The 57,671-nt window shown below is 44.1% G+C and carries 42 protein-coding genes, 3 tRNA genes and 3 rRNA genes (2 of these 48 only partly in view); 21 read left to right on the forward strand and 27 right to left on the reverse strand.

Features of this window, described 5'->3' with window-relative positions:
* Together L6421_RS10175 and L6421_RS10180 are read right to left on the reverse strand one after the other, a co-directional pair.
* Positions 1-687 carry the 5' portion of a M16 family metallopeptidase gene (locus L6421_RS10175; protein ID WP_237261687.1) on the reverse strand. It extends 633 nt beyond the left edge of the window, so only the first 687 of its 1,320 coding nucleotides appear in the window; the start codon lies at positions 685-687; its stop codon lies off the left edge, out of view.
* The gene (locus tag L6421_RS10180; RefSeq protein WP_237261688.1) at positions 687-2,075 is read right to left on the reverse strand and encodes a M16 family metallopeptidase; all 1,389 of its coding nucleotides are present in this window, start codon (positions 2,073-2,075) and stop codon (positions 687-689) included. Before L6421_RS10180 ends, L6421_RS10175 begins: the two co-directional genes overlap by 1 nt.
* A 198-nt stretch (positions 2,076-2,273) precedes the next feature.
* Between L6421_RS10180 and ftsY the strand changes: the two genes are divergently transcribed.
* From ftsY to L6421_RS10195, 3 genes are read left to right on the forward strand one after another with little or no spacing between them, the layout of a single operon-like run.
* Entirely contained in the window at positions 2,274-3,569 is a 1,296-nt protein-coding gene (gene ftsY / locus L6421_RS10185; RefSeq protein WP_237261689.1) for a signal recognition particle-docking protein FtsY, read from the forward strand.
* A 16-nt stretch (positions 3,570-3,585) separates the two neighbouring features.
* Complete coding sequence (locus tag L6421_RS10190; protein ID WP_237261690.1) at positions 3,586-4,422, forward strand: DUF2914 domain-containing protein; 837 nt, start codon at positions 3,586-3,588, stop codon at positions 4,420-4,422.
* Entirely contained in the window at positions 4,419-5,009 is a 591-nt protein-coding gene (locus L6421_RS10195; RefSeq protein ID WP_237261691.1) for a transglycosylase SLT domain-containing protein, read from the forward strand. The genes L6421_RS10190 and L6421_RS10195 overlap by 4 nt, the downstream gene beginning before the upstream one ends.
* A 198-nt stretch (positions 5,010-5,207) precedes the next feature.
* Here L6421_RS10195 and fabB read toward each other — a convergent pair whose 3' ends face one another.
* The 11 genes from fabB to L6421_RS10250 form a co-directional block, all read right to left on the reverse strand.
* Entirely contained in the window at positions 5,208-6,428 is a 1,221-nt protein-coding gene (fabB, locus tag L6421_RS10200; protein WP_237261692.1) for a beta-ketoacyl-ACP synthase I, read from the reverse strand.
* A gap of 2 nt (positions 6,429-6,430) precedes the next feature.
* A complete protein-coding gene (gene fabA, locus L6421_RS10205; protein WP_237261693.1) occupies positions 6,431-6,946 on the reverse strand; it encodes a 3-hydroxyacyl-[acyl-carrier-protein] dehydratase FabA in 516 nt (171 codons plus the stop codon).
* Between the two features lie 122 nt (positions 6,947-7,068).
* Positions 7,069-7,144 (reverse strand) — tRNA-Thr (locus L6421_RS10210).
* Positions 7,145-7,211: 67 nt separating this feature from the next.
* Positions 7,212-7,988 carry a type III pantothenate kinase gene (locus L6421_RS10215; RefSeq protein ID WP_237261694.1) on the reverse strand — a complete coding sequence of 259 codons (777 nt, stop codon included), beginning with the start codon at positions 7,986-7,988 and terminating at the stop codon, positions 7,212-7,214.
* 249 nt (positions 7,989-8,237) lie between these two features.
* Positions 8,238-8,352, reverse strand: a 5S ribosomal RNA gene (gene rrf, locus L6421_RS10220).
* Positions 8,353-8,508: 156 nt separating this feature from the next.
* Positions 8,509-11,376, reverse strand: a 23S ribosomal RNA gene (locus L6421_RS10225).
* Positions 11,377-11,874: 498 nt separating this feature from the next.
* Positions 11,875-11,950 (reverse strand) — tRNA-Ala (locus L6421_RS10230).
* 89 nt (positions 11,951-12,039) lie between these two features.
* Positions 12,040-12,116, reverse strand: a tRNA-Ile gene (locus L6421_RS10235).
* Positions 12,117-12,195: 79 nt separating this feature from the next.
* Positions 12,196-13,741 (reverse strand): 16S ribosomal RNA (locus L6421_RS10240).
* Together the 16S, 23S and 5S rRNA genes with 2 tRNA genes alongside form the textbook arrangement of a ribosomal RNA operon.
* A gap of 759 nt (positions 13,742-14,500) precedes the next feature.
* Positions 14,501-15,691 carry a tyrosine--tRNA ligase gene (tyrS, locus tag L6421_RS10245; RefSeq protein WP_237261695.1) on the reverse strand — a complete coding sequence of 397 codons (1,191 nt, stop codon included), beginning with the start codon at positions 15,689-15,691 and terminating at the stop codon, positions 14,501-14,503.
* A gap of 55 nt (positions 15,692-15,746) precedes the next feature.
* Positions 15,747-16,700 (reverse strand): dihydroorotate dehydrogenase, encoded by a 954-nt coding sequence (locus L6421_RS10250; protein WP_311195280.1) that lies wholly within the window; start codon positions 16,698-16,700, stop codon positions 15,747-15,749.
* A 14-nt stretch (positions 16,701-16,714) separates the two neighbouring features.
* Here L6421_RS10250 and L6421_RS10255 point away from each other — a divergent pair, with 14 nt between their 5' ends.
* Positions 16,715-17,179 (forward strand): tRNA (cytidine(34)-2'-O)-methyltransferase, encoded by a 465-nt coding sequence (locus L6421_RS10255; RefSeq protein ID WP_237261697.1) that lies wholly within the window; start codon positions 16,715-16,717, stop codon positions 17,177-17,179.
* Positions 17,180-17,247: 68 nt separating this feature from the next.
* Here L6421_RS10255 and L6421_RS10260 read toward each other — a convergent pair whose 3' ends face one another.
* The 4 genes from L6421_RS10260 to L6421_RS10275 are packed head-to-tail and all read right to left on the reverse strand — an operon-like array spanning position 17,248 to position 19,510.
* A complete protein-coding gene (locus L6421_RS10260) occupies positions 17,248-18,255 on the reverse strand; it encodes an NAD(P)H-dependent glycerol-3-phosphate dehydrogenase (RefSeq protein WP_237261698.1) in 1,008 nt (335 codons plus the stop codon).
* Between the two features lie 13 nt (positions 18,256-18,268).
* The gene (gene secB / locus L6421_RS10265) at positions 18,269-18,721 is read right to left on the reverse strand and encodes a protein-export chaperone SecB (protein WP_237261699.1); all 453 of its coding nucleotides are present in this window, start codon (positions 18,719-18,721) and stop codon (positions 18,269-18,271) included.
* Between the two features lie 37 nt (positions 18,722-18,758).
* Complete coding sequence (grxC, locus tag L6421_RS10270; RefSeq protein ID WP_237261700.1) at positions 18,759-19,013, reverse strand: glutaredoxin 3; 255 nt, start codon at positions 19,011-19,013, stop codon at positions 18,759-18,761.
* A 56-nt stretch (positions 19,014-19,069) separates the two neighbouring features.
* Entirely contained in the window at positions 19,070-19,510 is a 441-nt protein-coding gene (locus L6421_RS10275) for a rhodanese-like domain-containing protein (RefSeq protein ID WP_237261701.1), read from the reverse strand.
* A gap of 104 nt (positions 19,511-19,614) precedes the next feature.
* Between L6421_RS10275 and gpmI the strand changes: the two genes are divergently transcribed.
* From gpmI to L6421_RS10315, 8 genes are all read left to right on the forward strand, one after another.
* Positions 19,615-21,195 (forward strand): 2,3-bisphosphoglycerate-independent phosphoglycerate mutase, encoded by a 1,581-nt coding sequence (gpmI, locus tag L6421_RS10280; protein WP_311195281.1) that lies wholly within the window; start codon positions 19,615-19,617, stop codon positions 21,193-21,195.
* 201 nt (positions 21,196-21,396) lie between these two features.
* Positions 21,397-22,803, forward strand: coding sequence for a cardiolipin synthase (cls, locus tag L6421_RS10285; RefSeq protein WP_237261702.1), 1,407 nt, complete (start codon positions 21,397-21,399; stop codon positions 22,801-22,803).
* A gap of 17 nt (positions 22,804-22,820) precedes the next feature.
* Positions 22,821-23,564 carry an endonuclease/exonuclease/phosphatase family protein gene (locus L6421_RS10290; protein WP_237261703.1) on the forward strand — a complete coding sequence of 248 codons (744 nt, stop codon included), beginning with the start codon at positions 22,821-22,823 and terminating at the stop codon, positions 23,562-23,564.
* A 183-nt stretch (positions 23,565-23,747) separates the two neighbouring features.
* Positions 23,748-28,238, forward strand: a complete 4,491-nt coding sequence (gltB, locus tag L6421_RS10295) for a glutamate synthase large subunit (protein ID WP_237261704.1) — start codon at positions 23,748-23,750, stop codon at positions 28,236-28,238.
* Positions 28,239-28,261: 23 nt separating this feature from the next.
* Positions 28,262-29,671, forward strand: coding sequence for a glutamate synthase small subunit GltD family protein (locus tag L6421_RS10300; RefSeq protein WP_237261705.1), 1,410 nt, complete (start codon positions 28,262-28,264; stop codon positions 29,669-29,671).
* Between the two features lie 228 nt (positions 29,672-29,899).
* On the forward strand, positions 29,900-30,625 hold the full coding sequence (locus L6421_RS10305) for an NYN domain-containing protein (RefSeq protein WP_237261706.1): 726 nt from the start codon (positions 29,900-29,902) through the stop codon (positions 30,623-30,625).
* A gap of 1,125 nt (positions 30,626-31,750) precedes the next feature.
* Positions 31,751-32,701 carry an AEC family transporter gene (locus L6421_RS10310; RefSeq protein WP_237261707.1) on the forward strand — a complete coding sequence of 317 codons (951 nt, stop codon included), beginning with the start codon at positions 31,751-31,753 and terminating at the stop codon, positions 32,699-32,701.
* Positions 32,702-32,882: 181 nt separating this feature from the next.
* On the forward strand, positions 32,883-34,955 hold the full coding sequence (locus L6421_RS10315; RefSeq protein WP_237261708.1) for a [FeFe] hydrogenase, group A: 2,073 nt from the start codon (positions 32,883-32,885) through the stop codon (positions 34,953-34,955).
* A 78-nt stretch (positions 34,956-35,033) separates the two neighbouring features.
* On the opposite strand, the gene soxZ is transcribed toward L6421_RS10315, so the two are convergent.
* Both soxZ and soxY read right to left on the reverse strand, forming a co-directional pair.
* Positions 35,034-35,345: a thiosulfate oxidation carrier complex protein SoxZ gene (soxZ, locus tag L6421_RS10320; RefSeq protein ID WP_237261709.1), complete on the reverse strand. Its 312-nt coding sequence runs from the start codon at positions 35,343-35,345 to the stop codon at positions 35,034-35,036.
* Between the two features lie 65 nt (positions 35,346-35,410).
* Positions 35,411-35,878, reverse strand: a complete 468-nt coding sequence (gene soxY, locus L6421_RS10325) for a thiosulfate oxidation carrier protein SoxY (RefSeq protein WP_237261710.1) — start codon at positions 35,876-35,878, stop codon at positions 35,411-35,413.
* Positions 35,879-36,524: 646 nt separating this feature from the next.
* On the opposite strand from soxY, the gene L6421_RS10330 reads away from it, so the two are divergent.
* Together L6421_RS10330 and L6421_RS10335 are read left to right on the forward strand one after the other, a co-directional pair.
* Positions 36,525-36,923 (forward strand): 3D domain-containing protein, encoded by a 399-nt coding sequence (locus L6421_RS10330; protein ID WP_237261711.1) that lies wholly within the window; start codon positions 36,525-36,527, stop codon positions 36,921-36,923.
* A gap of 67 nt (positions 36,924-36,990) precedes the next feature.
* The gene (locus L6421_RS10335) at positions 36,991-37,701 is read left to right on the forward strand and encodes an SDR family oxidoreductase (protein ID WP_237261712.1); all 711 of its coding nucleotides are present in this window, start codon (positions 36,991-36,993) and stop codon (positions 37,699-37,701) included.
* 31 nt (positions 37,702-37,732) lie between these two features.
* Here the strand turns inward: L6421_RS10335 and L6421_RS10340 are convergent, their stop codons facing one another.
* Both L6421_RS10340 and L6421_RS10345 read right to left on the reverse strand, forming a co-directional pair.
* Positions 37,733-38,290 (reverse strand): mechanosensitive ion channel family protein, encoded by a 558-nt coding sequence (locus L6421_RS10340; RefSeq protein ID WP_237261713.1) that lies wholly within the window; start codon positions 38,288-38,290, stop codon positions 37,733-37,735.
* A 168-nt stretch (positions 38,291-38,458) separates the two neighbouring features.
* Positions 38,459-39,673 carry an EAL and HDOD domain-containing protein gene (locus L6421_RS10345; protein ID WP_237261714.1) on the reverse strand — a complete coding sequence of 405 codons (1,215 nt, stop codon included), beginning with the start codon at positions 39,671-39,673 and terminating at the stop codon, positions 38,459-38,461.
* Positions 39,674-39,958: 285 nt separating this feature from the next.
* On the opposite strand from L6421_RS10345, the gene L6421_RS10350 reads away from it, so the two are divergent.
* Complete coding sequence (locus L6421_RS10350; RefSeq protein ID WP_237261715.1) at positions 39,959-41,188, forward strand: malic enzyme-like NAD(P)-binding protein; 1,230 nt, start codon at positions 39,959-39,961, stop codon at positions 41,186-41,188.
* Between the two features lie 52 nt (positions 41,189-41,240).
* On the forward strand, positions 41,241-42,302 hold the full coding sequence (locus tag L6421_RS10355) for a ChaN family lipoprotein (protein ID WP_237261716.1): 1,062 nt from the start codon (positions 41,241-41,243) through the stop codon (positions 42,300-42,302).
* Between the two features lie 62 nt (positions 42,303-42,364).
* Here the strand turns inward: L6421_RS10355 and sppA are convergent, their stop codons facing one another.
* The 4 genes from sppA to L6421_RS10375 all read right to left on the reverse strand — a co-directional run bounded on the left by sppA (position 42,365) and on the right by L6421_RS10375 (position 46,814).
* Positions 42,365-43,372 carry a signal peptide peptidase SppA gene (gene sppA / locus L6421_RS10360; RefSeq protein WP_237261717.1) on the reverse strand — a complete coding sequence of 336 codons (1,008 nt, stop codon included), beginning with the start codon at positions 43,370-43,372 and terminating at the stop codon, positions 42,365-42,367.
* A complete protein-coding gene (locus L6421_RS10365; RefSeq protein ID WP_237261718.1) occupies positions 43,365-44,369 on the reverse strand; it encodes a 2-hydroxyacid dehydrogenase in 1,005 nt (334 codons plus the stop codon). The genes sppA and L6421_RS10365 overlap by 8 nt, the downstream gene beginning before the upstream one ends.
* Entirely contained in the window at positions 44,366-45,529 is a 1,164-nt protein-coding gene (locus L6421_RS10370; protein ID WP_237261719.1) for a GGDEF domain-containing protein, read from the reverse strand. The genes L6421_RS10365 and L6421_RS10370 overlap by 4 nt, the downstream gene beginning before the upstream one ends.
* A gap of 184 nt (positions 45,530-45,713) precedes the next feature.
* Positions 45,714-46,814, reverse strand: coding sequence for a TRAP transporter substrate-binding protein (locus L6421_RS10375; protein WP_237261720.1), 1,101 nt, complete (start codon positions 46,812-46,814; stop codon positions 45,714-45,716).
* A 420-nt stretch (positions 46,815-47,234) separates the two neighbouring features.
* Here L6421_RS10375 and L6421_RS10380 point away from each other — a divergent pair, with 420 nt between their 5' ends.
* The 5 genes from L6421_RS10380 to L6421_RS10400 all read left to right on the forward strand — a co-directional run bounded on the left by L6421_RS10380 (position 47,235) and on the right by L6421_RS10400 (position 54,849).
* Positions 47,235-49,415 (forward strand): methyl-accepting chemotaxis protein, encoded by a 2,181-nt coding sequence (locus tag L6421_RS10380; RefSeq protein WP_237261721.1) that lies wholly within the window; start codon positions 47,235-47,237, stop codon positions 49,413-49,415.
* A gap of 145 nt (positions 49,416-49,560) precedes the next feature.
* Positions 49,561-49,926, forward strand: a complete 366-nt coding sequence (locus tag L6421_RS10385) for a response regulator (RefSeq protein ID WP_237261722.1) — start codon at positions 49,561-49,563, stop codon at positions 49,924-49,926.
* A gap of 264 nt (positions 49,927-50,190) precedes the next feature.
* Positions 50,191-52,845, forward strand: a complete 2,655-nt coding sequence (locus L6421_RS10390) for a methyl-accepting chemotaxis protein (protein ID WP_237261723.1) — start codon at positions 50,191-50,193, stop codon at positions 52,843-52,845.
* Positions 52,846-52,964: 119 nt separating this feature from the next.
* Complete coding sequence (locus L6421_RS10395) at positions 52,965-53,507, forward strand: heme NO-binding domain-containing protein (RefSeq protein ID WP_237261724.1); 543 nt, start codon at positions 52,965-52,967, stop codon at positions 53,505-53,507.
* Positions 53,508-53,526: 19 nt separating this feature from the next.
* Positions 53,527-54,849 (forward strand): response regulator, encoded by a 1,323-nt coding sequence (locus tag L6421_RS10400; RefSeq protein ID WP_237261725.1) that lies wholly within the window; start codon positions 53,527-53,529, stop codon positions 54,847-54,849.
* A gap of 54 nt (positions 54,850-54,903) precedes the next feature.
* On the opposite strand, the gene L6421_RS10405 is transcribed toward L6421_RS10400, so the two are convergent.
* Positions 54,904-55,800 (reverse strand): DnaJ C-terminal domain-containing protein, encoded by an 897-nt coding sequence (locus L6421_RS10405; RefSeq protein WP_311195282.1) that lies wholly within the window; start codon positions 55,798-55,800, stop codon positions 54,904-54,906.
* Between the two features lie 240 nt (positions 55,801-56,040).
* A protein-coding gene (locus L6421_RS10410) for a TonB-dependent receptor (protein WP_237261726.1) crosses the window boundary here: on the reverse strand, positions 56,041-57,671 show its 3' portion. 556 nt of this gene lie beyond the right edge of the window; only the last 1,631 of its 2,187 coding nucleotides appear in the window; its start codon lies off the right edge, out of view — the gene reads right to left on this strand; its stop codon occupies positions 56,041-56,043.

A 57,671-nucleotide genomic window follows, 5' to 3' on the forward strand; every position in this document is an offset into this window, starting at 1 on the left:
TTTTTCAGCTTGGGTTTTATCGACATTTCCCACAATGGCAATCACCGCATTACTGGCAACATAATGCGTTTTATAAAAGGCTTTGATGTTATCCAGATTAATCTTATCAACCGACTCCAAGGTCCCCGATGTCGGATGCGCATACGGATGGTTTCCGTACAGCGTTTTCCATAAAAAATCGCTGGCAATCGCTTGTGGATTGACGGTTTTTTGCTTAAGAGCAATCTTTAAACGCTGCATTTCACGTTCAAAAATCGCTTGTGAAAACTGAGAATCACTCACCAAAGTCTCAAAGGTGTTCAAGGCCTTTTGCATGATGTTAGGACGGGTAAGTGTTCTTAGAGAGATGGAAGCATTATCACGCGAAACACTTGAACCGATTTGCGCACCGATATTGTTAAAGGTCTCAGATACCTGCTCTTCATTCAACTTAGACGTTTCAGTACCCAGCAAACCGGAAGTCATGGCAGCAAGCCCCCAAACATCACCATCACGTGCCGAACCGGCATCAAAGGTCATTTCAATATCCAACATCGGTAGCTGTGTGGTTTGCACATACATCACCTTGGCACCGTTTTGGGTTTGCCAACTCTCCACCTGCACACTCGCCATTGCGCTATGACTCAATAATAGCGTAACCATAAATAACCAGGTCGGGTAAAAAGTGTTTTTAAATGACTGTTTCATCAATGCATCCCTCCATGCATAAGCGGTGCAGCCGATTTCTTGGCCTGCTTGCCGTTAGGCAGCAAAGTGGCGATCGTCACTTTATCCTTATCTAAATATTTTTTGGCGACCGCTTGAACCTGTTCCGGCGTGACTTTACGCAGCTGCTCCACCCAGTTATCGATGGTATCTGCCGGCAAGCCAACACTCACCAAAGAACCCAATACGGTTGCTTGCGATTGGATTGAGTCTTGATGATAAACATACTGCGCCTCCGATTGCGCCAAGACCCTCTCCAACTCATCCTGGGTAACCAAATCCGTTTTTAACTTATCAATCTCTTGCCAAATCGCCGCTTCGGCCTTTTGAGGAGAGACCCCTTCAGAAGGCGTAGCCTGGAAGATAAACAGGGTCGTTAAACGGTCTGTTCCGTCATAACCTGCCCCGATACTGGCGACCACCTGCTCTTTACGAAGAAGGTTTTTGGTGAGACGAGCCGAATCGTCTCCATCTAGAATCGAGCTTAAAACCTCCAACGCATAAACCTCTTTTTTCTGTTCATCGGTTTTTGCCGTCACCAAAGTCGGTGCATGAAAGCCCATCAAAATACTGGGCATTTTGGTTGCGCCTTTAAGTGTTAGCTGACGCGGGCCTTCTTGCTCCAATTCCTTCTGCGGCTTAGGCGGCTCAATCTTTTCCGGTTTATTTTTACCATAATATTTCTTAGCGAGCTGATACACCTCTTGCGGATTGACATCCCCTACCACAACCAAAGTGGCATTATTCGGTGCATACCAACGTTGATACCAATTACGGGCATCATCCGCGGTCCAACTACGAATATCCGGCATCCAACCAATTATGGGATGATGCTCTGGGCTATTCATAAAAGCTGTCGCTTTAAACTGTTCATATAGCTTGCCTTCCGGCTTGTCTTCAGTTCGCCAACGACGCTCTTCGGTCACGACATCACGCTCTTTAATGAACTCTTCGTCCGTCAACACCACATTACGCATACGATCCGCTTCCAAACGCATCAAATCTTCTAAATGCTGCTTACCTACTACTTGGTAATAGGCGGTGTAATCGGTTGAAGTAAAGGCATTCTCTTCACCGCCCATACGCGAAACTATTTTCGAAAACTCTCCCGGTGCTAAGGTTTTCGTTCCTTTAAACATCATGTGTTCCAACATGTGTGAAATACCGGTTTTACCACTATGTTCATAATTCGACCCCACACGATACCAGACTTGATGAACTACAACAGGCGCACGATGATCCTCTTTCACTAAGATTTTCATTTGATTATCTAAGGTAAATTCAGTCACATTGGCAAAACCCAAGCTACTTGTCAAAAAGAGCGCTAGCCCGGTTACCAAATAGGTCGCTTGCTTTTTAAAAGACCGCATAATGATTCCTTTGGTAAATTAAAAGAGATCTAAAATTAAAAATGAGGTGAAAACCAGATTGCCGAGTGTCTTCACCATCTTTTAAATGAATTCCTTTATAATAGCGATAGTTGAATATTCAAGTATGAATAAAACTTGAATCTAACCCCAATTTTTCACATTAATCGAGACGATTGATTCTAGTTTCAGGACAAGCGAATGTTTAGTTTTTTGCGCCGCAAGAAAAATCAAGAAGAGACTTCACAACAGGCTATTGAAGAGAGCTTGGTAGAGACAAATCTAGAGCCACAACCAGAAAAAAACGAGATTGCACAAATCCGTGACGATTCGACTGAACAGCCAGGCAAGGGAACCCAAGAAGCTGACGCTCTTGAAACCACTGGACCTAGCAACGGGCAAACGCCTGTCGAGCAAGGCAACGTTCAGCAAGAACCAGCAGAACAACCAGAACCATCGGTACAATTTGAAGAAACACAATCCAATTCTGAAACGGAACAACCGGTTGAGCCAGCACGCCAAGAACCAATCACGGAAGAGCCTTCAGCTGAAAAACAGAGTTTTTTCACGCGCCTAAAAAAAGGACTAAGCAAAACCCGTCATAGCTTTACCGAAAGCATTGCCAGCCTGGTATTGGGGCGCAAAGAGATTGATGACGACTTGCTTGATGAGTTGGAAATGATTCTTCTGACCGCCGACGTGGGAATCGATGCCACCGACCGCATCATCCAAAATCTAACCGAGCAGGTTTCACGTAAAGAACTTAAAGACCCTGAAGCATTGATCACCTCGTTAAAGTCGCAACTACAACAAATTTTAGCGCCGATGACCGCCCCACTTGATATTGATGCCCATTTGGCTAAAAACCAAGGGCCTTTTGTGATTTTAATGGTAGGCATTAACGGTGTTGGTAAGACCACGACCATCGGTAAGCTGGCAAAAAAATATCAACTCGAAGGTAAGTCTGTCATGCTGGCCGCCGGCGACACTTTCCGCGCCGCTGCGGTAGAACAATTACAAACTTGGGGGGAACGTAATAATGTTCCGGTTATGGCACAAAAAACGGGAGCGGATTCCGCTGCGGTGATTTTTGATGCAATCCAATCAGCTAAAGCGAAAAAGATTGATGTTCTGATTGCCGATACCGCTGGTCGTTTGCATACTCAGTCCAATTTAATGGAAGAACTTAAAAAGGTAAAACGTGTCATCGCTAAAGTGGACGCAACGGCACCACATGAAGTCATGCTGGTGATTGATGCCGGAACCGGGCAAAATGCCTTGAACCAAGCTCAGCAATTCCAAGAAGCGGTAGATGTCTCCGGCATTACATTAACCAAGCTAGATGGAACCGCTAAAGGTGGAATTGTGTTTGCCTTGGCCGAACAGCGTCAGATTCCTATTCGTTTTATTGGTGTTGGAGAATCGATTGACGATTTACGCGCTTTTGACAGCAAGAGCTTTACCGAAGCACTGTTTGATCAATCCACAACGGGTTAACCCATTGAAATAAGCCATGCAACTTCCTGATACCGACAATATTGACTATCAATACGCCTTCAAACAGGGTTACCGGATGGCAATTGATGGTAAACGTGTCACCAGTATGCCCAGCAGTGTCCGACGCGATATGGTGATGCGTGACTATTTTCAACAAGGCTGGGAGCAAGCTGTTGAAGATATGACCCATAACAGCGAAATTCTCAACAAACCCGATTGGCGTAGCCGTTTTGCTTGGTTTGTGTTTATGGTTTTAGGAGGTCTCGCGACGGCAAGCTTGATGATTAAAAACATCGAGTCCGAAAAAGCCAAACAGCAAGCCGCCATAGAGGGACAAACTGCGCAAACGCCAAGCACCCAAACTTCAACGCTAAACACCCCTAACTCAGCGACCACGGTTAACGAACAACACGACCTTGCTAACCTCTCCTTACTTTCAAATGAACAACGTAAAGATCTAGCGCTGAATCAGCGACAGATTGCCACAGCGCAAGAGCTTGATCTTCAAGCTGTAATCGACAGCCCGATCAAAGTCACTTTTGCGACCTTGAGTGAAGATATCCAAGATAGAACCCCCATCCATCCGTTAACAGATACAGTGCCAAAATATATACGTAAACTGACTTTTTTTACGGAAATCAAACATGCCAACAAGCAAACCATTTATCATCGTTGGCGCACAGATAAACAAATTTTAGCAACCGTAGAGCTGTCTATTGGTAGCGATAACTATAAAACCTGGTCAAATAAAAAACTCAGCAGTGCGTGGTTAGGCCAATGGTATGTTGAAGTTCTAGATCAAAATAAGAATGTCATTTTCCGCAAAGCATTTAACTATGGAGGCCAACCTTGAATCTTTTAAAACGCCTATTAATACTCTCTCTTTCAGCGCTTATGTTAATTATGGCTGGATGTAGTAGCACACCACCTCCAAAACAAACGTATGACAACCTTTGCTCGATTTACGGCCATGATAGTGATTGGCAAGAGGCGGCTCACAAAGCCTATAAAAAATGGGGAACGCCGCCCTATGTCGCCATGGCCTTGATTCATCAAGAATCACGTTTTAAACCAGATGCGCAACCTGCCCGTGAATACGCTTTAGGCATGATACCTCTACCAAGAAGCTCTTCCGCCTATGGTTACTCTCAAGCGAAAGATGGTACTTGGCATGACTACATGAAGGCTACGGGAAATTGGGGGGCTTCTCGCTCAGATATAGAGGACTCTTTGGACTTTATCGGCTGGTATAACTATCAATCATATAAACGTTTGAAGATTTCCCGCAAGGATACCTATAAGCTGTATTTGGCTTACCACGAAGGCCAGGGGGGATATTCACGACGTAGCTATTTGAAAAAGGACTGGTTACTTGCGGTGGCCAAGAAAGTGTCTAATCGGGCGCGCATGTACAAAAAACAGTATTCAAGATGCAGTTGAAGATTGCATTTAAGCAGACTATATAAGTAGTCTGTTTTAAGCAGCTAACTTCTCAACTACACCCTTTAAACCAAAAACTGATATCCAGATACAAAAAAACCGAGCAGGGAATTCCCAACTCGGTTTTTTTTTAAAAGTTACCAGGCCTGGTAACTTTTATTTAAACGTTTTAAATTGCTAAAGCATAAGCTTTAGTAATTAAGCTTTGTAACGTTCAAATACTAAAGAAGCGTTAGTACCACCAAAGCCGAAGCTGTTACTCATAATACGGTTTAAACCTGCATTATCAATACGCTCAGTGACAATAGGCATGCCTTCACACTCAGGGTCTAGGTTTTCGATATTGATTGAAGGACAAATAAAGTCATTCTCCAACATCATTAAACTGTAGATAAATTCATGAACACCGGCCGCACCTAAAGAGTGACCAGACATTGATTTGGTTGAACTGATTTTAGGAACCTTAGCACCGAATACTTCACGAATAGCCGCTGCTTCTTTAGTATCACCTACTGGAGTAGAGGTACCATGAGGGTTGATATAATCAACATCACCATTCACAGTTGATAATGCCATCTGCATACAACGAACTGCACCTTCACCAGAAGGAGCAACCATATCATATCCATCAGAGTTGGCACCGTAACCTGTGATTTCCGCATAGATTTTAGCACCACGAGCCAAAGCGTGCTCCAACTCTTCAACTACGACCATTCCGCCGCCACCAGCGATAACAAAACCGTCACGATCCGCATCATAAGCACGAGAAGCTTTTTCAGGACAATCATTGTATTTTGTCGATAAAGCACCCATCGCATCAAACATCACAGACATGGTCCAGTGAAGCTCTTCACCACCACCTGCAAAAACGACATCCTGTTTACCCAGTTGAATCTGCTCAACCGCAGTTCCGATACAATGTGCAGAAGTAGAACATGCCGAACTGATTGAATAGTTAATGCCCTTGATTTTAAATGGCGTTGCTAAACAAGCAGAAACAGTAGAACCCATGGTACGCGTTACCATATAAGGACCAACACGCTTAACACCCTTCTCACGGGCAATTTCTACCGCTTGTGTAGAGTTTGAGTTAGAACCACCACCAGAACCAGCAATCAAGCCTGTTCTTGGATTAGACATTTGCTCTTCGGTTAAACCAGAATCTTTAACCGCTTGTTGCATAGCAATGTATGAATAAGCGGCGGCATCACCCATAAAACGTAATTGCTTACGATCAATATGGTCAGAGAAATTTAAATCTTTGATTGCACCATGAACTTGTGAACGCATACCATTTTCAGCATACTCTGGCGCAAATACGATACCTGATTTACCCTCTTTTAAAGACTGAGTAACTTCTTCCACATTGTTTCCGATGCTAGAAACAATACCTACGCCTGTAATAACGACTCTTTTCATAATTAAAAATTATCCGTATTAGTGAATAAGCCAACCTTTAAATCGGTCGCACTGTAAATTTCTCGGCCATCAACAAACATTTTAGCGTCACCAAGACCCATATATAACTTACGTTTAATCACACGTTTCATATCAATAACGTATTCAACTTTCTTGGCCGTTGGTAGAACCTGGCCATAGAACTTAACTTCACCTGAACCTAGAGCACGTCCACGACCAGGTCCACCAGTCCAACCTAGGAAGAAACCAATAAGCTGCCACATAGCGTCCAAGCCCAAACAACCAGGCATAACCGGATCTTCGTTAAAGTGACATTCAAAAAACCAAAGGTCCTTTGTTATATCTAGTTCAGCACGGATTTGACCTTTACCGAATGCACCACCTTCTTCAGAAATATGAGTAATGCGATCCATCATCAGCATTGGAGGTAATGGCAATTGTGCATTACCAGGACCAAACAGCTCGCCACGGCCACTCGATAAAAGTTCTTCTCTTGTATAACTAGATTGTTGTTCCATTAGGTTTACCAGTGTTGTATCAAATATCCTGCATTATAACAGGACGATAGAGTGCAATTCAATGCGTTAAACAGAATACAAAAAAGCCCGTAATCTCTTCAGAAATTACGGGCTTTAAAATATGGTGCCGACATCAAGACTTGAACTTGAAACCTACTGATTACAAATCAGTTGCACTACCAATTGTGCTATGTCGGCTTGTTGGGGCGTATTATAAGACTTGTTTAAAATGTGTCAACAACTTTTATAAGTTTTTTTTACTTTTTTAAGATTTTTTGACAGACTCTACAACATTGACCATTCCCTGCAATACTAAGTCGGGAATATAATCATAAGGAAAGTCTAAAAGTGGGCATAACTCGAGTGATTCACCACCAGTCATCACCACTTTGAATTGGGTACCTACCTGGGTATTCAAATCCTGAATAATTCGATTGATGAACGCAACGGTCATATACAAAGTACCACCTAATATAGCGGAGCTGGTATCGTTAGCTAACAGCTGATCAGCATCAGGAATCTGGATATCGGCGTTTGCAACTTGACTGGAGCTATAATCCTGTAAATTTGCGGTATCCAACGATAACGACCTACGCATGGTATGGATGCCTGGGACAATAAAACCACCCAGATGTTTTCCATTGATGACCGCATCGACTGTTAATGCGGTTCCAGCATCGATAACAATAGTGGGCTCTTTATAGACACCAATTGCACCCTGCATTGCAAACCATCGGTCAGCACCTAACAGATGAAAATCTTCATAGCCTGAGGTCAGGCCACAACAGGATTTTTGTGAAAACAATTGTATAGGGAATATCTGCCATTCAGATTGAATCAGTTGTTTGAGTGCATCGACTTTCTTAGCATCAGCAACGCTGGATATATAAACTTCATCAGGATAACCATCGATTTCAAAATCTGTAAATCCGTCATCAAGTATATCTATTAAGCGTATGGCTTCATAAGTTTCATATTGACCATCTATTACGGATGACCATTTAACAAAACTGTTACCGATATCTAAAAAAAGTTTATTCATAATCAATATGCGCCCAGCAAGAACAAAATTCAATCAAGTTTCTTATGCTTAAGATACTCCAAACACTTATATAGTGCTTTTTATAAGCAAGCTATGATACACAATTAACCATTCACATGCTCTGAATAAATAAGTGAATAGTGATATAAATCAGATAAAAGATTATTTCAAAAATATAAAATTTAGTACTAAAAAACCTAAAAAAAAACCCGCCGAGTGCTGAGCACAGGGCGGGTTTTTAGAATATAAGCTTGGCAATGACCTACTCTCGCATGGGACCTCCCACACTACCATCGGCGCTAAGACGTTTCACTTCTGAGTTCGGAATGGGATCAGGTGGTTCCATCTTGCTATTGTCACCAAGCAATTTGGTGTTACGGGCTGACGGTAGTCAACCTCGTAAAATTCTTTGGAATAGATCTAACTATCAGTATTCGGTATCTATTTGAGTATACTCAAGGTATATCACAACATCGCTTGTCGTTGATTTTCATCATCTTACAAGTCACTTTTGAGTTGTATAGTTAAGCCTCACGGGTAATTAGTACAAGTTAGCTTCATACATTACTGCACTTCCACACCTTGCCTATCAACGTCATAGTCTCTAACGGCCCTTCAGAAGACTTAAAGTCTAGGGAAAACTTATCTTGAGGCAGGTTTCCCGCTTAGATGCTTTCAGCGGTTATCCTTTCCGAACATAGCTACCGGGCAATGCCATTGGCATGACAACCCGAACACCAGCGGTTCGTCCACTCCGGTCCTCTCGTACTAGGAGCAGCCCCTCTCAATTTTCCAACGCCCACGGCAGATAGGGACCGAACTGTCTCACGACGTTCTAAACCCAGCTCGCGTACCACTTTAAATGGCGAACAGCCATACCCTTGGGACCGACTTCAGCCCCAGGATGTGATGAGCCGACATCGAGGTGCCAAACACCGCCGTCGATATGAACTCTTGGGCGGTATCAGCCTGTTATCCCCGGAGTACCTTTTATCCGTTGAGCGATGGCCCTTCCACACAGAACCACCGGATCACTAGAACCTGCTTTCGCACCTGCTCGACGTGTCAGTCTCGCAGTCAAGCACCCTTTTACTCTTGCGCTCATTGCACGATGTCCGACCGTGCTGAGGGTACCTTCGCGCTCCTCCGTTACTCTTTAGGAGGAGACCGCCCCAGTCAAACTACCCACCATACACTGTCCCTGACCAGGATTCACTGGCCTAGGTTAGAACCTCAATAATATCAGGGTGGTATTTCAAGATTGGCTCCACATCAACTGGCGTTGTTGCTTCAAAGCCTCCCACCTATCCTACACAGATAGTATCAAAGTCCAGTGCAAAGCTGTAGTAAAGGTTCACGGGGTCTTTCCGTCTAGCCGCGGGTACGCAGCATCTTAACTGCGATTTCAATTTCGCTGAGTCTCGGGTGGAGACAGTGTGGCCATCATTACGCCATTCGTGCAGGTCGGAACTTACCCGACAAGGAATTTCGCTACCTTAGGACCGTTATAGTTACGGCCGCCGTTTACCGGGGCTTCGATCAAGAGCTTCGCTTACGCTAACCCCATCAATTAACCTTCCGGCACCGGGCAGGCGTCACACCGTATACGTCATCTTTCGATTTTGCACAGTGCTATGTTTTTAGTAAACAGTTGCAGCCACCATTTTATTGCAACCCCCAGAAGCTTACGGAGCAAGTCCTTCACCTTAGGGGGCGTACCTTCTCCCGAAGTTACGGTACCATTTTGCCTAGTTCCTTCACCCGAGTTCTCTCAAGCGCCTTAGAATTCTCATCCTGACCACCTGTGTTGGTTTGGGGTACGATTTTTTATTACCTGAAGCTTAGAAGCTTTTCTTGGAAGCATGGCATCAATCACTTCGTCCAAAAGAGGACTCGTCATCAGGTCTCAGCATAAAGTATCCCGGATTTGCCTAAGATACATGCCTACATCCTTAAACTTGGACAACCATCGCCAAGCTGATCTAGCCTACTCCGTCCCTCCATCGCAGTAATAAAAAGTGCAGGAATATTAACCTGCTTCCCATCGACTACGCCTCTCGGCCTCGTCTTAGGGGTCGACTAACCCTACGTCGATTAACGTTGCGTAGGAAACCTTGGTCTTTCGGCGAGGGAGCTTTTCACTCCCTTTATCGCTACTCATGTCAGCATTCGCACTTCTGATACCTCCAGGACACTTTACAATGCCCCTTCGCAGGCTTACAGAACGCTCCTCTACCATGCATGTAAACATGCATCCGCATCTTCGGTATATTACTTAGCCCCGTTAAATCTTCGGCGCAGGCCGACTCGATCAGTGAGCTATTACGCTTTCTTTAAAGGGTGGCTGCTTCTAAGCCAACCTCCTGACTGTCTGAGCCTTCCCACATCCTTTCCCACTTAGTAATATTTAGGGACCTTAGATGGCGGTCTGGGTTGTTTCCCTCTTGACTACGGACGTTAGCACCCGCAGTCTGTCTCCCATGATTGTACTTGTTGGTATTCGGAGTTTGCAATGGGCTGCTAATCCTTGACGGACCGCTAGACCATAACAGTGCTCTACCCCCAACAGTAAGACATGAGGCACTACCTAAATAGTTTTCGAGGAGAACCAGCTATCTCCGGGCTTGATTAGCCTTTCACTCCGATCCACAGCTCATCCCCGCATTTTTCAACATACGTGGGTTCGGTCCTCCAGTACCTGTTACGGCACCTTCAACCTGGCCATGGATAGATCGCCCGGTTTCGGGTCTACACCATGCAACTAAACGCCCATTTAAGACTCGGTTTCCCTACGACTCCCCTATTCGGTTAATCTCGCTACATAATGTAAGTCGCTGACCCATTATACAAAAGGTACGCAGTCACAGAACAAGTCTGCTCCTACTGCTTGTACGTACACGGTTTCAGGTTCTATTTCACTCCCCTTCAGGGGTTCTTTTCGCCTTTCCCTCACGGTACTGGTTCACTATCGGTCAGAAGAGAGTATTTAGCCTTGGAGGGTGGTCCCCCCATGTTCAAACAGGATTTCTCGTGTCCCGTCTTACTCGATTTCACACTTAAAAGATTTTCGTATACAGGACTATCACCTTGTATCGTTAGACTTTCCAGACTATTCTACTAATCTTATAAATGCTTAAGGGCTGGTCCCCGTTCGCTCGCCGCTACTTAGGGAATCTCGGTTGATTTCTTTTCCTCCGGGTACTTAGATGTTTCAGTTCCCCGGGTTAGCCTCCTGCAAGCAGGATATCCATATTGGATGGGTTTTCCCATTCGGAAATCCACGGATCAAAGCATGTTTACTGGCTCCCCGTGGCTTATCGCAAGTTACTACGTCCTTCATCGCCTTCTTCTGCCTAGGCATCCACCGTGTACGCTTAGTCACTTAACTATACAACTCAAAAATAACCTTATGCCTTTTGTTAACTCCACTTAATTTGGTAGCTATACCATTTAATAACTAAGCTTCTGTTTATAAGGTCTGATGAGTGTACGCAACTAAAAGTTTTTCGCTGTCATGATATACGCTTGAGTATTCTCAATTATATATTTTACCTATACTTGATAACTCTTCCGATTCCTAAGAACCAGATTCGTTATCCAGTTTGCGTGGTAAGCACCTGGAAGGGATACTTACCACACCTATGTCACAAATGTCGGCTGTGACATAGGCTTCTCATTTGATTGAGTTCTTAGACCAACTACCTCTTAACTAAATAAGAAGCTTGTATCTAAAATCCTCAATCGAGAGATCTATTCCAAATTGTTAAAGAACTTTCAGTTTTGTCCGTTTCAATCAAATCGCTTTGACTAAAACAACCAATAGTACTGTTAATAAACTCTGCATTTAAATCTTTCAACTTAAACCAAAACTCATTAAGAGTAGTATTGGTGGAGCTATGCGGGATCGAACCGCAGACCTCCTGCGTGCAAGGCAGGCGCTCTCCCAGCTGAGCTATAGCCCCAATAGTATTTTGAGATGATTTGGATTTTTTTAGTTGCGAAGTTTGCTATCAGCAAATGAGCAAGTAAAAAGATTCAAAGCAGCCAAAATTGGTGGGTCTGGGTGGATTTGAACCACCGACCTCACCCTTATCAGGGGTGCGCTCTAACCAACTGAGCTACAGACCCGGGTCGTTCACTATACTTTCATGTAATTCAGAGACAATTTATGTGAAAACTCACTTAAGCTCGCAACCTTTTTTATCTTAAAGGAGGTGATCCAGCCCCAGCTTCCGCTAGGGCTACCTTGTTACGACTTCACCCCAGTCATGAACCACAAAGTGGTAAGCGCCCTCCCGAAGGTTAAGCTACCTACTTCTTTTGCAATCCACTCCCATGGTGTGACGGGCGGTGTGTACAAGGCCCGGGAACGTATTCACCGCGGCATTCTGATCCGCGATTACTAGCGATTCCGACTTCATGGAGTCGAGTTGCAGACTCCAATCCGGACTACGAAGGGTTTTTTGAGATTCGCGCACTGTTGCCAGTTGGCTGCTCTTTGTACCCCCCATTGTAGCACGTGTGTAGCCCATCCCATAAGGGCCATGATGACTTGACGTCGTCCCCGCCTTCCTCCGGTTTATCACCGGCAGTCTCTTTAGAGTTCTCAACTAAATGGTAGCAACTAAAGATAAGGGTTGCGCTCGTTGCGGGACTTAACCCAACATCTCACGACACGAGCTGACGACAGCCATGCAGCACCTGTCACTGCGTTCCCGAAGGCACCAATCTATCTCTAGAAAGTTCGCAGGATGTCAAGGGATGGTAAGGTTCTTCGCGTTGCATCGAATTAAACCACATGCTCCACCGCTTGTGCGGGCCCCCGTCAATTCCTTTGAGTTTTAATCTTGCGACCGTACTCCCCAGGCGGTCAACTTATCGCGTTAGCTTCGTTACTAATCTTTTTAATAAGACCAACAACTAGTTGACATCGTTTACGGCGTGGACTACCGGGGTATCTAATCCCGTTCGCTACCCACGCTTTCGCACCTCAGCGTCAGTTTTAAGCCAGGAAGTCGCCTTCGCCACTGATGTTCCTCCAGATATCTACGCATTTCACTGCTACACCTGGAATTCCACTTCCCTCTCTTAAACTCTAGACTACCAGTATCAGATGCAGTTCCCAGGTTGAGCCCAGGGCTTTCACAACTGACTTAATAGTCCGCCTACGCGCGCTTTACGCCCAGTAATTCCGAATAACGCTTGCACCCTCTGTATTACCGCGGCTGCTGGCACAGAGTTAGCCGGTGCTTCTTCTAAAGGTAACGTCAAATTAAGCAGGTATTAACTACTTAACCTTCCTCCCAATTGAAAGTGCTTTACAACCCTCGGGCCTTCTTCACACACGCGGTATGGCTGCATCAAGCTTTCGCTCATTGTGCAATATTCCCCACTGCTGCCTCCCGTAGGAGTCTGGGCCGTGTCTCAGTCCCAGTGTGGCTGATCATCCTCTCAAACCAGCTAGAGATCGTCGCCTTGGTGAGCCATTACCTCACCAACTAGCTAATCTCACGCGGGCTCATCCTATAGCGATACCTTCCAAGGAGAGGGCACCTTTACTCCGTAGAGCATATTCGGTATTAGCGTACGTTTCCATACGTTGTCCCCAACTATAGGGTAGATTCCCACGCGTTACTCACCCGTCCGCCACTCGACGCCTGAAAAAACAAGTTTTTTCATCGTTTCCGTCCGACTTGCATGTGTTAAGCCTACCGCCAGCGTTCATTCTGAGCCAGGATCAAACTCTTCAGTTTAATCTTGCTGATATATTTCAATTCCATCTCTGGAAATAAACACTCGGAATTGACAAAGTGAAACATGATAAATAAATAATAAATTATTCATTACCAATATACATATTTGTCAAAAATCGAGATTTTTTATTTGGTCACTCACTTAAGGAGTTTCCACATAAATTATCTCTGAATTACCTGATTTTTAAAGAACTTAGGTCTCTTCGAGAAGAAGCAACTCAGTGCTTTTCCTTCTCGGTAAGCCGCTTATTATAAGTGGATAATCAATTCATTGTCAACAATTTATTTTAAATTATTTTCAACTTTTTTCTTACCCGCTTCGTTAAACTTCATTCATATGAACCCTAACGCTAAGCGCTGTTCCAACCACTTCTACTCGCTACTTAGTAGCTTGTTTTCCGTGTCTGCGTTGGAACAGGTGCGTATTCTAACCATATCCGCCCACAACGCAACCTCTTTTTTCACCTTTTTGACACTTTTTTTACATTTAACACCATCACACGACTTAACCCCACTTTACTCACCTTTTATCCACAGCTTTATCCACATTTAGCCTTTTTTATATCCTTTTTCACCCTCCCATTTACTCCACCCCTTCTTCTGTTGCTGGCTTTTTTATCATCAGAAACAAAAAAGGCGCTGTCTTGCGACAGCGCCTTTTCTTATTATTAACCATTACTCTATATATCTGTATATCTAAAACGGGTGAATCCCCTAAGATATTAACTATACATATATAGTGTTATTTGGACATCTATATTAACTAATTGTAATTTTCGCAAATTTACGTTTACCAACTTGATAAACCGAAGTGGTTCCAACCGGCATTAGTTGACGGCTATCATCGACCTTTTCACCATTAATCTTTACCGCACCTTGTTTTGTCATGCGATGCGCATCAGAGGTCGTTGCAACCAGGCCTGCTTCTTTCAATAAATTAGCCAAAGGCATTTCACCTTGAATCGTCACTTCTTCGATATCATCTGGAATGGCGTTTTTACTAAATTTAGTTTCAAAATCTTTCAATGCATTTTGCGCATCTTCTTCTGAATGAAAACGTGTAATCAACTCCAACGCCAACTTAACTTTTACATTACGTGGGTTTTCACCATCTGCTACCGCTTGTTTTAGAGCCTCAATGGTTTCGATACTTTCAAAACTCAACAATTCATAATAACGCCACATCAATTCATCAGACACCGACATGACTTTACCAAACATGTCATTTGGCGCATCTTTGATACCAATATAGTTATTCAAAGACTTAGACATCTTTTGCACACCATCCAAACCTTCAAGAATCGGCATAGTCAAGGTACATTGCTGCGGCTTACCGTAATGACCTTGTAAAGTGCGCCCCATCAATAGGTTGAATTTCTGGTCTGTTCCACCTAGTTCAATATCTGCATCCAGAGCAACCGAGTCATAACCTTGCACCAAGGGATATAAAAACTCATGAATCGCAATCGGAGTATTGGAAGTGTAACGATCACCAAAATCATTACGTTCCAGCATACGGGCAACAGTCATCTTTCCAGCCAATTGAATCATCTCAGCAGCAGACATTTTTGACATCCACTCAGAGTTGAAAACTACTTTGGTTTTAGCAGGATCTAAAATCTTGAAAACCTGTTCTTTATAGGTCTCGGCATTTTTAGCGACCTCTTCCGCAGTTAATGGCGGACGAGTCACACTCTTACCTGTCGGATCACCAATCATTGCCGTGAAATCACCGATTAAGAACAGAACTTCATGCCCTAAGTCCTGAAACTGCTTTAACTTATTAATCAAAACCGTATGACCTAAGTGCAAATCCGCTGCCGTAGGATCAAAACCGGTCTTTACTCGTAGCGGCTTACCCTTCTCTAATTTTTCAATCAACTCTTTTTCAACCAGAATCTCTTCTGCGCCACGCTTAATAATGGCTAACTGCTCTTGTACTGTTTTCATACTAACTTCTTACTTTAAATTTTAACTTTGTAAACCTACCAGGCCTGGTAAGTGCTTAAACAGCACCACATAAAACCGTGTCGGTATTTAATTCTAACTGCCCCGTCATTTGTGAAACCGAGCTATAGCCGTTGGCTTGCATATATTTTGCAATCCCTTTATTGACCTTTTTCACCAATAAAGGGTCTTTAGCGACGGCCGTACCAATCGCCACCATAGAGGCACCTGCCAAAAAGAACTCGATAGCATCCTCAGCACTGGCAATGCCGCCCAATCCAACAATGGGAATATTATGTTGCTTGGCCACTTGATAAACCTGATGCACTTTCAACAAGGCTACCGGCTTAATGGCTGGCCCAGAAAGCCCTCCTTGGTTATTCCCCAGGGTTGGCATACGTGTATTCACATCAATCTGCATCCCCATCAAAGTATTGATGGCCGACAAAGCATCCGCACCGGCATCTATCACACGACGAGCACCTTCGGCAATATCGGTTTGGTTTGGCGATAATTTAACAATCAAAGGTTTGGTTGTTTTTGCACGGCAAGCTTCAACCACACGTGCTGCCATTTCAGGATCATTACCAAACGCCGCACCGCCTTTCTTTACATTAGGACAGGAGATATTCACCTCAATCGCCGGTAAGTCGGTGTCATTGAAAAGACTCACTACCTCGGCGTACTCTTCAATACTTGAACCTGATACATTAATAATGAACTGCGACTGACTTAAATCCAGCTTTGGCAAATACTCTTTGATAACAGCGTGTGCGCCGGGGTTCTGTAAACCAATTGAATTCAATAATCCACTCGGAGATTCCATCACTCGCTCTGGCTTATTACCCAGCTTTGGCTCTAAGGTTGTACCTTTTAAAAACACCGCACCGACATCTCGATTGGAAAAGCCTGAAACAGACTGGTATTCTATGCCATATCCAGCATTACCTGAGGCCATTGCCACAGGTGAATTGAAATGAATACCACAAAAATCAACCGATAAATCAACCACAGAAATCATCCTATATGTTACATATTATTCTTTACGAGCCTGAAATCCCGCAAAATACTGGCGCTTTGATTCGCCTTAGTGCCAATATGGGCGCCCACTTGCATTTAATTCACCCAATCGCTTTTGATCTAAGTGAGAAAAAGGTGCGAAGAGCTGGACTAGATTATGCAGAACTGGCCAATGTTCATGAACACCCAAATTTGGCAAGCTGTCTGGAAACCGTTAAACCTAATCGTGTCTTTGCGTTAACCACAAAAACCACGCGCTATTATACCGAGCCGAAATTTGAAAATGGCGACGCTTTTTTGTTTGGCCCAGAGACCAGAGGTTTACCTGCCGAAGTAATTGAGAGCTTGCCACCTGAACAACGTTTGACCATTCCCATGATGCCCGGCGGAAGAAGTTTAAACTTAGCCAATGCGGTTTCAGCGATGGCTTATGAAGCTTGGCGTCAGCTTGACTTCAATATGAATCTATAATTCGAACCTATAGAAACCAACCCAATCACCACCTCCCTTTGCGGGAAATGGTGATTAAAATCGCTACATCATTCCGACTTACCAGAACGCGTCATCAAAGCTTTTACCGCTTGTTGAGGCGAAATCTTCTCGGAAACCAGTAGATAAACCTGTTCCATAATCGGTAAATCCAAACCTAACTTATCCGCCAACTGCTTAACCGTCTTAACCGCTTTAGCACCTTCCACCACCTGACCGATCTCATTCATGACCTGCTCAGAAGACATATCGCCTCTTGCCAAACCAAAGCCAAAACGTCGGTTTCGGGATAAGTCATCGGTACAAGTCAGAACCAAATCACCCAGGCCTGCCAAGCCCATCATGGTTTCCGTTTGCCCGCCCAAAGCTTGGCTCAAACGCATCATTTCAACCATGCCTCTAGAAACCAAAGCCGCACGAGCATTGGCTCCCATACCCAAACCATCACTGATTCCGGTAGCAATTGCCATAATGTTTTTATAAGCACCGCCCACTTCAACCCCAATCATGTCCGACTGGGTATACATCCTAAAAGAGTCGCAATGGAACAGATCCGCCCAATACTGGGCTTCTTGTTCTTGATTGGATGCGCTGACCATCGCGGTAGGCAAACCTTTTGCCACTTCATTGGCAAAGGTTGGCCCAGATAAAACCGTTACGTTTGCCGTATCACCCAACACCTCAAAAGCCACTTCATGCAACAGCTTCTGAGTGACCGGCTCAAACCCCTTGGTTGCCCAAGCGATATGCACTGATCTACTGGCGACAACCTCTTTAATTGCCATCAAGGTTTGGCGAAACGCATTGCTTGGCACAACCAATAAAATGCCCTCGACCTGATAAAGTGCATCCACAAGACTTGCCACCGGATTTAAGTTATCAGGCAACTTTATCCCAGGAAGATAGCGTGCATTTTCGTGATCAGTTCTAAGCTGCTGAGCCTGTTCTTCGCGGTGCGTCCATAAATTTACAGCATGCCCTACTTTAGCAAGGTGTAACGCTAAGGCCGTACCCCAAGCACCCGCTCCTAAAACCGCTATCTTACGTGGACTAGACAATTCAAAACCTAACTTACTGTTCTGTTTCTGACTGTTGCGCTCTTTGCTGCATATGCTCGTGATACATCATCTCAAAATTCACCGGCTCAAGTAACAACTGAGGGAAACCACCACGGGCGACCAAGTCCGAAACCGTTTCACGTGCATATGGGAATAATGCCGTTGGACATTGCACTCCTAACATATAAGAAAGCTCCGCATCGTTAAAGCCAGCCAGAGTAAAGATACCCGCTTGCTCTACTTCGCATAAAAACGCCGTTTTGTCTTCCACTTTAGTTTGTGCGGTAACACGAACCACCACATGGTAGATATCGCCTTCCAGGTTACGGCTTTCGACATTCAAGTCCATTGCCAGGCCTGGTTGAAAGTCCGTAGTGAAAAGTTCAGGTGTATTTGGCGATTCAAATGAAACATCTTTTGTATAAATTTTTTGGATTACAAAAGTTTGCTGTGGTGCTTCAGACATGTTTTTTCCTTAGTTCAAATGTGTTCTATGTTCTTGATTACGCTTGTAGCAATGGATCGATTTCACCGCGTTTATCTGCCGCGGACAAATCATCGAACCCACCAATATGGTGTTCACCGATGAAAACCTGTGGCACAGTGTTACGGCCGGTTTTCGCTTCCAATTCCGCCCATTTCTCGGCATCGTTACCAATATCAATACTTTGGTATTCAACCCCTTTTGAATCCAGCAAACGTTTTGCCATCAAGCAATATGGACACGTTGCGGTACAATAAATTACGACTTCAGCCATGCTCTTATCCTCTTTAGGCAAAACCGCCCCTTCAACCGTAGACGGTTTCGCCTGTTTTACTTTTTTTTGTTTTTTTTAGACTTTTCTTTACCCACCGGCAAACCAGCGGCTTTCCACGCATTGATACCACCAGCCAAGTTATTGACATTGGTATAGCCGTTTTTTGCAATCATAGCCGCCGCACGTGCTGAACGTGCGCCCGTAAGACAATACACTAAAATAGGTGCTGTCTTATCGGACGGCAAGTGCCCCATTCTCGAACCGATATCCGATGATGAGATGTTAGTGGCATTGCCGATATAACCGTCTTTGTACTCACCCGCCGTGCGCACATCAAGTACAAATGCGTCATCATTGTATAAACGAGTAGCCTGATCTGTATTGACCGATTGATAACCCGCAATCTTGTCACCTACATAACTGTAGACCAACATTGCAGTAATTACGGCAACAGCGACAAATAACGGCCACTGCTCTTGAAAGAATTCATTAAACATTTACATTCCCTTAGTAGGTATATTTTCAAACCTAATGATTTTAACAGCGAAACTCGCTACAATAAACCGAATTGACTAAATATTTATTACGGTAGAAACCAAACATGTCTCAAGAACTAAAACCAAAAATCAAAATTGAACAACGTCCGACTGGCTTAATCATCCTTGATGGCTGGGGATACCGAGAAGAAAGAGAGCATAACGCGATTGCTCAAGCCAATACGCCAAACTGGGATAAGCTGGTTGCCAACAACCCTAACACTCTCATCAGCACGTCTGGATTAGATGTCGGCTTACCTCATGGGCAAATGGGCAACTCAGAAGTCGGTCACATGAACCTAGGCGCTGGCCGCGTGGTTTATCAAGAACTGACACGAATCCAAAAAGATATTGATGATGGCCGTTTCTTCAATAACAACGCGTTATTGAACGCAATTGATAAAGCCAAAGAACGTTCACGCCCTGTCCATATCTTAGGCCTACTTTCGGACGGTGGTGTTCACTCACACATCAGCCATATCAAAGCGGCCCTCTCTTTAGCGGTTGAGCGTGGTGCAAAAACCTATCTGCATGTTTTCACCGATGGTCGCGACACGGCGCCACAAAGCGCCCTTGAATACATTGAAGAAATTGAAAAACACATCGCTGAAATCGGTGGTAACTGCCGAATCGCATCGGTTATCGGACGTTTCTATGCATTAGACCGTGACAACCGTTGGGAGCGTATCCAAGAAGCTTACGACTTGATTTGCTGTGGTGACGCCAAATTCACTGCCGATTCAGCAAAACAAGCGGTTGAAATGGCTTATGAACGTGATGAAACCGATGAATTTATCCAAGCGACTGCAATCTTGAGCAAAAAAGGCAAAAAAGCCAAGGTGAAAGATGCCGACTCAATCATCTTCATGAACTACCGATCTGACCGTGCGCGCCAGGTAACCAGCGCATTCATCATGCCTGACTTTGGTGAATTCCACCGTTGCAAGACCCCTATTCTTTCCGCGTTTGTAACCCTAACCGAATACAACAAGAACTTTGAAAATTTCGGGGCAAGCATCGCATTCCGTCCGACCAAATTAATCAATACCTTTGGTGAAGTCATCGCCAAACATAAACTTCGTCAGCTACGTATTGCGGAAACTGAAAAATATGCACACGTGACCTTCTTCTTAAATGGTGGTATCGAAGCGCCTTACTTAGGTGAAGACCGTATTCTAATCCCATCTCCACAAGTGCGCACCTATGACCTGCAACCGGAAATGAGTGTGGGTGAATTGACTGAAAAACTGGTTGAAGCGATTGAATCGGATAAATACGACACCTTCATTTGCAATATCGCCAACCCTGACATGGTAGGACATACCGGTAATTTCGACGCTTGTATCAAAGCGGTTGAAGCGGTTGATGAAGCCTTAGGTAAAATCCTGGATGCTATCGAGAAATCGGGCGGACAAGTGATTGTGACCGCAGACCACGGCAATATGGAAATGCTGGTTGATCCTGAAACAGGCAAACCACTCACCTCACATACGACTTGCCCTGTACCTTTGGTCTATTTCGGACCTAAAAAACTAGCGCTTCGTGATGGCGGCTCTTTACCTGACGTCATGCCAACCATGCTTGATTTGATGGGAATCAAACAACCGGAAGAGATGACGGGCTTAAGCTTACGCAAAAAAGCATAACTCCTAGCAAAACGAGTTCGTTTTGAACTTAAAAGGCTTGTCAGATTATTTTGACAAGCCTTTTTTATTTCTGACAACCTTATTCTTATCTAGTTATTTTGCAAATCCCATAATTTGTATGCCTTAATGGTTATTAACCGTTTATTAAGCCTTTATTAAGTCTTATACTTTAATTCTCGTACAAATAGGAAAGCGTCCTTTATGAGCTTAGCCATTACTGAACCCATATTTTGGTTGTATGTTGTCAACATAACCTTGGTTCTGGGTGTCATTTTGCACATGCTGTACCAAAGACGCTCACCACAAAACCTCATGGCGTGGTTGCTTACGCTGATTTTACTGCCCTATATTGGTGTTTTTTTATATCTGATTCTGGGGTCACGCAAATTCCTCAACAAACACCGAAAACCCACCATCGCGATGCACCCATCCTCAAGTGTCCAACCGCAAAACCGTCTTGCAAGACAGCTGAATAACATTCTACAAACCAACCAAATTGCCGGTGCCACAGCCAACAATCAAGTAAAAATGTATCAGCAAGACCATAAAGCCTTTAAACAAATCTTGCATGAGATTGCCCACGCCCAGTCAAGCATTCATATCGAAACCTACATCTTTGAGCTCGACAACACCGGCCAGCAAATTTTACAAGCGTTAATCAGCAAGGCCAAACAAGGTGTAGAGGTCTGCCTACTATTGGATGCGCTGGGTTCGTTCAGTCTCTATATCAATCAGAAAAAACTCAAGCCGCTGATTTCCGCTGGCGGCAAATACGGTTTTTTCCAGCCACTTTGGCCTTCCATCTTTAGCGGCCAAATCAACCTGCGTAACCATCGTAAGATATACCTTTTTGACCAAACCACCCTATTAACGGGCGGGATGAACCTTTCTGATGATTACCTCGGCTCACCGCGTGACACGCTACAAAACCAGCGTTGGATTGACTTAATGTTCGAGATTGAAGGGCCAATCACTTTCCATTACCAAAACCTGTTTAATGATGATTGGCAGTATGCAACCCAAGAAGAGTTGGCTAGCCCCAAGCCCCCAAAAACGCAAAATGCGCCATCTGGCGAAATCATGCAGGCCGTGCCATCAGGACCAGACATTCATGGCGATGCTTTATATGAATCCCTGCTAAACAGCATTTACTTTGCTAAACAACAAATACAGATAGTGACCCCCTACTTCATTCCAGACAGCTCTATCATGAACGCCCTACTTATCGCCATCAAACGTGGGGTCGAAGTCAACTTATTAACACCAGAAACCTCTGACCATCTGATTTTCGATTTAGGACGAAGTTCCTATATGCGTGAACTTTCCGAAGCTGGCGCCAACATACAGCTTTTTAAAGGCAATATGCTGCACTCCAAACTGATTATCATCGACCAACAAGTCGCCATCATCGGCTCAGCCAATTTTGATTACCGCTCGCTGTTTATCAACCATGAAATCGTCAATTTCGTATACTCAGCCTCGCTGACCCAAAGCCTATTGATATGGCTTAATAAACAATTAGAGCAAAGTGAAGTTTATAAAGCCGAGCACAACCCAAGTAAAAGACTACTTGAAAACCTCACCCGCATATTTGCACCGATACTTTAACCAGGCCTGGGTAAGTCATGTTAAAACCAAAAACCACCCCAATCACCGAGACCAACGGTCATTCAACTTATCAACAAGCGTTACCGGAATTCTTTACCTTGCTGACGTGGAACCTTCAAAAAATCGACTTTTCACACTTCATCCATCGCCCTATCGAAGAGTTGCTGCCTATCACCCAAGTTGATCTGCTCTCCCTGCAAGAAGCGGCAATCCAACCGCAACAAAACCGTTTTTTCAACCTGCCTTTTTTCATGGCTCCGAACATTGAAACCAGAAACCGGTTTTTCGGGGTTTTGACCGCCTCCCAATTCAAGCAGTCAGCACACCAACAGTGCCTGACCAACAATAGAGAACTTGGCTGGATGACACACAAAACAGCCTTGATCACCCATCACTTGCTGGCAGACGGGCAAACCCTAATCCACGTAAACATTCATGCCATAAACTTTGTGCCCCATCATCTGTTTAAAACAGAACTGCGTTCATTGTGGAGCCATATCGCTCACACCAAAGGTCCTTTAATTGTCAGCGGCGACTTCAACACCTGGAACAAGGCACGCCTTACAACCCTATTGAGCGCAACCGAACAATTAAATTTGTCGATGGTTTCCTACCCGGACAACTCCGCCGTTAAAACCCTTAATCGCCAGCCCCTAGACTATATTTTTTATCGCGACCTACAACTGCAAGACTCCAAAGCCATGGCTGTACCAGAAATATCCGACCACAACCCGTTAATGGCAAGCTTCAGCCTACCTTAAATCACAAAAAGTACGCTAAAAAGAGTGGTACAATTTGATTCCAAATGTACATATAAAGTATAATCTCGCACCAATTTTTATTTTTTGAACGCGCTGAAAACAATTAAAACCTTTGTTTTTCAATAGGTTAAGGTTTAACTTATTCTGAAAAATTAGCGTTTTTGACGGACAGGACACGGAATTATGAACCCATTACAATCCCCACACGGCCTAAATTTAACAGGCCTTTACTCTCCTGAGTTTGAAAAGGAGAACTGTGGCTTTGGTTTGATTGCCAATATGGACGACAAACCAAGCCATTGGGTCGTACAAACAGCTATTGAATCTCTTGCCAATATGACCCACCGTGGTGGTGTTGCCGCAGACTGTTGCACAGGGGATGGTTGTGGTCTTTTAATTAAAAAGCCAACCAGCTTTTTAGCTTCGGTTGCCGCTGCGGAAGGTTTTGATTTAGCTGAAATTTATGCTGCTGGTATGGTTTTCTTAAACCAAGATGCAGGTAAAGCACAAGCCGCTCGTGAATTCCTGGAAGCGCGTTTAGCTAACAAAGGTTTGATTGTTGCCGGTTGGCGTAAAGTGCCTGTTCGCTCAGAAGTACTTGGCGCACAAGCGGCAAGCATGGAACCGGTTATTGAACAGGTTTTTGTGAATGCACCTCAAGGCATGGATGAAGCTGAATTCAACCGTTTGTTGTTCACCGCACGTCGTAAGACCGAGATGGAAATCGAGCCGAATGACGGCACTTTCTATATCGCGTCTTTGAACAGCCAGTTGTTATCCTACAAAGGTTTGGTCATGCCTAAAGAACTTCCTGAGTTCTATCTTGACCTTAAGAATGATGAGTTTGCTTCGTCCTCAATCTCATATCATCAGCGTTTCTCAACCAACACGACGCCACAATGGCGTTTGGCTCAGCCGTTCCGTTTCTTAGCACACAATGGTGAGCTGAACACGATCCGTGGTAACCGTAACTGGGCATTGGCACGTCAAAAGAAATTCGAAACCCCACTGCTTCCAGAACTGGGTGAACTGAAGCCGTTAGTCGCACAATCAGGTTCTGACTCGAACTCACTGGATAACATGATGGAAATCTTGATGATGGGCGATATGCACATCTTCCAAGCGTTGCGTCTATTGGTTCCACCTGCATGGCAAAACATCCCGCACATGGATGCGGATAAAAAAGCCTTCCTAGAGTACAACTCTATGCACATGGAACCTTGGGATGGCCCTGCCGGTATGGTAATCAATACAGGTAAATATGCTATCTGTGGTGTTGACCGTAACGGTTTACGTCCTACGCGTTATGTCATCACTAAAGACCGTCACATCACTTTCGCATCTGAAATCGGTGTTTACAACTACGCGCCTGAGGACGTGGTTGAGAAAGGCCGTCTAAAACCAGGCCAGGTGATTGCCGTTGATTTAGAAACAGGGACTTTAATCAAGCCTGAGAACATCGATGACCAGTTGAAAACCGCTAAACCTTACCGTCAGTGGATGGATGAAGGTTACATGCACATCGAAGAGAAGCTGGAACAAGCGGAAACCACTTTGGGTTGGGATAGCAATACAGCGGATACTTACCAGAAGTATTTCCAAGTCACCTTTGAAGAGCGTGATGCGGTTATCCGTGTACTGGCTGAAGATGGTCAAGAAGCGACGGTCTCAATGGGTGACGATGCGCCATTGCCGGTGTTCTCACACAAACCTCGTTCAGTGTTCGACTACTTCCGTCAAATGTTCGCACAGGTTACCAACCCACCAATCGACCCTTTACGTGAAAACATCGTAATGTCTTTAAACACTTGTTTTGGTAAAGAACTCAACATGTTTGAAGAAGGTCCTGAGCACGCTAAACGTTTAGAAGTTCAGTCTCCGGTATTAAGCCCATCAATGATGGAGCAATTGCTAACGATTAAAGAGCCTGGTTATGAAAACGTCACCATCTCTTTACACTACAACCATGAAGAGATGGGCTTAGAAGCGGCCATCAAAGCGGTTTGTGCAAAAGCGGAAGCGGAAGTTAAGTCAGGTAAAACCATCTTAGTATTAAGCGATTTAGGCATTGAAAACGGTAAAACGTCAATTCCTGCAGCGATGGCGACCGGTGCGGTTCACCATCACCTAATCGCCAAAGAACTTCGTACGGAAGCGAACATTGTCGTGCAGACGGCAACCACCCGTGACCCACACCACTTTGCCGTGTTATTCGGTTACGGTGCTACAGCGGTGTTCCCATATTTGGCTTATGAAAGCATTGAAGATATGCGCCGTACCAACGAGTTGGATGCCGATAAACCAATTAGCTTCTACATCAAAAACTACCGCAAGGCGATTAACAAAGGGTTATTCAAAATCCTTTCTAAAATGGGTATTTCAACCATTACCTCTTACCGTGGTTCTCAGCTTTTCGAAGCGGTTGGTCTAAGCTCAGACATCGTTGACTTGTGTTTCAAAGGCACACCATCGCGAATTCAAGGTACCAAATATGAGCACCTAGAATTGGATCAGCGTCGTTTAGCGTGGGAAGCATTCAACCCTCGTAAACCGCTGCAACAAGGTGGTTTATTCAAGTATGTGCACGGTGGTGAATACCACGCGTTTAACCCAGAAGTGGTTAACAGCATCCGTGAAGCGGTACAAAAAGGCGACCAGAATAAATACAACGAGTTCCGTGATTTGGTAAACAACCGTCCTGCAATGACGATTCGTGACCTATTCACTTTCAAAGACGGAATCCAGAGCATCGACCTAGATAAAGTTGAACCAGTTGAATCTATCTACAAGCGTTTTGACTCGGCAGGTATCTCGTTAGGGGCGCTTTCTCCAGAAGCGCACGAAGCCTTAGCGACAGCGATGAACCGTTTAGGCGCACGCTCCAACTCAGGTGAAGGTGCCGAAGACCCAGCACGTTACGGTACTGAAAGAATGTCTAAGATCAAGCAAATCGCTTCTGGACGTTTCGGTGTGACGGCGCACTACCTACGTAACGCTGAAGTGTTACAGATTAAGGTTGCTCAGGGTGCCAAGCCTGGTGAAGGTGGACAGCTACCTGGTCATAAAGTGGATATGACGATTGCAAAACTACGTCACTCAGTGCCTGGTGTTACCTTGATTTCACCTCCTCCGCATCACGATATCTACTCTATCGAAGATTTAGCTCAGCTAATCTACGATTTAAAACAGATTAACCCGAATGCCTTGGTTTCGGTAAAACTGGTTGCTGAACCAGGTGTTGGAACGATTGCGGCGGGTGTGGCTAAAGCGTATGCCGACCTTATCACCATCTCTGGTTACGACGGTGGTACAGGTGCATCACCAATGACTTCGGTTAAGTATGCTGGTAACCCGTTTGAAATGGGTCTGGCAGAAACACACCAGGTTCTACGTGCCAACGACCTGCGTGGTCAGGTTATCGTACAAGCGGATGGTGGACTAAAAACCGGTTTAGACGTGGTTAAAGCCGCCATCTTAGGTGCGGAATCATTCGGTTTCGGTACTGTGCCAATGGTGGCGCTTGGTTGTAAATACCTACGTATCTGTCACTTGAACACTTGTGCGGTGGGCGTTGCAACTCAAGATGAACGTCTACGTAAAGAGCACTTCATCGGTATGCCAGAAATGGTCATGAACTACTTCCGCTTTGTTGCTGAAGAAACCCGTGAGTGGATGGCTAAGTTAGGCGTAAGTTCTTTAGAAGAACTGGTTGGACGCGTTGATTTACTGAAAGTCATCGACAACCCGCTGACAGAAAAACAGAAAAACATCGATTTATCTGCATTCATTACCGATGGTGGCGTACCAGCAGAAAAACCACATACGGTGCAAGTGAAGCGCAACAATCCTTGGGATCACGGCGATATTGCCGAAGATATGGTTAAAGCGACTCTTCCTGCCATTGAAGCGAAAACTGGTGGAACTTTTGAATTCAACCTAGTCAACACTGGCCGTTCTATCGGTGCACGGGTTGCAGGTGAAATTGCAGAACGTTACGGTAACGACGGCATGAAAGACGCGCCAATCACCCTAAAACTAACCGGTATTGCCGGACAGTCTTTCGGTGTGTTTAACGTAGACGGATTGAACCTACACCTAGACGGTGATGCCAACGACTACGTCGGTAAAGGTATGGCCGGTGGTGAGATTGTGATTCGTCCGCCAGCAGGCAGTACGTTTGAAGCGAAAAATACCCCTATTGTCGGTAACACCTGTTTATACGGCGCGACTGGCGGTAAATTGTTCGCCAACGGTACTGGTGGTGAACGTTTTGCAGTGCGTAACTCAGGCGCGGTTGCGGTAGTTGAAGGTTTAGGCGACCACGGTTGTGAATACATGACCGGTGGTACCGTTGTCAGCTTAGGTGAAGTAGGCGTTAACTTTGGTGCCGGTATGTCTGGCGGTATGGCATTCATCCTTGATGAAGAGCGCACTTTACCTGACCGTTTAAACACTGAGATGGTAGAAGCGATTCACATCGACACTGAAAATACCGAAGCCTACCGTGTTTACTTGAAAACCTTATTGACTGAATACGTTGAAAAAACCAACAGTCCTTGGGGTAAAGAAGTTTTAGATAACTTCAGTGCTTACATTGGCAAGTTCTGGTTAGTTAAATCTTTAGCGATTGATGTAGACAAACTTTTCGACTTATTTGTAAAAGCAGCTGACTAAGCGAAACTGGAAGGAATTTAAAAATGCCAAATGTTAGACAATTTTTAGAATTAAACCGCCAGCTTCCTGAAAAGAAAGCGGCTAATGAACGTAATAAAGAGTTCTCTGAAATCTATTCATCGTTCAAATTAGAAGATGCCATGGCGCAAGCAGACCGTTGTTTGCACTGTGGTAACCCATACTGCGAATTTGCTTGCCCGGTGCACAACTACATCCCTAACTGGTTAAAACTGGTTGCGGAAGGCAATATCATGGAAGCGGTTGAGATTTCTCATAAATCCAACTCACTTCCAGAGATGTGTGGTCGTATCTGTCCACAAGACAGACTATGTGAGCAGGCCTGTACTTTAGAAGATACCAACTTCGGTGCGGTGACCATCGGTCAAATCGAGAAATTCATTACCGATACCGCGTTTGCCGCAGGTTGGCAGCCAGACCTTTCAAATATCACCATGACCGACAAAAAAGTCGCGATTGTGGGCGCTGGCCCTGCGGGTATCGCCGCGGCGGATATCTTAATCCGTAACGGGGTTAAGCCAGTGGTATTTGAAAAACAGCCAGAGATTGGTGGTCTGCTGACGTTTGGTATTCCGCAGTTCAAGCTAGACAAAGACATCGTTGTACGTCGTCGTGAAATCTTAGAAGGTATGGGAATCGAGTTCCACGTTAATACTGAAATCGGTAAAGACATCCAATTCCAAACCTTATTGAATGAGTACGATGCGGTATTCTTAGGCATGGGAACGTACAAGCCAATGGCAGGCCGTTTCCCAGGTGAAGACCTACCGGGTGTTTACAAAGCCCTAGACTTCCTAATCGGCAACGTTAAAAACGAATTGGGCATGGAACAATCTCCAGAACCATTCGTAAGCATGGCTGGCAAAAAAGTCGTGGTTCTAGGTGGTGGAGATACCACTATGGACTGTACACGTACCTCTATCCGTCAAGGTGCGGACGATGTTTACTGTGTATACCGTCGTGACGAAGCCAACATGCCTGGTTCACGTGCCGAAGTACAAAACGCCAAAGAAGAAGGCGTTCAATTCATGTTCAACCTAGCTCCGGTTGAAGTGATTGGTGACGGTAAAGTGGAAGGCATCAAAGTCATCGAAACCCGCATGGGTGAGCCGGATGAAAATGGTCGTCGTCGTGCCGAGATGGTTGAAGGTTCTGAACAAGTGATCCCATGTGATGCGGTAATCGTCGCATTCGGTTTCCAACCAAACCCACCAGCTTGGTTCAAAGACTTCAATATCGAAGTCAATAGCTGGGATGGCGTGGTTGCATCAGACAAGTCTCTATACCCTTTCCAAACCACTAACCCAAAAATCTTTGCGGGTGGTGATATGGTTCGTGGTTCAAGTCTTGTTGTTGAAGCGATTGCCGAAGGCCGTTCAGCCGCAGAAGGGATTTTGGATTATTTAGAAGTTTAAGTTTTGCCAAACCTACCCTGTGCTCACATAACCTAAAAGGCAACAGGGCATGCCAGGCCTGGTAACTTTAATCAGGTTCAAATAAAAAACCCGCAAGGAATTTCCTTAGCGGGTTTTTTATTATCATCAAGATATTCAATTACATTTCAAAACATAATTTTATTTACATTTTACCTACGGATAGTAATACTACCTATAAACACAAATTCATGCCTTCAAGGAAAGCACATGAAAGATAAGGAAAATATAGCAGTATTTATTGATGCTGATAACGCTCCTGCCAAAAAAATAGATAAAGTTCTTTCTGAACTTGCCCGTTATGGAGTAGTCAATATTAGAAAAGCATACGGTAATTGGAAAAGTCAAAACCTAAAATTATGGGAAGAAATAATTCACGAATATGCAATACAGCCTATCCAGCAATTCGATTTAACAAAGGGAAAAAATGCAACAGACATGGCGCTTGTAATTGATGTAATGGACATTTTATATACGAAAAATGTTGATGTTATTTGTCTTGTTTCTTCTGATTGTGACTTTACTCCATTAGTCACTCGTGCTCTCGCTGACGGTAAATTTGTTATTGGTTTTGGAGAACGTAAAGCTCCTTTAGCTTTCGTAAATAGTTGTTCTCGTTTTCTTTATTTAGATGATGTAGAAACACAAAATGAACCTATTCAGAAACAAGCTAAAAATATCAAAAGTGATACAAAACTAATCAATTTATTACGACAAGCGATTGAAGCCGTCGAAGAAGAAGATGGCTGGGCCATGCTTGGTCCTATTGGAACTCATATATCAAACCATGCATCATTTGACCAACGAAATTACGGCTTTAAAAAACTAAGTGACTTATTTATGGCAATAGATCTTTTTGAAATGAAAAAAACAAACGGCTCAGTTCTATGGGTAAGGGACAAGAAAAAAGCAAGACAACTCAACAAACAATCATAATTTATGAAAATAAGAGGTCTCTCTCACTTTTATCTTCTTTGCCATTTAGAAGCCTTTTCAATATTTATATACCTTTAATTTAATCTATCGGCTTCCCCTTACCTTATTGCTTGCCCAATAAGGTAAGCCAACAAGGGCACCCCGCTCCATAAATTGGCAAGTTCTAAAACTCATTCACTGAAACTTCAGAACTCGCTCGTGCCCGCAGGAAATGCACTTGGGGCACTCAAACAGCTGAAGTTTTTAAACGTTCTCTTCGCTAAGAACTTTGCACAATTTATTCCAAGGGGAATCTGGGTGTTTGTAATTAGCTTTCGATTTATTTCAATTAAATTTACCAGGCCTGGTAAATATCAAAAATAACAGCTCATTCAATACTTATTTGAACCACATAATTCACGTAGGAAAACATCCCCCTCTGTAAGAAATCGCCCTTTTACTTAGTGAAGGATGCGGTTAAAAGTTTGTGCTGTTTGAGCGAAGCGAGTTCACAAACTTCAGCAGACAAGCTTAGTAAAATCGGTTTCGTCAGCGGGGTGCCTTTTCTTTGCTTCCTTTCTTTGGGCAAGCAAAGAAAGGAAGGGGAAGCCTAACAGTTGAAACAAAAGGTCTATCAATATTCACAAAGGCTTCTCAACAAGTAAGACAAATCAAATCTTAAATCTAAAATTACCAGGCCTGGTAACAATTACAGCTCAAGTATATGCTCGCTATAGAAATACAGAATTAACGTAGAAAAACCCACCCTTCTGTAAGCAATCGTCATTTTCATACCCCAAGTGCACTTCCGTTGGGCGCTAGCGTAGAGGGCGTTAAAAAATTTCATTGTCCGAGTACCCCAAGGGCATTTCCTGCGGGCACGAGCGTGTTTGAGAATTTCAGCGAACAAGCTTAGTGAAATAGATTGTGTCAGCGGGGTTCGTTTTTGGGTTACTTTTTTCCGAACAGAAAAAAGTGACGGGAAGCCAGAATCATAAAATTGAAGACCTATAAATATTAAAAAGGCTTCTCAACAAATAAGACAAATCAAGTTTTAAACCAACCAGGCCTGGTGAATTTAATCTACAAAACACATTCGGTATCGTACAATGCGTTTTTAACACATTTACTTGGTTACACCAATTCATGCTCACCACTTTTTCCATTCTATTCCCGGTATTCGCGTTAATCGCTACGGGCTATATCAGTTATAAAACCAAAATTTTAGGTCCTGCCTCGGCAACGGAATTGAGTCGTTTTGTGATTTGGTTGGCGTTACCCGCTTTGCTGTTTGAAATCATGGCTAAAAGTGATTGGCAGACAATGTTTCAAGCCGACTTTATTGCGGTGTATATCATCGGCTCGTTTGCCGTGTTTCTATTGGTTTTGTTTTGGCGACTTAGTAGAGGTAAAGACTTGGCTGAGGCCAGTATTGATAGCATGGCCGCATCTTATGCCAATACCGGATATATCGGTTTTCCGCTGATGTTTCTGGTGTTTGGCACGGCCAGCGAAGTGCCTACCGCTTTGGCGAGTATTATTGTGGCCTCTTTGCTATTCGGTTTTGGAATTGTGTTAATAGAAAGTGCGTTACACGCCTCTCTAGCCTGGCACTTACGTGCTTTGAACGTGTTTAAAGCGGTGTTTAAAAACCCGTTGGTGGTCGCACCACTAGCGGGTGCGCTGTTTTCGGCCACCCCCTACACACTGCCCGAAGCCGTGGCGACTTTTTTAGGACTGCTATCAGATGCCGCCAGCCCCGCCGCCCTCATCAGTTTAGGGTTGTTTTTGGCGCATGCCTCTTGCCAAGCAAACGAACATTCGGCGAGCGTTCGTAAAACCGCTTTCACTTTAAGCATGGCAAAACTGGTGTTACAACCTTTATTGGTGGCGTGGTTGGCTTTTTATGTATTTGATATGCCGACGGAATTGGCGATGATGGCGGTGTTCTTGGCGGCTCTTCCCACAGGAACCGGCCCTTATATGTTGGCCGAATTCTATCAACGAGATGCATTGATCACCGCACAAACGGTTCTATTCTCCACCGTTTTTTCTCTTTTAACACTGTCATTATTATTGCAGTACATCGATCATTAACTCTCTGCCAATAGAAAGACCAGAGGGATTTTTTCTTAGAAAACACAACTGACCAGGCTTGGTGAATTCACACCCTTTTTATTTGATTAATTAGCCATCGCAAATTTACAGCCCTTTTTAATTTCGGTTTATTATGTGATACTTAAACACTCATTAATGGCGTTAATCGGGTGGACATAAGATGATTAAAGTTACAGTCAATGGCAGGGTTGTCGAGATAGAGGATGATTCAACATTACTTGATGCCAGCCGAGAAGCGGGTGTGCATATTCCCACCCTGTGTTACTACCCTCGCCTACCCTCTCATGCCGTATGCCGTATGTGTCTAGTCAATGTCAGCAGTGAGGCGCGCCCGCAACCCGCTTGCAAAACCAAAGCCAAAGACGGCGATATCATCGAAACCGACACCCAACAGCTCATCGATTTTCGTAAAGCCGATATGCAATGGCTATTAGCCCGTCATCCAAACGATTGCATACGTTGTGAAGTCAATGGCTCATGTCAATTTCAAAATCTGGTGTGTGAATATCAACTAGAGGATAAATGGGAAAAGGTGCCAAGGGGTTCTGCCGAACACCCTGAACACGTTCTAACCGACCATACTTCGCCAAGCATCTGGCGCGACTTATCAAAGTGTGTGGAGTGTGGTTTATGCGCCGAAGCCTGTGGCGATGCAGGGCAACAGCAACATGTGATAGGGTTTGCCGAACAGGGTTCAGGCCGTATTCCCGTCACCGTATTCGACAAACCGCTTTCTGAAACCAACTGTATCTCTTGCGGACAATGTACCTTGGTTTGCCCAACGGGTGCCTTGATTGAAACCCCACACTGGCATGAGGTCGTACATACCCTGGATGCACATAGACGTGTATCCGCAGTACAAGTTGCTCCGGCAACCCGCGTAGCCATTAGTGAAGAGTTTGGCATGAAACCCGGTACGGTGAGCACTGGTCGCATGATCAATGCGTTAAGAGAACTTGGCTTTGACTATGTCTTCGACACCAATTTTGCAGCTGACTTAACCATTATGGAAGAGGCCAACGAGTTTCTAACACGTTTTAAAAACCAACAACAGCTTCCCCTATTCACCTCCTGTTGCCCCGGCTGGGTAAACTGGGTTGAGATTAATCGTCCTGACCTTTTGCCACACCTGAGCACCACTAAGTCGCCACAACAAATGCATGGCGCCTTAACCAAACGAGCCGCCTTCGCGCGAACACTCGGTTCTGAATTCGCCGAGGGTAAAGTGGAACCTTATGTGGTCAGCGTAATGCCTTGTACCGCGAAAAAAGATGAATCTGCCCGCCCGGGTGTTTCGGGCGATGTCGACCATGTTTTAACCACCCGTGAACTGGCAAGAATGATTAAGGCTCGGGGCATTGCATTTGGCGCACTGTCTGAGGATGCGGAGTTTGACAATCCGCTTGGTGAAAGCACTGGAGCCGCGCAGATTTTTGGCGCATCGGGAGGCGTGATGGAAGCGGTGGTGCGCACCGCAGCACACCTGATTGGCAAAGAAGATTCCATGCCTTTGGATTGGCATCAACTCCGCGGGGTGGACACCGTCATAAAAGAGGCTGAAATCCCTGGCGTGGGCAAGGTGGCGATTTGTAACGGCATTGCCGCGGCACAGCAGATGCTTAAAACTGAAAACTGGCGGGATGACTATGTCGCGATTGAAGTCATGGCCTGTGTGGGTGGTTGCCTAGGCGGAGGTGGCGAACCCAAGTCGATGGATCCCCTTATCCTTGAAAAACGTATGCAAGCGATTTATGGAATAGACAAAAACGCTCCTCGCAGACGCTCCTACGAAAACCAAGACATTCAAAAACTCTATAAAACTGAATTAGAGCATCCCAACTCAACTAAAGCCCATCACCTCCTCCACACCCACTATGCCGCAAGAAACTCGACACGTTTACTGTTGATGCAATTTTTGGATTGTGTTGATAGACGAGATGGTAACCGCGCTACCGAGCTATTCCATCCGGAGGCATCATGGTCAACCGCCTCACCTTTTGGTGAGATTGAAGGTATTGCCAATATTCAAGCGTTCATCAATGAAACGCTTCCACCACGTAAATATGGCCCGGAATATGCACGCCACCAAATGGCATACGCTGCGGATATCGATGACCTGACGGTGATAACACCCACTGGCGAACGCTGTCGATTCAGTGTAGAAACTGAGAATATTAAAAGGGGTTCCCACTCAAAAATGGTCATCAAAAAACTGCTGAGACAAGTACTTTAGCGGCAATTTGGACTGATGTAAAAAGCCCCAGCAACCAAGTGAGATTGCCGGGGCTTTTAACATTTAAACTAAAGGTTTTTATTTAAGCTTAATTGAATCTGAACCGGTTTCACCCGTGTTATCAGATAACTTAACCGTTACTTCATCGCCTGCATTGGCTTTGACCATAACCGCCATATATGGGTTTGCGGAAACCGCACCTGACCATTGCGCATCTACGGCCTTAGTACCATTGACCAAGACTTCAACCATATCGATGTATTTTGCAGGATAAGGCTTACCCGTCTTTTTGTTCATTCGTACGCCAGACTCCATAGGGTGTTTAATCAACGCCTTAACTTCTGCAACACCGTTTTGTGATTTTCCACGCATTCTAATTTTAATAGCCATTTTGTATTCCTTTAAAGCATCTTTGCTTTTTTAAATTCTATTTTATAGGTTAACTGTGGGGTTGATTAACCACCACAACCACCGATAGTCACTTTCACTTCCTGCTGAGCTTTCAGCAGTTTACCGCCGGCTTTGACCACCGCGATGACATTCATGGTTTGTCCCATCTTGATACGGGTAGACACATAACCGACCGCACCAGCACCAAAGGTGTATTCACACACTAAAGGCATTGGGTTTTTACTTGCCATAATCGCGATAGATTCAACACCATCAATACCCGATGCATCCACGGTAACTGGCGTCACCGCACCGTTCTCAGCGATGGCTGGAGCCTTAAGTTTAATATCGCCGGAATCTGCGGCATTACTCGCGCCGAACACACCATTAAGCGCTTCGTCGGTGGTTTTAGCGTTAAAGGCTTTTTTATTCCAATCGGCCAAAACCGTTGTTGGGGTTAAAAGACCAGCGTTTACAGCAACCGCTGCAGCACCAGTAGCTAAGGTATTTTTTAAAAATGATCTACGTTTCATAATTGTTGAACTCCTGGTTATAAAATAAAAGACTGCTCTTTAGTCATTAGCCGTTTATTTAATCTTTCTTCGAGGCCTTTCATGAGTCAGGAGCGAGAGAAAAATGTGATTCTAGTCATTTTTATCTGTTTATGATCTCGAGCAAAGGTCTCATCAATATTAGAAAGTACTAATGCTTTCTTGATTTCAGATTAGTGATTTAAACAACTAAACTCAAGTAAAAAAAATTGATGATTTAATAAACCAGAAAAGTATTGAGGGATTTTACAAACTATATATACCTTTATTATCAACAAGTTAAATACAATACACTCTAATCATCCCATTTTCAGCATACAAAATATTGTCATTATTCGTTAAGGAATGGCTGGGGGATATTATTCTAAAAATAGGATTATTTTGTTAAAAAAGAGTGCAAAACGAAATAAAAAAACCTTAACCTGAATCATCTAAAATAAAAACAAGCGGGCCTGGTCATAATTATCGTTTCATAATCGCAAGAACCACGACAAGCCTATAGTGTTTTGAATTGCTTTTAACATCCATTAGAATTGGGGCAATCCGTTATAACAAACTTGTTAACCTAGATAAACAACGTCAAAGATTTAAACCGTTTTTTACCGCCGTAACGTTAAGAGGGCCGATTATGCATGTTTTACCTCTATCCATAATTGCCCTTGTTGCGATGCATCTCAGCGGCTGTAAAGACGATGACAAGCAGACAACGGCATTAGAAGTTACCGCTACGGCTTACACCTCAACCCATTCGCAAACCGATAAAACACCTTATTTAGCCGCCTGGAATAATGTGCTTAAACCGGGCGTAAAATCTATTGCGGTTTCTCGAGATCTTCTCAAAAAAGGTCTGAAAAATGGTTCTAAAGTGACCATCGAGGGGCTTCCAGGAGAATATCTGGTGCTCGATAAAATGCATAAACGCTGGCAGAATAAAATCGATATCTATATGGGGAATGACCATGACAAAGCCAAAAAGTGGGGTAAAAAAACCGTCACTATCCGTTGGCGGGAAAATTCTCTTGAGTAACTTGCAAGCTTTTAAGTAAACAACGTATGATTGCTTTTTAATTTTTCAAACTAAAAAGAATCTATCTATGCGACATGTAGTCATTACCGGCGGAAACAAAGGCATTGGCCTAAAACTTAGCCAAAAATTCGTAGAAGCGGGCGATAAAGTACAGATCATTGCCCGTGATTTCAGCAATCAAGAAGATTTTGATTACCAAAACCATCCGTTGGTTACTTGTACACAATACGATTTAACCGATATCGATAACCTACCAGGCCTGGTAGATCAAATTGAGCAGGTGGATGTTCTAATCAATAACGCCGGATTATTGCAGCCCTTAACTTACGACGATTATTCCGATGAACGCAGGGAGTACTCTTTAGCCCTAAACATCATTTCACCGGTAAAACTCACCGAATTGTTGAGGGATAAACTGTTAACCCAATCTGCCTATACACCTAGAGTGGTGAATAACGCTTCTATTGCCGGTCAAATAGGTCATCCTGATATTTGGTATGGCATCGGCAAGGCTGGCTTAATCAACGCCACCAAATCCTTCTCAAAAGCGTTTGCAGGCAAAATCATTGTCAATGCGGTAGCACCCAGTCCGGTTGAAACAGAAATGTTGAACAACATTCCCGAACATCGCCAACAAGCTTTCTTGAAAAACACCATTACCGGACGTTTTGCGACCGCTCAAGAAGTGGCCGACACTTTGTATTGGCTGGCAACCGATTCGCCTGAATACATCAATGGTATCTGTATCGACATCAATAACGGCTCCAATGCAAGATAGGCTTTTGCCGTTGAAACGTTTAACAAACGTTTTATCTATTTGTGGTTCTCTGGGCGAATAGAGAACCCGATTTTTCGGTTTTTTCCTCTTTGAGGTTAGGCACAATATTGATTACCGGACGTTGCAAAATCAGGTTATTCGGATAGGCAATTCGTTGATTGTTTTCGTCAACCAACAAAACCTGAAACAAGTTGATCTCGGTAATGGTTCCTCGCAAACGGTGGGCGCCATCTACAATTTCGATGGTGTCGCCAATTCTGGCGGGAAAGGAGAAAAATACAATCACACCTGCCGTGATATTGCTCAAGATAGACCACTGTGCGACTAAAGCAACACCGATAACCGCTAATACAGATGAGGCAAAAACCAATAATCCGCGGTAATCGACCCCCCAAACCATCATCAACATCACAGCTAAAACCAATAAAAACATGATATTGAAATAACGGGTCACGTTCTTTATGCGAATTGCCGGCACCTCTTTAACGGCACCCAGCTTCATCATGAGTTTGGCTACACTCCATTTGACGAACCAATAACCCGCCACCATCAGGAGCGTTAATACAAACTGAAAATAATACTTTTCCATCTAAGTCCTTTTTAACCACATTTTTAAACCGAAAACGTTTAACGCCAACAAACGTCCACCGGAATATTTTATGGATTATATCGATAACTCGACAGAATTAGTACACTACAACTCAGCTTGCTTCAGAGATTGATTAACAACCACACAGGTCATCTTTAGCATCGAGTTTTATAACTCGTGTATTGAATTGACCTCTTTTAAAGCTTCAAAATAAATCAACGCATAATCTTGGTGCTGGTCTGCATGATTCATTTCAAAACTTTTGGCGGCATCCAATAAACGGCCATACTCACCTTCACCATGGAGTAAACCCAATTTGATATTATCATTGATGGGAATATGGCTTAATGCGTTATCCAGGGGTTGGCCGACAACCACATCTATCATCGAAAAAAGACCTGCCAAATAAAAGCTATCCATTCCTGGTAGCTTCTCTTTTTGAGCCAAATTACGCATAAAAATTGCGCGTAAACGTGCCAAATTGAACACTTCCGGCAACACATCATCAATCATAGTCATAGAAAGCATCGTTGCCCAAGACTGAACCCGTTTCAATCCAAACAGCGTTAACACCTCTTTCAAGGATTCGAAGTCAGGCATGTTTTTCGTTTTATATTGCTTGGCAAGCTTCAAAATTTTGATTGTTAGGCCGATATCCTTTTCAATGATTTTTTCTAAATCGTCCAGATGCAACGAATCATCGGCCACCTTTTGCAACAGTTCGAGCAGGTGAACTTTACCGATACTCATTTTTTTACCTGTAACCACTTCCGGTTTGGCGAAATAATAACCTTGAAACAGTTCCGCACCCGCCTCTCTACAAGCTTCAAACATCTCTTTGGTTTCAACTCGCTCCGCCAGGATAGTGACATCCTTGAGCTTTTTGATTTTTTCAAACAACGGCTTAAGGTTTTCAGGCGCGATAGTTAAGACATCAAACTTAACAATATCCGCCAATTTAATGAAGGGCACGAATTTTTTACTGAAGATGAAGTCGTCCAAGGCAATCATATAGCCTTGATTTTTTAAATACTGAACACTTTCAATCACATCTGACGATGGTTCGACGGTTTCCAATATTTCAATTACCGCTTGGGAATGATGGAAACAAGGATCCCGCATCTCAAAGAAAAACTCTTCAGGAAAGTTGATAAAAGCCTTAGCTTCACCCACCAACTGTTGCAAGCCCATATTCATCATGGCATTACGGATCACCGTTGCGGTTGCTTTGCTTGCCGAGTCAAACTCTGCTGAATTAGGGTTTAACCCTCCTCGAAACAAGAGTTCGTAACCATATATATTATTTTCCCTATCCAGGATAGGCTGCCTACCAACAAAAAAATCCGTTTGTTGTTGTTCTGCTTGGCCTGCTATTACATCCATATAAAACCATCAATTTAGTTAACCGCTCGATTCTATGTTTAGTAATTGGTATAAGCAAAGCAAAAAAATTAATGCTGGAATCAAATACATTGTTATTATTTTTCATCCACTTGTTAACCGTTGTTGCTTGAGTTCAATAATCACGTTTAAGCATTGATATTGAAGTCGGTTCGCGTTAATTTAAAGCCTTGATAAACAACTTGTCGCTTAGTTTATGGGCTTGAATTGATTCAATAAACGCCATTTCAGGTTTTCGAGTCACCTTTTAACCAAAGGGAAAATACCATGTCGGATTTAAAACAAGATGCACTTCATTATCATGAACTTCCTAAGCCTGGAAAACTTGAAACCGGCTTGACCAAGGCTTGCGAAACTCAACGGGATTTAAGCCTGGCTTATAGCCCAGGAGTGGCGGAACCCGTTAGGGAGATTGCAAACAACCCTGAAGACGTCTATCGCTATACCGGTAAAGGAAACCTGGTGGGAGTGATTTCAAATGGAACGGCGGTTTTGGGCTTAGGCAATACCGGCGCTTTAGCCAGCAAACCGGTAATGGAAGGTAAGGCGATGCTATTTAAACGCTTTGCCAACATCGATGTGTTTGATATTGAAATAGACTGTGATGACACGGCAGAATTGATTCAGACCATCGCCAATATCGCACCGACCTTTGGCGGCATCAACCTAGAAGATATCGCCGCACCACAATGTTTTGAAGTGGAAACCGCCTTAAAAGCGCAACTTGATATCCCGGTCTTTCACGATGACCAACACGGCACGGCCATCGTGGCCGCTGCCGGCTTGATGAACGCCTTAGAACTGCAACATAAAAAACTTGAGCTGGCACGCATCGTTTGTGTGGGTGCCGGTGCCGCAGGCATTGCCTGTATGAATCTGCTGATGGCGATGGGCGCTCAAAAAGCTAATATCACATTGGTCGATAGTAAAGGAGTTGTAAGCACCCATCGCACAGATTTAAACCGTTATAAAGAGGCTTTTGCTCAGAATACCAACAAGGTCTGTTTAGCGGATGCGATGGTCAATGCAGATGTATTTTTTGGGGTATCCGACAAGGACATTTTGACGGTTGAAATGCTACAAGGCATGGCGGCTAATCCAATCGTGTTTACCATGGCCAATCCAGACCCGGAAATCAATCCGATTCTGGCAAACAAAACCCGTGATGACCTCATTATTGCGACCGGCCGCAGTGATTATCCCAACCAGGTCAACAACGTCCTTGGTTTTCCCTATATTTTCCGTGGCGCTTTGGACGTGAGGGCTTCAGAGATCAATATGGCGATGCAGATTGCCGCCGTGCATGCATTGCGTAAACTGGCTCACTCCTCTGTACCCGATGAAGTGCTCGACACTTATGGATTACAAGAATTAAGCTATGGTAAAGAGTATATTCTGCCTAAACCCAATGACCCTCGTTTAATCAGTGTGATTCCGCAAGCCATCAGCCAAGCCGCCATTGAATCGGGTGTGGCTCGAATCACAATAAAAAAATAACTTATTACGATTAATGGCTTGTTTTAATTGATAAAACAGGATGTGGATAACTATGTATAACTTTGCCTCAATTCAATCATTGCTTGCGACAGCGCTTCTCTGTAACCTAAGTTTATTGAGTGGTTGTGCTGAAAACCCAGCCAAAGCAAGTCGTTTGATTGACGTAACGACACTAGAATCCAACCCCCTTGAATCGAACATCGAAACCCAAGCTAAACTTGAACACGCTTACGACTATGTTCTGCTCGATCAATCTAAACAACCTGTCACTCTTGAAACCGCCATTTCACAATTAAGAAAAGCCGACATAGTGGTGATTGGCGAATACCACGGAAACCATGCCTCACACCTCTTGGAAATGCAGCTCTTGGCAGGTCTATATCGACAGAACCCGCAATTGTTGTTAAGTATGGAGATGTTCAATCGTGACCAGCAACCCCTCTTAAACGACTATTTAGATGGCAATATCGGTGAAGCCTATTTAATCAATGAGGCTCCTGCTTGGAATAACTATGCGGCCAGTTACCGTCCATTGGTGGAGTTTGCCAAAAATCGTTTTATCGGTGTGATTGCCGCCAATGCACCTGCTGACACGATACGCTGCATTGGACGAGAGGGAGAAAGCTATATATCCAAACTCGCCCCTGAAGAGCGCTTGCAAATCGCCCAGCAGCCCTTTGCTGAAATCCCGGGATATAAAAAACGATTTTATGAATTTCTGAAGCAGACCAGACCCCTTGCCGAACCGCGCAAACACAAAAGCTATTTGGCGCAAACGACTAGGGACAACACCATGGCTGAATCGATCTACCAGGCCTGGTTAAACCATCCAAACCATCAAGTTGTGCATATCAATGGCACATTTCACAGTCAAAACCATTTGGGAACGGTGGCCGCTTTAAAGCGCCTTGACCCAAACTTGAACATACAGGTAATCACACCGGCACATGTGGATGAATTTAATGGTTTGGACAAACTCAACCTAGAGGCGAACCTCACCGATGAATTTATCTACTTGCTCAAACCCCAGCCTGAGCAATATGTGAATGCCGCCTACAAACTTAAGGTACGAAAAGCACAATTTGATAAGGCCGAGCAAGCGACCTGTAAATAGTCGCTTATCTGGTAAAAAAGCTTAAGAACTTAAGAGTTTAAAAGCGTCAAGCTTGTGATTGATTACTGCAAATATAGGTAATAGATGCCCGCTTTCAACTGCATCTGCTCCAGTAAAGGCACATCGATCAATTGCAGCGGTTGCAACCCATTAGGCAACTGCATGCTGGGTGAATATTGGGTGGCATTTGGGTTTGACTTAAAACGGTAACTCACCACTTTACAATCCTTGGCATCCGCTAATTCACACGCTTTATCGGTCGCATCGGAAAGATAGCCTAACAAATCGACCAGGCCTGCCTTAATCGCTTCGGAACCCGTAAAGATTCGTGCGGTTTTGAGCTCTTCCATCTGTTGCTCTGATAGGTTACGCTGGGTTCTTACAATCTCGTAAAAACGCTGTGCCATGCTATCGACCATAGTTTGAAAAATCTGTTTATCGCTTTGACTTGCGGCTTTAAACGGTGAGCCCATATCTTTGTTTTCACCGGTTTTATAGACATTCACCGCCGCACCGATTTTCTGCATGGTGCCGGATAAATCGGCACTCATGGAAATCACGCCAACCGAGCCGGTGATGGTTGAGGGATGCGCCTGGATTTTATCCGCCGCCATCGCGATGTAAACGCCTCCGGATGCCGTGACATCCATCATCTGTACATAGAGCTTTTTCTTGGTTCGTTGTTTGAAGGCCAGCAATTCGTGATAAAGGATATCACTTACCGTTACACCACCACCCGGGCTATTGATTTTAAGCAATACGCTTTTGATTTTGCTATCTTCTTCGGCTTTTTTCAGTTGCATCATGACCGAATCCAATAGACTTGGGGCACGTGACAATAGACCTTGTTTGGGGCTGTCACTGATCACGCCGTCAATCGTAATAATCAAAACCTTATCGTCTGTTTTGCCCTTTTCCAAAACCTGTTCTTGAATCGGCGCATCGTAGGACTCACCCAATTTTATAGTGGCGCAGCCTGAAAGGGTGAAGACAAATACCAATACTAAAGCGAACAGGCCTGGTAACTTTACAAATAGGTTTTTTGACGATGGTGAAAACGAATTAATCACAGGTCACCTCATTCTCTAAACATTCATCTGCAGACTGTATTTGACTGTAAGCCAGAATATTATCCGCGGTGGTTTGGGCGATTTGCTCTAAGGCTTCATGAGTAAAATAAGCCTGATGCCCGGTGACTAGCACATTGGGAAAGGTCAATAAACGTTCAAAAGCATCATCTTGGATAATCTCACAAGAGTGGTCTTCAAAGAACAAAGCCCCCTCCTTTTCATAAACATCGATTCCCAAATAGCCAATTTGTTTAGACTTTAGACCCGCAATCAAAGCCGCAGTATCCATTAAACCGCCTCGACCGGTATTGATCAACATCACCCCTTCTTTCATCTTGGCGATATTTTCAGCGTTGATAATGTGATTGGTTTCAGCGTTTAGCGGACAGTGCAAGGTGATAATATCTGACTGGGTAAATAAATGTTCTAAATCGACCTGTTCAATCCCCAATTCCTTACAGGCCACACAGGTATAAGGGTCATATATCACCACATGGCATCCAAACGCCTTGAGCATTTTGCCAACCAGCCGTCCAATCAGCCCCGCCCCGATAATGCCAACGGTTTTACCATGCATATCAAAACCCAACATGCCGTTCAAGGCGAAGTTACCCTCTCGGATACGGTTATAGGCTTTATATAATTTACGGTTGAGGGCCAGCATTAAACCAACGGTGTGTTCGGCTACCGCATAAGGAGAATAGGCCGGAACACGCAACACTCTAATACCGAGTTTTTTAGCAGCGTTCAAGTCCACATTATTAAAACCCGCGCAACGTAAGGCAATGAGTTTGGTTCCACCTTGAGCCAATAAAGTTAAGACTTTTTCATCTAAACGATCGTTGACGAAAGTACTCACCACCTCCGCTCCTTGAGCAAAGGCGATGGTATCCAAGCCTAAAGAGACTTCTAAATAAAGGGTCTCCCAATCGGGTTGCATGACTCGACATAACGCCTGTTTATCGTATGGTTTACTGCTGTAAGCTACAATTTTCATGCACAACCTCGTGGGTATTGTTCAGGGCTAAAAATCACCGCCTGGTTACGTCCGTTGTTTTTAGCTTCATATAACGCCTTATCTGCAATTCGATACAGACAGGTAATGGTATTGATATCTTTCACTTTTGCCGAATAAACACCAATCGAAATTGTAATATACTTTTGTGTAGCGTCTTTTGCATGAGGGATTTTTAAAGCTTCTATCTCATTTTTTAACTTGGCTACCCAGCTACTCGTCTCTTTTGGCTGATCAGAAACCAATAGGCCGCCAAACTCTTCACCCCCTAAACGAAACACAAAATCGTCTTCACGTTTAATGTAAGCATATACCGTTTTAGCGACTTTCTGCAAAGCCGCATCTCCTTGATAGTGGCCGAATTCATCGTTATATAGTTTGAAATGGTCTATATCTAAAATGAAAAACGTTAAAAACAACTCACTCTCTTTATATTCCGTAATGAGTTTATCCAGCACTTCATTGAAGTAGTGGCGATTGTAGACTTCCGTTAAGGAATCAACGGTCGACAAACGTTGTAATTTTTTGAGATGCCTTCTTTCAACAATCTGTTGCTTTTCAATTTGTTTATTCATCCCATTATGAGCGATATCAATCACCAGCGCCAAAACAACCGCAAGTACGGATGCGGTCACAAATCGAAAATAGCTGATTTGATCCCAATTGCCATGATTCCACTCGCCAATTCCCATATAGGTCATCACAAATAGCAGCGCATAAAATCCACTTAAATAACTTAAACCAAATCTTCTGCCTACCATGGCGAAAACAGCAAATGGGGTAAAATAAATCCAAACCAAACTGAACCCTTCAGCTTGATTTAAATAGGTAAAAGCCAACAAAAAACCGAGCAAGAAAATTGCCATAAAATGTCCGACCAGACCGATTTCTTTCGTTTTATGTAGCTGATAGAGCAATATAAAAATGATAACCATGCCGACAAGATTAATAATGACATTAAAATTCTGACCCGTAATCAAAATATGCAAAATAGCAAAGCCCGATAAGGTTAAGCCTAAAATCATCATGATGGCCGCCAAAACCAAAATGCGAAAAGCGTCGTAAGGCCTATTCACCAGCATTTCGGGAACAACAAACATCCCTTGTAACCGAGTCTTCAATTCTTGAGTAAACGAAACCATAACGTCCTTTTAAGTTCTGTCTTTTATGTAGAGACTGAAGCAACAATCTCAGATATGAATAACTTACGAGAAATCTAAAAATTCCTCACCAGGCATATATTCATTATAAATCCCCAAAAAACAAAAAGCCCGAATTACCTTAACTGGACAACTCGGGCTTTCTCTTTGAGAAATATCAGACTGATTACAAAGAACGGGCTCGTAAATACGCTTGCTCAGAAGCTTCTGTCCATTGCATTACTTGTTTTTTAAAGGCTTTTTGCGAAGCCCAAACCTTTTGCGATAACGGATCTTTTGCCGCTTCTTCTTCAACAACTTGTTCAGAAATCGTTTTTAACGCTTTTAGAACATCATCTGGGAATTGTTTTAGCTGTACGTTATGCTCATTAATCAAGGTTTGCAAAGCTTGCTGGTTTCTTGCGGTATATTCCGCCAACATATCCGCATTAGCCACTTTTATCGCATTACGTACAATACTTTGTAAATCTGCTGGCAGTTCATTGAAGGCTTTCTCGTTAATCATACATTCCATGGTCGTACCTGGCTCATGCCAACCCGGTGTGTAATAGAACTTGGCCACCTTATAAAAACCAAACGCCAAATCGTTATAAGGCCCAACCCACTCGGTCGCGTCCAATGCACCGGACTGCATCGAAGGGAAAAGTTCTCCCCCTGGCAGGGTTACCGGAATACCACCAGCACGTTTAAGCACCTCTCCGCCCAGACCCGGCATACGCATCTTCAGGCCTTTCAGGTCTTCTAGTGAGTTAATCTCTTTATTGAACCAGCCGCCCATCTGGGTACCTGAGTTACCACCTGGATTTGGAATCAAGCCGAACGGTTTATAGGCTTCTTCCCAAAGTTGCAGACCACCACCATAGTACATCCAGGCATTCATCTCCTGAGCCGTCAAACCAAAAGGCACCGACGAGAAAAAAGCGGCTGATGGGATCTTACCCTTCCAGTAGTAAGCGCCGGCATGTCCGAGTTGGGCATTGCCGCGAGAAACCGCATCAAAAACTTCAAAAGCGCCAACCAATTCACCCGCGCCATAAACCTTAACATCGATTCTGCCACCAGACATTTCTGTGATCAGCTTAGCGATATTATTGGCACCTGTTCCCAATCCTGGAAAGTTCTTTGGCCAAGTGGTCACCATTTTCCATTGATAGGTTTTCTGCGGTTCACTGGCTACTTTGTTAGGCGCCTCTTCGGTACCGCATGCCGTTAAAGCCGTTGCCGCCGTCGCACCAGCGATAGCTCCAATAAAATCTCTACGCTTCATATAAAAACTCCTTGTGAAATTAGTTGTTCCATTTTAAGCAAAAAAAGCATCACTAAATAACTTTTTTAAAGCGATTAGGCCGATATAGCTAAATAATAGGTATGGGTTTTGCTTAATAGTTCAAAGAGTGACTTCAAGATAGCTTTTGAAGACTCTCTTTTGGGATGGAGGTATCCTAAAATCCACCTCCACACTACCCGGTCATTAGTTTTGGAAGCTAATGCATTAAAAAGCCTCTTCCATGGCAAAAATGCTAAGCGCGCTATTTTCCTTACTTATATCAGGGACTTAATGCTTTTCTTATATGTGATATCTTTTATGTATTACATGATTAAATTAAGCTATATTACATGCATAAAAACATATCGCTCTTTAAGCGAAAGCTATCAAATGGCATAAAAAGATTAAGAGGTGGAGTTCATGAGTTCAGCAAACGAGTATCTATTACCAGACGATTTAGTCATATTATCCACGTCTGATTTACAAGGAAATATAGTAGATTATAACGAGGGGTTTAGAGAGGCTTCCGGTTATACCGATGCTGAATTGAAAGGAAAACCGCACAATATCTTACGCCACCCCGATATGCCCAAAGAAGCCTTTGAAGACTTTTGGAAGACCTTACAATCGGCAAAACCTTGGCAAGGCCTGGTGAAAAACAAGCGTAAAAATGGTGAATACTATTGGGTTATGGCCAATGCCACACCGATTATAAAATCGGGCAAAGTCACCGGTTATTTATCGGTTAGATATCCTGCAACCGCCGCTCAAAAACAATATGCAACCAACCTTTATGCAGCTATTAAAGGCGGCAAAGCCAGCTTTCCTTGGACAAAAACACAATCCAAACTCAAACAATATCTAGTACCGTTCACCAGCATCGGTTTAGCGCTTGTGGCTTTTATTGGTTTAGCCACAGAAATTGAAATTTCTCCAATCTCAGGCGGGTTATTGGCTCTAGGAATCTTGTCAATTTTCGGTGTTGCATGGTCATTGCTGAAAGCTGGCCAACTCTCCAGTACGCTACGAGCAGGCATTGAAAACCTCGCCAACGGTGAAGTCAAAGAGGCGATTAAAGACACCTCTGAATTGGGATTTTTAATGAATATGGTGCGTTCACGTATGGCTGAGGGTGCCGCTAAAAATTACGATGCCGCCAAGACCGCCACCATTTTAACCACCGCCATGAACAGCGCCAATACCAACCTTATGGTGGCCGATGCCGACTTTAACATTAAAAGCACCAACCGCTCGTTAGACGAGATGTTTACCCGCAATGAACAACGCATACAACAAGCCTTGCCTCACTTTAAGGCCAGTGAAGTCGTTGGTTCGAATATGGATATCTTCCATAAAAACCCGGCACATCAACGCCAGATGGTGCATGCACTCAACGAACCATGGAGTGGCAACCTAAAGGTTTCCGACCTAATTTTAGAACTTACCGTAGTCCCCATTATACGCAACCAAATCAAAGTGGGTTACGTGGTGGAATGGTTAGATAAGACCAATCAAATCAACAATATCAATGACATTACCCGTGTACTTAAACATATCGAGGAAGGTGACTTTAACTACCGTGTTGAAGTACAACCAGGTGATTTGGAAGAGTTGGGCCATACCATCAATAAAACCATGACAACACTCGGTGGTGTAATGAGTTCAATTAGCGATGTCATGGCAGCGCAAGCGGCGGGTGACCTCACTAAAGAACTTCCTGCCGGTGTCTTTAAAGGACAGGTGCATGATTTAAAGAATGCGATCAACTTCTCTACCAGCAAAATCAAAGAAGTGGTCGGCATGGCTGTAGCGGTTTCCAGCTCGGTCAACAATGCCGCGCAAGAAGTGGCACAAGGCTCGATGGACTTGAGTGGACGAGTACAACAGCAAGCAAGTGCTTTGGAACAAACCTCAGCCACCATGGAAGAGATGAACGCGCAAGTGCAAAGCAGTAGCAACAATGCCCAAGAAGCCAGCAAGGTTTCTACCGATGTGAAAAGCAAGGTGGGGCAAGGTGTTACGGTAATGCAACAAACCATCCAAGCGATGAATGCCATAGAAGAATCAAGCCATAAAATTGCCGAAATTGTTAGCTTGATTGATGGCATCGCCTTCCAAACCAACCTATTGGCGCTTAACGCCGCCGTTGAAGCGGCACGAGCGGGTGAACACGGCCGTGGTTTTGCTGTGGTTGCCTCCGAAGTTCGTAGTTTGGCGCAAAAATCGGCCGAAGCGGCCAAAGACATTAAGACATTGATCGATGAAACCGTGACCCGTGTAAGCCAAGGTTCAACACTGGCGGCGGAATCGGGTGAAATGTTAAATGAAATCGATACCACCATCGACTCGGTCACCGTGATGATAACTCAAATTGCTCAAGCGGCCCAAGAACAGGCGGCCGGTGTTGAACAAGTCCATAAAGCGATTACCCAAATCGACAACGTGACACAACAGAATGCGGCTCTGGTGGAAGAAACCAATGCCGCGGCAGAAACCTTAAGAGAACAAGCCGATGCCTTACAATCGGAAATGTCTTATTTCAGTGTAGACAAGAACGAAGTGCTGGACGTTTCCAAATACGCTTTAACGTCTAAAAACTGACAAAAACCCACTGCAAATCCATTCTGTTGTAAAGAGGGCGTAAAAGATACACGCCCTCACCTAATTTTTGGACTTAAAATTCATCCATTAGATAATCTAACATCGTTTAAAAACAGACAAAAAACCATTTCGAGATTAAAGCATTGTGAGAAAACTAAACCTTTTATTAGTTGAAGATAACGACATCTTACGACAGATTCAAACCAAGGTATTTCAGGGCTATGGCCATGAAGTCCTTGCTGTAGAAAGTGCCGCAAGCGCACTCACCATGCTACGTCAAAAAACATTCGATTTGATTTTAATGGATTTGGTCATGCCGGAAATGGACGGTTTTGAATGTACCAAGCAGATAAAGGCACTGCAAATTCAAACCCCGGTGATCGCCCTTAGCGGTAACAATAGCGACGAGATTCAAAGGGATTGCTTGTTGGCGGGTATGAGTGGCTTTTTGGCAAAACCCACCAATCAAGAGGCGTTTGAGGCGATTATCCAGCAAGTGCTGGAGGCATAGTCATAACTACCGAGCATCCTATCAAGCGCTCTCCCTCTGTCATTCGTACAATCTTTCATCATACGAAAAACACCGTTTTGAATAACCTTATCAACAGGTTGTTTTTAAATGCGCCACAGCTCTTTCAGCAAAAAACCATGCCTAAAATCTCCATTTAAACGAACTAAATCCGTTTAAACCAAATATAGGTATGGGTTTTGCTGATAGAATCGAATCGGTACTTCAAAATATGTTTTGAAGCCTTTCATTTTGAACGGAGGCAATATGAAACTCACCCCTAAATTACTGGCCAGTTTTTTACTCATTGGTTTAACCCCACTATTTATCTTTGCGGCCATCTCGATACAAAATGCCGACAGCGGTTTAAAAGCGCTGGCTTCACAGCAATTGGAGTCGATTAGGGATAGTAAAAAAGCCTCTGTTGAACGTTATTTTCAAACCGTTTCTAGCGAAGTCATCACGCTGGCAGACACCCAGGTCATCCTGCAAGCGATGTTTTATCTGCCTGCGCAAGTCAATGCCTATCAAGCACTTGCCGACAATAGCGGCAATATTGACCAACTTAAAGCCAATTTATCCGCCAAATATCAAACCTTAACTATTGGCAAACAAACCGATGCAACGGCCTATGCCAATCAACTCGATGCTATCGCGGTGATGATGCAGACCGATTATCTGGTCAACAACCCCAATCCGGAAACCGAACGCTGGAAACTGAATAAAGGTCAAAGCCAATCCGCTTATCACGCTATTCACGCTTCTATGCAACCGGTCATTCATAAGTTCATCAGTAATGCACACTTCAATGACCTATATCTGATTGACCAGAACACTGACCGCGTACTCTACAGTGTTAATAAAGGTAGCGATTTTGGGGTGAACTTAGCCAATGGCCCTTTGAGCAATTCAGGCTTAAATCAGGCTTACCAAAAAGCGAAAAACCTACACGAAAATCAAACCGCTTTTGCAGACTTTTCACGCTATGAACCTGCCGGCAACAGCCCACAAGCGTTTATGGCTGCACCCGTGGTTTATAACAATAAAACCATTGGGATTTTGGTGGTGCAGTTAGGGCCAGAACAACTCAATGCAATCATGACCGACAACTCAGGCATGGGGCCTTCGGGCGATACATTCATTGTCGGAACCGACTATTTGATGCGCACCGACTCCGCCAAAAGCTCCACCCATAGCGTAGTCAACTCTTTCGCAAACCCGAAAACGGGGAGTGCAGATTACTCATCGGTAAAAGCCGCCCTAAAAGGTCAAACTTCAGTAGAGCTGATTCCGAGTTTTAATGGCACTGAAGTCATGAGTGCATACACTCCGGTTGATGCTTTAGGCACGCCATGGGCATTAGTTGCCGAACTGGATAAAACCGAAGCGTTATCGAGTTCGAACGCCCTATTGACCACCGCGTTAATCACCATCTTTATTGCCATTTTGGTTATTGTTTTGGTGGCTTTCGTGATTGCCCGCAGCATCTCTAGCCCGATTCAAAGCCTAGTTAACACCATTGGCAATATCGAGAACAGCAGTAACTTCACCATCCGCCATACAGTCACAGGCAAGGATGAAATCTCCCACGCAGGACACGCCATCAACCAACTGATGGGCAATCTGGACGCCTCATTCGGTGAAATCCAAAAGGTCATGCAAGCGATCAGTGAAGGCGACTTCAGCAAACGTATCAATACGCCGTTGCGAGGGGATTTGGAGAAACTCAAAACCTCGGTGAATGCCTCAGCCAATAGTGTCGACAATACCATGGATGCGCTTTCAAAAGTCATGACAGGAATTGCCGAAGGGGATTTTTCAGTCCGTTTGGATGATTCCGTCAAAGGCGAATTGAAAGGTCTGGTTGATAATGCCCTATCGCAAATGGATCATGCCATCCATACCATCAGTGATGCGATGGAACATGCTGCAAAAGGGGTCTTTTCCCACCGAGTCACCGGTGAACTTAAAGGCGATATGGTCAAACTCAAACACTCTGTTAACGCGTCTTTAGAGGAGATTCAGTCGGCAATCGATGAAATTACCGATGCGGCGAAAGCGATGGCTCAAGGTGATTTAACCCAAACCATCCAAGGTCGCCATGAGGGTGAGCTGAACGAGTTGCAACAAGCCTTGAATAGCTCCATTTCACACCTCGGCGACATGGTCAAATCGGTGCGTTTGGCATCAACCACGGTTTCACGTGGAGCCAATCAAATCTCATCAGGCAGTATGGATTTAAACGAACGCACACAACAACAAGCCGCAGCCCTTGAGGAAACCGCCGCATCAATGGAGGAGATGACCGCTTCGGTACAAAACAACTCCGATAGTGCTAGACGGGCGTTCCAATTGGCCGAAAATGCTCGAAACACCACACAAAAAGGCGTTTCGATTATGCAACAGACCATTCAAGCGATGCAAAACATTGAATCTGCAAGCAATCAAATCAACGACATCATAAGTATGATTGACAGCGTTGCTTTCCAAACCAACTTGCTGGCATTGAACGCCGCGGTTGAAGCCGCACGAGCAGGAGAAGCCGGACGAGGCTTTGCAGTCGTCGCAGGCGAAGTCAGAAACCTGGCTGGTCGTTCTGCCGATGCCGCTAATGAGATCAAAAAATTAATTGGCAATGCGGTTGAACAAATTCATAACGGTACCCATTTGGTTCATGAATCCAGCACCTCGCTGGATGATATCAACCAAGCGATTCAAGAAGTGAATGACATCGTTGCCGAAATCAGCTCGGCGAGTGGAGAACAAGCCAACGGCATCAGCCAGGTCAATATCGCAATCAATGAGATGGACCAATCCACTCAGCATAATGCACATTTAGTCGAAACCTTATCCAGCAACTCCAAAGAAGTCGACGCGAAGGCTGGCGAACTCAATGCGGTAGTGCAAGACTTTAAAATCTAACAGAACTGAATGCATAAAATACATCGAGAAGTTGCAATCTGAGTTAAGTGTACTTAACTCAGATTATTTTTTGTATTACACTGACAAGGTCTAGCTAAAATAAATAAAGGCCTGCTCTCATGAAAGGTATTGTGTTTTCTGAATTTATAGAACTTGTAGAAGATAAGTTCGGCTTTGAAATGGCCGATGAGATTATTGAAAAGTCCAATCTGCCTTCCGGTGGCGCTTACACCTCGGTAGGCACTTATGACCACCACGAGTTGATTGAATTAGTCACTCACCTAAGTGCCGAGACAGGCATTTCAGTTGAAGATTTGGTGAGGACATTTGGCGAACACCTCCTAGTACGCTTTTCTGAAGGTTATCCGATGTTTTTTGAAACGGTAGACAACTGTTTCGATTTTTTAGACACCATTGAAAACAAAGTGCATGTCGAAGTTCAAAAACTTTATCCTGAGGCTGAACTTCCGACCTTTGACTCTCAAATAGAGTCTGAAAAACGCATGACCTTAATCTATAGTTCAAAACGTCCATTTTCTGCTCTGGCCTACGGATTGATTAAAGGGGCTTCGACTTATTATGGTGAACAGATTGAGATTGAAATGGATGACCAATCTTCAGAAGGCTTGACCAAAGTCGTTTTCACCCTAACCAAACCCTAATTAGCTTTCAGCCATTGAAATGACCACGAATCCTTTTGAAAAACGTTTTTTGCGCGAGCGTCAAGCCCGCAAACAAGCGGAACAAATTTTAGAGCAAAAATCACTGGAACTCTACGAAAGCAATCAGGCTCTTACCCGCTTGGCTTCGGATTTGGAGCTTCAGGTTGAACAGCGTACCGCTGAGGCCGAAAAAGAGAAAAACCGCGCCCTCGCGTTAAGCAAAGCCAAATCTGAATTTGTCGCGACCATGAGCCACGAAATTCGCACCCCGATTAACGGCATTATCGGGGCGTTAAACTTGCTTGAAACCGAAATCATCTCTGAAGAGTGTCGGAGACTACTGGGGATTGCCGACCATTCCGCCAATGTTCTATTGCATGTCATCAACGATATTTTGGATTTTTCCAAAATTGAAGCCGGACAAATGAATGTTGAGAAAATCCCTTTTGATTTATACCAGGCCTGTCAAAATTCACTTCTTCCCTTTCAAGAAAAGTGTACCGAAAAAAATATTGAATTGTGTTTTACATGGGATGAACAAATCTCACATTGGCAAATAGGCGACCCTTTTCGAATCACCCAAGTAATAAACAACTACTTAAGCAATGCGGTCAAGTTTACTGAACAAGGCAAAATCACCCTTCAAGTCGGCACTATTGATGAACAAATTCAACTCAGCATTATCGATACCGGAATCGGTATTTCCGCAGAAGGCTTAGCCAAACTCTTTATCGACTTTTCTCAAGTGGATGCCTCGACCACCCGTCAATTCGGCGGTACCGGCCTAGGACTGGTCATCTCCATGAAACTGGCTCGTCTTATGGGTGGCGATGTTGGGGTTGAAAGCACACAGGACTTTGGTTCAAAATTCTGGATTCGCCTACCCAATCAGCCAGCGGATTCGCAAACCAAACCAACGGCAAAACCGCTTATCTCTGATTTAAAATCACAAAGCAGCACGATTTTATTAGTGGATGACAATCAGATTAACCGCCAAATAGGTCAAAAGATTTTAGAAAAGCTCGGCCATCAAGTGGATTTAGCCGAAGATGGCTTTGAAGCGGTTGCTTTGGTAAAACAGAAACAATTACATTTTTTACCCGCATATGATTTGATTTTAATGGATTGCCAAATGCCCGAAATGGATGGCTTTGAAGCGACTCGAACCATTCGTGGTTTAAAGCTTGATACACCGATCATCGCTTTAACCGCCAACACCTCTAATGAAGATAAGCAACTGGCGTTTGATAGTGGCATGAACGGTTTCCTAAGCAAACCTTTTAAAATCGATGAAATACAAAGTTTAATTCTCTCCTACCAACAAAAAAGCCAGTTGACGTAATGTCAACTGGCTTTATCGGAAGCTCAAGGCATCAAAATAGACGAGCGCTTTCGCTTAAAAGTCCGCTCTTGGGTTAAATGGCATTTGTTCGGCCATTTTTTCATACAGCGCTTTATCTTCATCAGTGGCCGCTGGTGGTGTATGGATTTGGACAATCACATATTGATTACCCGGTTCAGTCCCTAAACCACGCCCTTTAATTCGTAATTTTGCACCCGACTGGGTACCGGCCGCAATAGCCATTTTCACCTTACCTTTTAAGGTTGGAATTTCAACTTTTGCCCCTAAGGCCGCTTCCCACGGAGTAATCGGCAAATCCAAATAAACATCTTTACCCTCTACTCGATAGTGAGGATGTTTTTGAAGATTGACTTGGATAATCACATCTCCATTCGGGCCACCGTTAAAACCGCTAAAGCCTTTTCCTTTAACACGAATCTTCTGCTCTTGGGTTACCCCGGCAGGGATACGCACCTTGATTGGCGTAGTATCGTAAGAGTAGCTACTTGAATGCGGGTTACCGGTTTGTACGTTAATGGTTCTTTCGGTACCTTCTACCGCTTCAGTCAATGAAACCATCACTTTTACGGTTTGATCTTCACCTTTACGTGGTCGAGCTTGTTGCTGACCAAAACCACCGCCAGCAAAGCCCCCGCCCCCGCCAAACATATCACCAAAAATATCGCCAAAATCGGCTCCACCACCGAAACCACCGCCGCCAAATCCGCCTGCACCACGTTGCTGGTAGTCAGAACCGAATTGGTCGTACATTGAACGTTTTTCAGCATCGCTTAAGGTTTCATAAGCTTCACTGATTTCCTTAAACTTTGACTCATCTCCGGTAGGTTTATCAGGGTGATATTTTGCCGCCATTTTACGATAGGCTTTCTTAATTTCAGCATCACTCGCACTGCGAGAAACGCCTAAAATCGCATAATAATCTTTGCTCATAATGTCCTGTTATCTCTTAAATTCTTTGAATGCCTTGTAAGTAAGGGCTTTTGTGACCTTTTTCAAGGGCAATGTAATAAATTTTGAACTATTCTACCCTATGCTTACAAAACTAGATATGGCCATAGGGCGCGCCAGACCTGACCTAAAAAAGGTTTACCCACAAAACAATAAAAAAGGCCTGGGATTTTTGCAAATCACCAGGCCTAATAAACAACGTAAATTTAAACTTAAAAAGCGTTAAAAATCCAAACGTGCTTTCAATTGGATATTTCTACCCGTGTTCAAAGTATATCCTTTATAGGTATTCAAAAAGTCCACATAGGCAGTATCAAATAGATTCTCAACCGCGGCAGTTAAGTGCAGCGTTTGTTTATCCAATTTCACTTGAGTTTGATAACCTAAATTCCATAACGCATAGGCCTCGGTTGAGGCGGTTCCAATCGGCATAGTATCAAACTGAGAGAACGGCTCATAAAGTCCCGATGCGTTCTTACTGTCAACCAACTTCACACCCAAGGTGATTTTTTGCTGTTGTAAACCGGCAAAATCACTGGGCTGATAATGCACATTGATACGCAAGTTGTTTGCCGGCATTAATGGCAAGTCCTGGTTGTTTCTGGTGTCTGCACCGTCAATCAATTCCAACGCCAAATCCGTTGACCAGGCCTGGTTAAACTGATGATTTAAACTGAACTCCAAACCGTGAATCACAGCATTGGTTTGCTGAGCCTTCATAACGGGAATCGTTGCGCCCGACTCACTGGTAGTGGTGGTTAAAGTGACACCATCGGCTTCCAACTCATTCGCCAAATAGATATAGTTGTCCACCCAGTTTTGATAAACCGTGGCCACCATTTGGGTTTTAGGGGTTTGCCATCTTAGTGATAAGTCTGTGTTCAATGACGTTTCCGCCTTTAAATCCGGATTACCGAGTTGATACGCCTGCACACCGCCATGTTCACCACCTGCATAAAGTTCGAAGATACTCGGGGCACGGAAACCGCTGGCTAGATTGGCCGCCACACTCCAGTTTGAATCTATGCGGTAAGTCGAGCCTAAAGAACCGCTGAAAACATCAAATGTTCGACTATTGTTTGAAGAATCAAAAATCCCCTCGTCTACAAAATGCACATTATTGCCATCCAAAGGAGCACTCACCTCATGCCAGTCATAACGAGCTCCGACTTGTAGCAACCACTTGTCATAATCGGCTTCTTCAAACAGATAAACCGCACGCTTGCTCTCATGAGCCGTTGGCGTTAATTCACCGTTCCGTAACTCCTGCTGTTTTTCGGTTAATTCAAAACCGAGTTCCCCTTCAAAATCACCCACTTTAGGGTGTTCCAAAGCCAATTTAACATCGTCACGCTTCACCAATAAATCTAAGTAGTGTGGTGTGCCTTCATCCTCTGCCATGGTTTCATAGGGTAAATCATGTGACGCTTCCCGTGCATTACGGGTATGTGTCCAACTCGGCTTGATGACCCAATCGTTATCGGTATAGATTTCCGCTTTCAGCTGCGTTTCATCATTTTGTAGTTTTTGCCCGGAAGCGACCGCCTCAAAACCAGTACCATTATTTTCCACACCTAAATAGTTCTGTTTAGAGAGCCATTGCGTATGGCGCAATTCGATGGTTCCCCAATCTTGCTGATAGCCGAACCCGATATTTGCCGACTGGTTTTCAAAGTTGGTATTCGGCACTTCACCCACAAATAATGGTCTATCATCTAACGGGATATCGCCTGGCGCGGTAGAGACATTCGGCACGGTAAAGTTGTCTGCAGAACGTTTAGAAATCCCCGCTTGAATCGCAAACTCTTTGGAGCCCGCGCCCACCTTGGCGCCCAACATCTTCTCTTGGTTAT

Origin of the sequence: Thiomicrorhabdus immobilis (genome assembly GCF_021654855.1) — a bacterium.
Lineage (GTDB): Bacteria > Pseudomonadota > Gammaproteobacteria > Thiomicrospirales > Thiomicrospiraceae > Thiomicrorhabdus > Thiomicrorhabdus immobilis.

Coding starts and splice junctions, on each gene's coding strand:
- L6421_RS10400 (WP_237261725.1), top strand. CDS start 53,527: ATGACCACGAATCCTTTTGAAAAACGTTTTTTGCGCGAGCGTCAAGCC.
- fabA (WP_237261693.1), bottom strand. CDS start 6,946: ATGGAACAACAATCTAGTTATACAAGAGAAGAACTTTTATCGAGTGGC.
- ftsY (WP_237261689.1), top strand. CDS start 2,274: ATGTTTAGTTTTTTGCGCCGCAAGAAAAATCAAGAAGAGACTTCACAA.
- L6421_RS10310 (WP_237261707.1), top strand. CDS start 31,751: ATGCTCACCACTTTTTCCATTCTATTCCCGGTATTCGCGTTAATCGCT.
- L6421_RS10180 (WP_237261688.1), bottom strand. CDS start 2,075: ATGCGGTCTTTTAAAAAGCAAGCGACCTATTTGGTAACCGGGCTAGCG.
- L6421_RS10340 (WP_237261713.1), bottom strand. CDS start 38,290: ATGGAAAAGTATTATTTTCAGTTTGTATTAACGCTCCTGATGGTGGCG.
- L6421_RS10365 (WP_237261718.1), bottom strand. CDS start 44,369: ATGAAAATTGTAGCTTACAGCAGTAAACCATACGATAAACAGGCGTTA.
- L6421_RS10395 (WP_237261724.1), top strand. CDS start 52,965: ATGAAAGGTATTGTGTTTTCTGAATTTATAGAACTTGTAGAAGATAAG.
- gltB (WP_237261704.1), top strand. CDS start 23,748: ATGAACCCATTACAATCCCCACACGGCCTAAATTTAACAGGCCTTTAC.
- L6421_RS10405 (WP_311195282.1), bottom strand. CDS start 55,800: ATGAGCAAAGATTATTATGCGATTTTAGGCGTTTCTCGCAGTGCGAGT.
- L6421_RS10190 (WP_237261690.1), top strand. CDS start 3,586: ATGCAACTTCCTGATACCGACAATATTGACTATCAATACGCCTTCAAA.
- L6421_RS10255 (WP_237261697.1), top strand. CDS start 16,715: ATGTTACATATTATTCTTTACGAGCCTGAAATCCCGCAAAATACTGGC.
- L6421_RS10380 (WP_237261721.1), top strand. CDS start 47,235: ATGAGTTCAGCAAACGAGTATCTATTACCAGACGATTTAGTCATATTA.
- L6421_RS10330 (WP_237261711.1), top strand. CDS start 36,525: ATGCATGTTTTACCTCTATCCATAATTGCCCTTGTTGCGATGCATCTC.
- grxC (WP_237261700.1), bottom strand. CDS start 19,013: ATGGCTGAAGTCGTAATTTATTGTACCGCAACGTGTCCATATTGCTTG.
- L6421_RS10370 (WP_237261719.1), bottom strand. CDS start 45,529: ATGGTTTCGTTTACTCAAGAATTGAAGACTCGGTTACAAGGGATGTTT.
- L6421_RS10305 (WP_237261706.1), top strand. CDS start 29,900: ATGAAAGATAAGGAAAATATAGCAGTATTTATTGATGCTGATAACGCT.
- L6421_RS10215 (WP_237261694.1), bottom strand. CDS start 7,988: ATGAATAAACTTTTTTTAGATATCGGTAACAGTTTTGTTAAATGGTCA.
- fabB (WP_237261692.1), bottom strand. CDS start 6,428: ATGAAAAGAGTCGTTATTACAGGCGTAGGTATTGTTTCTAGCATCGGA.
- gpmI (WP_311195281.1), top strand. CDS start 19,615: ATGTCTCAAGAACTAAAACCAAAAATCAAAATTGAACAACGTCCGACT.
- soxY (WP_237261710.1), bottom strand. CDS start 35,878: ATGAAACGTAGATCATTTTTAAAAAATACCTTAGCTACTGGTGCTGCA.
- L6421_RS10335 (WP_237261712.1), top strand. CDS start 36,991: ATGCGACATGTAGTCATTACCGGCGGAAACAAAGGCATTGGCCTAAAA.
- cls (WP_237261702.1), top strand. CDS start 21,397: ATGAGCTTAGCCATTACTGAACCCATATTTTGGTTGTATGTTGTCAAC.
- L6421_RS10355 (WP_237261716.1), top strand. CDS start 41,241: ATGTATAACTTTGCCTCAATTCAATCATTGCTTGCGACAGCGCTTCTC.
- tyrS (WP_237261695.1), bottom strand. CDS start 15,691: ATGAAAACAGTACAAGAGCAGTTAGCCATTATTAAGCGTGGCGCAGAA.
- L6421_RS10300 (WP_237261705.1), top strand. CDS start 28,262: ATGCCAAATGTTAGACAATTTTTAGAATTAAACCGCCAGCTTCCTGAA.
- secB (WP_237261699.1), bottom strand. CDS start 18,721: ATGTCTGAAGCACCACAGCAAACTTTTGTAATCCAAAAAATTTATACA.
- L6421_RS10390 (WP_237261723.1), top strand. CDS start 50,191: ATGAAACTCACCCCTAAATTACTGGCCAGTTTTTTACTCATTGGTTTA.
- L6421_RS10350 (WP_237261715.1), top strand. CDS start 39,959: ATGTCGGATTTAAAACAAGATGCACTTCATTATCATGAACTTCCTAAG.
- L6421_RS10315 (WP_237261708.1), top strand. CDS start 32,883: ATGATTAAAGTTACAGTCAATGGCAGGGTTGTCGAGATAGAGGATGAT.
- L6421_RS10290 (WP_237261703.1), top strand. CDS start 22,821: ATGTTAAAACCAAAAACCACCCCAATCACCGAGACCAACGGTCATTCA.
- L6421_RS10375 (WP_237261720.1), bottom strand. CDS start 46,814: ATGAAGCGTAGAGATTTTATTGGAGCTATCGCTGGTGCGACGGCGGCA.
- L6421_RS10275 (WP_237261701.1), bottom strand. CDS start 19,510: ATGTTTAATGAATTCTTTCAAGAGCAGTGGCCGTTATTTGTCGCTGTT.
- L6421_RS10345 (WP_237261714.1), bottom strand. CDS start 39,673: ATGGATGTAATAGCAGGCCAAGCAGAACAACAACAAACGGATTTTTTT.
- soxZ (WP_237261709.1), bottom strand. CDS start 35,345: ATGGCTATTAAAATTAGAATGCGTGGAAAATCACAAAACGGTGTTGCA.